The sequence below is a fragment of the Paenibacillus sp. FSL R5-0701 genome, from assembly GCF_037973995.1.
In the GTDB taxonomy this organism is placed as follows: domain Bacteria; phylum Bacillota; class Bacilli; order Paenibacillales; family Paenibacillaceae; genus Paenibacillus.
Map to the genome: position 1 here is coordinate 5476564 of NZ_CP150230.1, position 57671 is coordinate 5534234.

Annotated in this window: 47 protein-coding genes, 9 tRNA genes, 3 rRNA genes and 2 other annotated features (2 of these 61 only partly in view); all 59 genes read right to left on the reverse strand. The window is 47.5% G+C overall.

Annotated elements, in window-relative coordinates:
- A protein-coding gene (ruvC, locus tag MKZ13_RS24170; RefSeq protein ID WP_017686765.1) for a crossover junction endodeoxyribonuclease RuvC crosses the window boundary here: on the reverse strand, positions 1–271 show its 5' portion. 233 nt of this gene lie to the left of the window's left edge; 271 of the gene's 504 nt are visible here — the first part of the coding sequence; it begins with the start codon at positions 269–271; its stop codon lies beyond the left edge, outside the window.
- 308 nt (positions 272–579) lie between these two features.
- The gene (locus MKZ13_RS24175; RefSeq protein ID WP_221824769.1) at positions 580–1272 is read right to left on the reverse strand and encodes a BofC C-terminal domain-containing protein; all 693 of its coding nucleotides are present in this window, start codon (positions 1270–1272) and stop codon (positions 580–582) included.
- Positions 1273–1476: 204 nt separating this feature from the next.
- A tRNA-Pro gene (locus MKZ13_RS24180) sits at positions 1477–1550 on the reverse strand.
- Positions 1551–1557: 7 nt separating this feature from the next.
- A tRNA-Leu gene (locus MKZ13_RS24185) sits at positions 1558–1636 on the reverse strand.
- A 16-nt stretch (positions 1637–1652) separates the two neighbouring features.
- Positions 1653–1729, reverse strand: a tRNA-Arg gene (locus MKZ13_RS24190).
- A 6-nt stretch (positions 1730–1735) separates the two neighbouring features.
- Positions 1736–1810: transfer RNA gene (locus MKZ13_RS24195), tRNA-Gly, on the reverse strand.
- 23 nt (positions 1811–1833) lie between these two features.
- Positions 1834–1911 (reverse strand) — tRNA-Asp (locus MKZ13_RS24200).
- A 27-nt stretch (positions 1912–1938) separates the two neighbouring features.
- A tRNA-Met gene (locus tag MKZ13_RS24205) sits at positions 1939–2012 on the reverse strand.
- Between the two features lie 17 nt (positions 2013–2029).
- Positions 2030–2105 (reverse strand) — tRNA-Val (locus MKZ13_RS24210).
- A gap of 122 nt (positions 2106–2227) precedes the next feature.
- A tRNA-Glu gene (locus MKZ13_RS24215) sits at positions 2228–2299 on the reverse strand.
- A gap of 4 nt (positions 2300–2303) precedes the next feature.
- Positions 2304–2379 (reverse strand) — tRNA-Asn (locus MKZ13_RS24220).
- Positions 2380–2463: 84 nt separating this feature from the next.
- Positions 2464–2580, reverse strand: a 5S ribosomal RNA gene (gene rrf / locus MKZ13_RS24225).
- A gap of 78 nt (positions 2581–2658) precedes the next feature.
- A 23S ribosomal RNA gene (locus MKZ13_RS24230) occupies positions 2659–5586 on the reverse strand.
- Between the two features lie 312 nt (positions 5587–5898).
- Positions 5899–7451 (reverse strand): 16S ribosomal RNA (locus MKZ13_RS24235).
- Together the 16S, 23S and 5S rRNA genes with 9 tRNA genes alongside form the textbook arrangement of a ribosomal RNA operon.
- 549 nt (positions 7452–8000) lie before the next feature.
- Complete coding sequence (locus MKZ13_RS24240; protein WP_221820853.1) at positions 8001–9629, reverse strand: LysM domain-containing protein; 1629 nt, start codon at positions 9627–9629, stop codon at positions 8001–8003.
- A gap of 195 nt (positions 9630–9824) precedes the next feature.
- Positions 9825–10709: a branched-chain-amino-acid transaminase gene (gene ilvE, locus MKZ13_RS24245; protein WP_017692630.1), complete on the reverse strand. Its 885-nt coding sequence runs from the start codon at positions 10707–10709 to the stop codon at positions 9825–9827.
- 148 nt (positions 10710–10857) lie between these two features.
- Complete coding sequence (gene pheA / locus MKZ13_RS24250) at positions 10858–11730, reverse strand: prephenate dehydratase (protein ID WP_221820854.1); 873 nt, start codon at positions 11728–11730, stop codon at positions 10858–10860.
- Positions 11727–12695: a homoserine kinase gene (thrB, locus tag MKZ13_RS24255; RefSeq protein WP_221820855.1), complete on the reverse strand. Its 969-nt coding sequence runs from the start codon at positions 12693–12695 to the stop codon at positions 11727–11729. The genes pheA and thrB overlap by 4 nt, the downstream gene beginning before the upstream one ends.
- Positions 12692–13762 (reverse strand): threonine synthase, encoded by a 1071-nt coding sequence (gene thrC, locus MKZ13_RS24260; protein ID WP_036605915.1) that lies wholly within the window; start codon positions 13760–13762, stop codon positions 12692–12694. Before thrC ends, thrB begins: the two co-directional genes overlap by 4 nt.
- A 115-nt stretch (positions 13763–13877) precedes the next feature.
- Positions 13878–15164, reverse strand: coding sequence for a homoserine dehydrogenase (locus tag MKZ13_RS24265; RefSeq protein ID WP_221820856.1), 1287 nt, complete (start codon positions 15162–15164; stop codon positions 13878–13880).
- A 61-nt stretch (positions 15165–15225) separates the two neighbouring features.
- Positions 15226–15663, reverse strand: a complete 438-nt coding sequence (locus MKZ13_RS24270) for an ACT domain-containing protein (RefSeq protein WP_017692625.1) — start codon at positions 15661–15663, stop codon at positions 15226–15228.
- Positions 15664–15891: 228 nt separating this feature from the next.
- Positions 15892–17202, reverse strand: a complete 1311-nt coding sequence (gene obgE, locus MKZ13_RS24275; RefSeq protein WP_076216952.1) for a GTPase ObgE — start codon at positions 17200–17202, stop codon at positions 15892–15894.
- A gap of 17 nt (positions 17203–17219) precedes the next feature.
- Positions 17220–18017, reverse strand: coding sequence for a Spo0B domain-containing protein (locus MKZ13_RS24280; RefSeq protein ID WP_017692623.1), 798 nt, complete (start codon positions 18015–18017; stop codon positions 17220–17222).
- A gap of 90 nt (positions 18018–18107) precedes the next feature.
- Positions 18108–18419, reverse strand: coding sequence for a 50S ribosomal protein L27 (gene rpmA / locus MKZ13_RS24285; RefSeq protein ID WP_017692622.1), 312 nt, complete (start codon positions 18417–18419; stop codon positions 18108–18110).
- Between the two features lie 23 nt (positions 18420–18442).
- Entirely contained in the window at positions 18443–18772 is a 330-nt protein-coding gene (locus MKZ13_RS24290; protein ID WP_036605912.1) for a ribosomal-processing cysteine protease Prp, read from the reverse strand.
- A gap of 14 nt (positions 18773–18786) precedes the next feature.
- The gene (gene rplU, locus MKZ13_RS24295) at positions 18787–19098 is read right to left on the reverse strand and encodes a 50S ribosomal protein L21 (protein ID WP_017692620.1); all 312 of its coding nucleotides are present in this window, start codon (positions 19096–19098) and stop codon (positions 18787–18789) included.
- 14 nt (positions 19099–19112) lie between these two features.
- Positions 19113–19197, reverse strand: a sequence feature (ribosomal protein L21 leader region).
- Between the two features lie 56 nt (positions 19198–19253).
- Positions 19254–20504 carry an Rne/Rng family ribonuclease gene (locus MKZ13_RS24300; protein ID WP_036605911.1) on the reverse strand — a complete coding sequence of 417 codons (1251 nt, stop codon included), beginning with the start codon at positions 20502–20504 and terminating at the stop codon, positions 19254–19256.
- Positions 20505–20610: 106 nt separating this feature from the next.
- Positions 20611–21471, reverse strand: a complete 861-nt coding sequence (locus tag MKZ13_RS24305) for a M50 family metallopeptidase (protein ID WP_339178851.1) — start codon at positions 21469–21471, stop codon at positions 20611–20613.
- The gene (locus MKZ13_RS24310; RefSeq protein WP_339178853.1) at positions 21464–22312 is read right to left on the reverse strand and encodes a M23 family metallopeptidase; all 849 of its coding nucleotides are present in this window, start codon (positions 22310–22312) and stop codon (positions 21464–21466) included. Before MKZ13_RS24310 ends, MKZ13_RS24305 begins: the two co-directional genes overlap by 8 nt.
- Positions 22313–22460: 148 nt before the next feature.
- Positions 22461–23255, reverse strand: a complete 795-nt coding sequence (gene minD / locus MKZ13_RS24315) for a septum site-determining protein MinD (protein ID WP_053783092.1) — start codon at positions 23253–23255, stop codon at positions 22461–22463.
- Positions 23256–23258: 3 nt separating this feature from the next.
- On the reverse strand, positions 23259–23921 hold the full coding sequence (gene minC / locus MKZ13_RS24320) for a septum site-determining protein MinC (RefSeq protein WP_017692615.1): 663 nt from the start codon (positions 23919–23921) through the stop codon (positions 23259–23261).
- Positions 23922–23995: 74 nt separating this feature from the next.
- Positions 23996–24529 carry a rod shape-determining protein MreD gene (mreD, locus tag MKZ13_RS24325; RefSeq protein WP_091037552.1) on the reverse strand — a complete coding sequence of 178 codons (534 nt, stop codon included), beginning with the start codon at positions 24527–24529 and terminating at the stop codon, positions 23996–23998.
- Positions 24529–25401 carry a rod shape-determining protein MreC gene (gene mreC, locus MKZ13_RS24330; RefSeq protein ID WP_210109919.1) on the reverse strand — a complete coding sequence of 291 codons (873 nt, stop codon included), beginning with the start codon at positions 25399–25401 and terminating at the stop codon, positions 24529–24531. The genes mreD and mreC overlap by 1 nt, the downstream gene beginning before the upstream one ends.
- Positions 25402–25586: 185 nt before the next feature.
- A complete protein-coding gene (locus tag MKZ13_RS24335) occupies positions 25587–26621 on the reverse strand; it encodes a rod shape-determining protein (protein ID WP_017692612.1) in 1035 nt (344 codons plus the stop codon).
- Between the two features lie 183 nt (positions 26622–26804).
- Entirely contained in the window at positions 26805–27494 is a 690-nt protein-coding gene (radC, locus tag MKZ13_RS24340) for a DNA repair protein RadC (RefSeq protein ID WP_339178855.1), read from the reverse strand.
- 37 nt (positions 27495–27531) lie between these two features.
- Entirely contained in the window at positions 27532–28143 is a 612-nt protein-coding gene (locus tag MKZ13_RS24345) for a Maf family protein (protein ID WP_091037560.1), read from the reverse strand.
- A gap of 94 nt (positions 28144–28237) precedes the next feature.
- Positions 28238–28480, reverse strand: coding sequence for a DUF4321 domain-containing protein (locus tag MKZ13_RS24350; protein WP_047841183.1), 243 nt, complete (start codon positions 28478–28480; stop codon positions 28238–28240).
- 145 nt (positions 28481–28625) lie between these two features.
- Positions 28626–29855: an SPOR domain-containing protein gene (locus tag MKZ13_RS24355; protein ID WP_339178859.1), complete on the reverse strand. Its 1230-nt coding sequence runs from the start codon at positions 29853–29855 to the stop codon at positions 28626–28628.
- Positions 29856–29973: 118 nt separating this feature from the next.
- Complete coding sequence (gene murC / locus MKZ13_RS24360) at positions 29974–31293, reverse strand: UDP-N-acetylmuramate--L-alanine ligase (RefSeq protein WP_047841184.1); 1320 nt, start codon at positions 31291–31293, stop codon at positions 29974–29976.
- A 56-nt stretch (positions 31294–31349) separates the two neighbouring features.
- A complete protein-coding gene (locus tag MKZ13_RS24365; protein WP_036673600.1) occupies positions 31350–32726 on the reverse strand; it encodes a folylpolyglutamate synthase/dihydrofolate synthase family protein in 1377 nt (458 codons plus the stop codon).
- A 78-nt stretch (positions 32727–32804) separates the two neighbouring features.
- Positions 32805–35471: a valine--tRNA ligase gene (locus MKZ13_RS24370; protein ID WP_339178861.1), complete on the reverse strand. Its 2667-nt coding sequence runs from the start codon at positions 35469–35471 to the stop codon at positions 32805–32807.
- A 61-nt stretch (positions 35472–35532) separates the two neighbouring features.
- Positions 35533–35814: a binding site (T-box leader), on the reverse strand.
- 155 nt (positions 35815–35969) lie between these two features.
- Positions 35970–37553, reverse strand: coding sequence for a LysM peptidoglycan-binding domain-containing protein (locus tag MKZ13_RS24375; protein ID WP_339178864.1), 1584 nt, complete (start codon positions 37551–37553; stop codon positions 35970–35972).
- A gap of 366 nt (positions 37554–37919) precedes the next feature.
- Positions 37920–38828 carry an RluA family pseudouridine synthase gene (locus tag MKZ13_RS24380; protein ID WP_339178867.1) on the reverse strand — a complete coding sequence of 303 codons (909 nt, stop codon included), beginning with the start codon at positions 38826–38828 and terminating at the stop codon, positions 37920–37922.
- Positions 38825–40129, reverse strand: coding sequence for a glutamate-1-semialdehyde 2,1-aminomutase (gene hemL, locus MKZ13_RS24385; RefSeq protein WP_339178869.1), 1305 nt, complete (start codon positions 40127–40129; stop codon positions 38825–38827). The genes MKZ13_RS24380 and hemL overlap by 4 nt, the downstream gene beginning before the upstream one ends.
- 26 nt (positions 40130–40155) lie before the next feature.
- Positions 40156–41157 (reverse strand): porphobilinogen synthase, encoded by a 1002-nt coding sequence (gene hemB / locus MKZ13_RS24390; protein WP_339178872.1) that lies wholly within the window; start codon positions 41155–41157, stop codon positions 40156–40158.
- 105 nt (positions 41158–41262) lie between these two features.
- On the reverse strand, positions 41263–42825 hold the full coding sequence (cobA, locus tag MKZ13_RS24395) for a uroporphyrinogen-III C-methyltransferase (protein ID WP_339178874.1): 1563 nt from the start codon (positions 42823–42825) through the stop codon (positions 41263–41265).
- Positions 42826–42829: 4 nt separating this feature from the next.
- Positions 42830–43786 carry a hydroxymethylbilane synthase gene (hemC, locus tag MKZ13_RS24400; protein ID WP_339178877.1) on the reverse strand — a complete coding sequence of 319 codons (957 nt, stop codon included), beginning with the start codon at positions 43784–43786 and terminating at the stop codon, positions 42830–42832.
- Between the two features lie 2 nt (positions 43787–43788).
- On the reverse strand, positions 43789–44439 hold the full coding sequence (locus MKZ13_RS24405) for a bifunctional precorrin-2 dehydrogenase/sirohydrochlorin ferrochelatase (protein ID WP_339178879.1): 651 nt from the start codon (positions 44437–44439) through the stop codon (positions 43789–43791).
- A 5-nt stretch (positions 44440–44444) separates the two neighbouring features.
- A complete protein-coding gene (gene ccsA / locus MKZ13_RS24410) occupies positions 44445–45233 on the reverse strand; it encodes a cytochrome c biogenesis protein CcsA (RefSeq protein WP_047841339.1) in 789 nt (262 codons plus the stop codon).
- Between the two features lie 53 nt (positions 45234–45286).
- Positions 45287–46672 (reverse strand): glutamyl-tRNA reductase, encoded by a 1386-nt coding sequence (gene hemA, locus MKZ13_RS24415; RefSeq protein WP_339178881.1) that lies wholly within the window; start codon positions 46670–46672, stop codon positions 45287–45289.
- A 342-nt stretch (positions 46673–47014) separates the two neighbouring features.
- The gene (gene speD, locus MKZ13_RS24420; protein WP_339178883.1) at positions 47015–47416 is read right to left on the reverse strand and encodes an adenosylmethionine decarboxylase; all 402 of its coding nucleotides are present in this window, start codon (positions 47414–47416) and stop codon (positions 47015–47017) included.
- 336 nt (positions 47417–47752) lie between these two features.
- Entirely contained in the window at positions 47753–48340 is a 588-nt protein-coding gene (locus MKZ13_RS24425; RefSeq protein WP_307416328.1) for a non-ribosomal peptide synthetase module, read from the reverse strand.
- A gap of 267 nt (positions 48341–48607) precedes the next feature.
- Positions 48608–49264, reverse strand: coding sequence for a ribosome biogenesis GTP-binding protein YihA/YsxC (yihA, locus tag MKZ13_RS24430; RefSeq protein ID WP_221820869.1), 657 nt, complete (start codon positions 49262–49264; stop codon positions 48608–48610).
- Positions 49265–49419: 155 nt separating this feature from the next.
- Positions 49420–51759 carry an endopeptidase La gene (lon, locus tag MKZ13_RS24435; protein WP_221820870.1) on the reverse strand — a complete coding sequence of 780 codons (2340 nt, stop codon included), beginning with the start codon at positions 51757–51759 and terminating at the stop codon, positions 49420–49422.
- An 86-nt stretch (positions 51760–51845) separates the two neighbouring features.
- Positions 51846–53600, reverse strand: a complete 1755-nt coding sequence (gene lonB / locus MKZ13_RS24440) for an ATP-dependent protease LonB (protein WP_221820871.1) — start codon at positions 53598–53600, stop codon at positions 51846–51848.
- Between the two features lie 167 nt (positions 53601–53767).
- Positions 53768–54865: a flavodoxin-dependent (E)-4-hydroxy-3-methylbut-2-enyl-diphosphate synthase gene (gene ispG / locus MKZ13_RS24445; RefSeq protein ID WP_339178893.1), complete on the reverse strand. Its 1098-nt coding sequence runs from the start codon at positions 54863–54865 to the stop codon at positions 53768–53770.
- Between the two features lie 120 nt (positions 54866–54985).
- A complete protein-coding gene (clpX, locus tag MKZ13_RS24450) occupies positions 54986–56239 on the reverse strand; it encodes an ATP-dependent protease ATP-binding subunit ClpX (protein ID WP_076216933.1) in 1254 nt (417 codons plus the stop codon).
- Between the two features lie 12 nt (positions 56240–56251).
- Positions 56252–56842: an ATP-dependent Clp endopeptidase proteolytic subunit ClpP gene (clpP, locus tag MKZ13_RS24455; protein WP_076216932.1), complete on the reverse strand. Its 591-nt coding sequence runs from the start codon at positions 56840–56842 to the stop codon at positions 56252–56254.
- 379 nt (positions 56843–57221) lie between these two features.
- On the reverse strand, positions 57222–57671 hold the 3' end of the coding sequence (gene tig, locus MKZ13_RS24460) for a trigger factor (RefSeq protein WP_339178895.1). Its footprint extends 891 nt past the window's final position; only the last 450 of its 1341 coding nucleotides appear in the window; the start codon falls outside the window, past its right edge — the gene reads right to left on this strand; its stop codon occupies positions 57222–57224.

Consider the following 57671-nt stretch of genomic DNA (forward strand, 5'->3'; position numbering starts at 1 on the left):
CGAGTACCATAACTCCTCTAGCCTGACTCACAGACATCGCTGTTGTAACGTTCCGATTGAAAAAAAGTTTCTCCAGCGCTACTGCGTCCGGTTTGTATTTATCAATCAATTGCACCATACCTTCATATACGTGAAGCAATCGTTCCTCTTCAGGGGTATGAGCTTCCGTCTGAATACATCCATATTGTACGGGTACCACCTTACTGCCGATTTTATCCACAAAACCAAAACCAACAATCGCAATCCCCGGGTCAATTCCCAAAAAACGCAAAACCATCTCTCCCTCACAAAAGCGAACATATGTATCGTTCATTTCATTATAACAAAAGATAGACCCTGCGGCAGGAAAAACTTTGTCTAACTGACTACTCGTCTTTATTCGCGGATTTTTTACATGTTTATGCGTATTTTCATGTATTTCAGTTCAAACGACAAAAAGGACATCTCTTCGATGTCCTTCACCACATTCCACGTATTTTGGATTCTATCGCTTGGTTACGTAAACCACGAATGTTATTGCTATTGCCACCATCGTTTCAGTAATTCACAATCTTAATACTGTAGGTGAGGGCGTTTGGATTACCCGCCATTGCGGATTAAATGGTGATCTTCATCCACGGCATAGTCACTGAAGGTGGAGATTACGCTATCATACTCATCCTTATCCTGAATCCGAATACCCTGCTGAAGTTGCTCCAGCACCCCATCAGGCAAAGAACTCTCCAACGTCCCAACATCCAACTGAAAGAACGTACGAATAACCTTCTCTTCTGCAGGTTTGCCCTCGTACAAATTAAGGTTCCCTACAGCATCAATGCTGATATAAGCCTGTTGTTTACATAGCGGTGAAAGGTCATCTACACGTTGCTTCAAATGCAACTCATCTGATGTTCCAACGGTAGCATCCCATTCCGGATGTTGAGCTAGTAGCATTTTCAACTGCGGTCTAGCCATCTTGCCTAACTGCTCTGTCTCCACTCCGCAGATGTACTGTATCTCCAAAACCACACTCGTTAAATGATCCGGATCAGAATCAAGTTGCTCTACTAACGCCTGAATCTCCTGTTCTGATCTTGTTTCCTGCGTAACAGGGCCCATCACACTGGTTGCCTCACTAAAATTAGTTGTCAATAAACGCTCTATGGCCGATGAGATAGACAACCCACTGTAAGCCAATATCGTAACTGCAAGTAAAGCCGCCGTCATCCATACTGTTCGTTTCCACCGTCGCCAGCGTCTCTTGAATTGTTTTCTGAAGTTAAACGTGTTCACATGAACCCCTTCTATCACTTTTTAAACCTATTGTGACCTAAAGAACGAGGCTTTATGCACAACTAACTTGTCGTCTGAAGAAGGATCACGCATGTGATAGCTTAGAGAATTTGTCATAGTGAATACCGGAACCTGCATTTATAGAATCTTATATATAGATAAATAAAAAAAACACTATCTAATTATAGATAATGTTTTTAGAGATCGGGATGACACGATTTGAACATGCGACCCCCTGGTCCCAAACCAGGTGCTCTACCAAGCTGAGCTACATCCCGTTATATATACCGGCGAGAGGACTCGAACCTCCACGGTTTCCCACTCGATTTTGAGTCGAGCGCGTCTGCCATTCCGCCACGCCGGCAAATTTGAAGTTATAATGGCGCGCCCTGAGAGATTCGAACTCCCGGCCTTTTGATTCGTAGTCAAACGCTCTATCCAGCTGAGCTAAGGGCGCAAATATTGGAGCGGAAGACGGGAATCGAACCCGCGACCCTCGCCTTGGCAAGGCGATGCTCTACCGCTGAGCCACTTCCGCATACGGTATTATTAATATAAAAATGGCGGAACCGACGGGATTCGAACCCGCGATCTCCTGCGTGACAGGCAGGCATGTTAGGCCAACTACACCACGGTTCCAGATCACTTTCTCAAAGGAAAGTATAATTGCGGGGGCAGGATTTGAACCTGCGGCCTTCGGGTTATGAGCCCGACGAGCTACCGGGCTGCTCCACCCCGCGTCGTTATAAAGTTTATATGGTGGAGGCTGAGGGGATCGAACCCCCGACCCTCTGCTTGTAAGGCAGATGCTCTCCCAGCTGAGCTAAGCCTCCATAATATGACCCGTAGGGGATACTCTCACTTCGTTCGAGACTGCGAAGCAGTTGCTAACGAGGTATATCCTCCGACGAACCTTTGGGATTCTCATCCCTTGTTAAAGCTATAAATATAGCTATGACCCGTAGGGGATTCGAACCCCTGTTACCTCCGTGAAAGGGAGGTGTCTTAACCCCTTGACCAACGGGCCTTACTGGCTCCCCGAACAGGGCTCGAACCTGTGACAACTCGATTAACAGTCGAGTGCTCTACCAACTGAGCTATCAGGGAATAATATGCATTTGCACTGCAAATGCAATTCATCGTACAACATCAACATGCAGAGCCTGTTTTCTATGTATGATGAAAGAGTTCGCTTGGCGGCGTCCTACTCTCCCAGGACCCTGCGGTCCAAGTACCATCGGCGCTAGAGGGCTTAACGGTCGTGTTCGGGATGGGTACGTGTGGAACCCCTCCGCCATCGCCACCAAACGCATAGCTTAGCTTACATTCAGAGATCGTTCTCTGAAAACTAGATTCGAAACGAAACATGCGAATTACAACTTGCTATTGGATAAGCCCTCGACCGATTAGTACTGGTCAGCTCCATGCATTGCTGCACTTCCACCCCCAGCCTATCTACCTCGTCGTCTTCAAGGGGTCTTACATACTGGGAAATCTCATCTTGAGGGGGGCTTCACGCTTAGATGCTTTCAGCGTTTATCCCGTCCGTACATAGCTACCCAGCGGTGCTCCTGGCGGAACAACTGGTACACCAGCGGTACGTCCATCCCGGTCCTCTCGTACTAAGGACAGCTCCTCTCAAATTTCCTACGCCCACGACAGATAGGGACCGAACTGTCTCACGACGTTCTGAACCCAGCTCGCGTACCGCTTTAATGGGCGAACAGCCCAACCCTTGGGACCTACTTCAGCCCCAGGATGCGATGAGCCGACATCGAGGTGCCAAACCTCCCCGTCGATGTGGACTCTTGGGGGAGATAAGCCTGTTATCCCCAGGGTAGCTTTTATCCGTTGAGCGATGGCCCTTCCATGCGGTACCACCGGATCACTAAGCCCGACTTTCGTCCCTGCTCGACTTGTAGGTCTCGCAGTCAAGCTCCCTTATGCCTTTGCACTCTTCGAATGATTTCCAACCATTCTGAGGGAACCTTTGGGCGCCTCCGTTACTCTTTAGGAGGCGACCGCCCCAGTCAAACTGCCCACCTGACACTGTCCCCGCACCGGATTACGGTACCAGGTTAGAACCTAGATACGATCAGGGTGGTATCCCAACGTTGCCTCCATGCAAGCTGGCGCTCACACTTCAAAGGCTCCCACCTATCCTGTACAGATCGTACCCAAATTCAATATCAAGCTGCAGTAAAGCTCCATGGGGTCTTTCCGTCTTGTCGCGGGTAACCTGCATCTTCACAGGTATTAAAATTTCACCGGATCTCTCGTTGAGACAGCGCCCAAGTCGTTACGCCATTCGTGCGGGTCAGAATTTACCTGACAAGGAATTTCGCTACCTTAGGACCGTTATAGTTACGGCCGCCGTTTACTGGGGCTTCGGTTCACAGCTTCGGGATTACTCCCTAACCACTCCCCTTAACCTTCCAGCACCGGGCAGGCGTCAGCCCGTATACTTCGCCTTACGGCTTCGCACAGACCTGTGTTTTTGCTAAACAGTCGCTTGGGCCTTTTCACTGCGGCCCCCTCGTGCTATTCACACTACCGGGGCACCCCTTCTCCCGAAGTTACGGGGTCATTTTGCCGAGTTCCTTAACGAGAGTTCTTCCGCGCGCCTTAGAATACTCTTCTCGCCTACCTGTGTCGGTTTGCGGTACGGGCACCATCACCTGGCTAGAGGCTTTTCTTGGCAGTGTGAGATCATGACCTTCGCTACTATAATTTTCGCTCCCCATCACAGCTCAGCCTTACAATGTGCGGATTTGCCTACACATCAGCCTCACTGCTTAGACGGACATCCATCAGTCCGCGTCACTACCCTACTGCGTCCCCCCATTGCTCATAACGGCTTACGGTGGTACAGGAATTTCGACCTGTTGTCCTTCGACTACGCCTTTCGGCCTCGCCTTAGGTCCCGACTTACCCTGAGCGGACGAGCCTTCCTCAGGAACCCTTAGGCTTTCGGCGGATCAGATTCTCACTGATCTTTTCGTTACTCATACCGGCATTCTCACTTGTATAATGTCCAGCGCTCCTTACGGTACACCTTCAACCCTTATACAACGCTCCCCTACCCCTGATGCAAAGCATCAAGCCATAGCTTCGGTGGTGTGTTTAGCCCCGTTACATTTTCGGCGCAGAGTCACTCGACCAGTGAGCTATTACGCACTCTTTCAATGATGGCTGCTTCTAAGCCAACATCCTGGTTGTCTGTGCAACTCCACATCCTTTCCCACTTAACACACACTTGGGGACCTTAGCTGATGGTCTGGGCTGTTTCCCTTTTGACAATGGATCTTAGCACTCACTGTCTGACTCCCGGAAGTAAGTCTATGGCATTCGGAGTTTGACTGAGCTTGGTAACCCTTGCGGGCCCCGCACCCAATCAGTGCTCTACCTCCACGACTCTGTTTTCCGAGGCTAGCCCTAAAGCTATTTCGGGGAGAACCAGCTATCTCCGAGTTCGATTGGAATTTCTCCGCTACCCCCACCTCATCCCCGCATTTTTCAACATGCGTGGGTTCGGGCCTCCAGTGCGTGTTACCGCACCTTCACCCTGGACAGGGGTAGATCACCCGGTTTCGGGTCTACGTCCACGTACTAAGTCGCCCTATTCAGACTCGCTTTCGCTGCGGCTCCGGCTCTTCACCTTAACCTTGCACGGGAACGTAACTCGCCGGTTCATTCTACAAAAGGCACGCCATCACCCCTAAAACGGGCTCTGACTTTTTGTAAGCACACGGTTTCAGGTTCTATTTCACTCCCCTTCCGGGGTGCTTTTCACCTTTCCCTCACGGTACTGCTTCACTATCGGTCGCTAGGAAGTATTTAGCCTTGGCAGATGGTCCTGCCGGATTCATACGGGGTTTCACGTGCCCCGCACTACTCGGGATCCGTCTCGGAGGGAACCAACTTTCAACTACAGGGCTTTTACCTTCTTTGGCGGGCCTTTCCAGACCTCTTCGCTTAACCGGTTCCTTTGTAACTCCATGTGAGACGTCCCACAACCCCAAAGAGCAAGCTCTCTGGTTTGGGCTTCTCCGCGTTCGCTCGCCGCTACTGACGGAATCACTATTGTTTTCTCTTCCTCAGGGTACTTAGATGTTTCAGTTCCCCTGGTATGCCTCTACACAACCTATGTATTCAGTTGTGAGTAACTGGAAATTACCCCAGCTGGGTTTCCCCATTCGGACACCCCCGGATCAAAGCTTGCTTACAGCTCCCCGAGGCAGTTTCGTTGTTCGCCACGTCCTTCATCGGCTCCTAGCGCCTAGGCATCCTCCGTGTGCTCTTAGTAGCTTAACCTCGTGCTCCGGTTTCGACTGCTCGCTTCCCTTGTTTTGCTTGTGCAAAGCCAAAAGTCGCTCTCACCCGATACCATCGTACGTGCAATCTACCGTTTTTATTTAAACTTGTTTAACACAAGTTCAGCTAAAAAGGAATGTTCTAATTCGCGTTTGTTTCGTTTCGATATCTAGTTTTCAAAGAACAAGCTCCATGCAAAAGCAAGCTGTTTGAGAGTTTGAGCTCTCAAAACTGAGCAACGAGTGAGTAACTAGCCGACCTGGCTAGATTTTGTATTTGAATGTTTCCGTTGCAGGAAACGATTCTCCATAGAAAGGAGGTGATCCAGCCGCACCTTCCGATACGGCTACCTTGTTACGACTTCACCCCAATCATCTATCCCACCTTCGGCGGCTGGCTCCTTGCGGTTACCCCACCGACTTCGGGTGTTATAAACTCTCGTGGTGTGACGGGCGGTGTGTACAAGACCCGGGAACGTATTCACCGCGGCATGCTGATCCGCGATTACTAGCAATTCCGACTTCATGCAGGCGAGTTGCAGCCTGCAATCCGAACTGAGACCGGCTTTGTTGGGATTGGCTCCATCTCGCGATTTCGCAGCCCGTTGTACCGGCCATTGTAGTACGTGTGTAGCCCAGGTCATAAGGGGCATGATGATTTGACGTCATCCCCACCTTCCTCCGGTTTGTCACCGGCAGTCTATCTAGAGTGCCCACCCGAAGTGCTGGCAACTAAATATAAGGGTTGCGCTCGTTGCGGGACTTAACCCAACATCTCACGACACGAGCTGACGACAACCATGCACCACCTGTCTCCTCTGTCCCGAAGGAAAGATACATCTCTGTACCGGTCAGAGGGATGTCAAGACCTGGTAAGGTTCTTCGCGTTGCTTCGAATTAAACCACATACTCCACTGCTTGTGCGGGTCCCCGTCAATTCCTTTGAGTTTCAGTCTTGCGACCGTACTCCCCAGGCGGAGTGCTTAATGTGTTAACTTCGGCACCAAGGGTATCGAAACCCCTAACACCTAGCACTCATCGTTTACGGCGTGGACTACCAGGGTATCTAATCCTGTTTGCTCCCCACGCTTTCGCGCCTCAGCGTCAGTTACAGCCCAGAGAGTCGCCTTCGCCACTGGTGTTCCTCCACATATCTACGCATTTCACCGCTACACGTGGAATTCCACTCTCCTCTTCTGCACTCAAGTCACCCAGTTTCCAGTGCGATCCGGGGTTGAGCCCCGGGATTAAACACCAGACTTAAATGACCGCCTGCGCGCGCTTTACGCCCAATAATTCCGGACAACGCTTGCCCCCTACGTATTACCGCGGCTGCTGGCACGTAGTTAGCCGGGGCTTTCTTCTCAGGTACCGTCACCTTGAGAGCAGTTACTCTCCCAAGCGTTCTTCCCTGGCAACAGAGCTTTACGATCCGAAAACCTTCATCACTCACGCGGCATTGCTCCGTCAGGCTTTCGCCCATTGCGGAAGATTCCCTACTGCTGCCTCCCGTAGGAGTCTGGGCCGTGTCTCAGTCCCAGTGTGGCCGATCACCCTCTCAGGTCGGCTACGCATCGTCGCCTTGGTGAGCCGTTACCCCACCAACTAGCTAATGCGCCGCAGGCCCATCCCCAAGTGACAGATTGCTCCGTCTTTCCAGTTTCCTTCAGGCGAAGAAAACAACTATTCGGTATTAGCTACCGTTTCCGGTAGTTGTCCCAAACTTGAGGGCAGGTTGCCTACGTGTTACTCACCCGTCCGCCGCTAAGTATCAAGGAAGCAAGCTTCCTATCAACTCCGCTCGACTTGCATGTATTAGGCATGCCGCCAGCGTTCGTCCTGAGCCAGGATCAAACTCTCCAATAAAGTATTGAAAAGAGCGATAAGCTCATTTTGAATCTGACGAGATTAAAAATCTCATTTGTGCTCCAGTCGATTCAAGCCAAGGCTTGTCTCTAACTTTCGCGTTCATTCTGCAAGCAGAATGTTTACTCACTCGTTGTTCAGTTTTCAAAGATCAAACTTGTTTCATTATCTCTTGTGTTTCCCGTGTCAGCCGTGTGTTTCAGCGGCGACTTAAATAATATATCATACGGCTGAATGTAATGCAACAGTTTTTTTCATTTCTTTTCTTTAGTAGTTTTGCATTAGCTAAAGCTACCATATCCGTTCCCTATCTTGTCCTATCATAATAGCTTACGCTCATAGGGTACAAATATTTTAACACATTTATGAAAGGGTTTACAACAACTTCTCAAAAAAATGCTCTTTATCATTTCCAGAACAGCTGTATCTCCGTAATGCGAAACTCAATGTTTATTAAGGAAAGCGGGAAGCCTCTCTCCATTACAGAGCAGACTTCCCACTAAATAAAACATGCACCTGACTTTTTCATCAATCGCAATCCGCGCTAGGTTAGTTTTGTATCCATGGATTACGACGCTTTTTATCGGATTTCCGTTGGTTAGAAGGAGCTGCACCCTCTCTGGATGTTTTCCCGGACACGGATACTTTGGATTTATTCTTCAGAGGAGCCTTGGTTGTTCTGCGTTTTGCAGCTGCCAGCTTATTCCCTGCTTGCTTGGACTTCCCTTCCGAATCTGATCCAACCTCTTCAATTGCTACCTGACTTAAGTTAGCGTCTTCACGCCCCCCTTTTTTACCACCCTTTCCTTGCCCATGAGGAGGATACATTTCACCAAATGCTCCAAGCGGAGACGGCGGAACCATGTTCTGAGTAGGATACGGATTCTGATAAGCATACTCAATAGGCTGGTTTGGCATCGTGGATGTGGACATTTCAGGCGGCATACCGTACGAAGGACCATACATATTCCAAGCCGGATCCTGATAACCATGAGAAGGATAAGTATACTGAGGCATATGTGTATGTGAGCCACATCCGCATGGAGGGTACGGAAGCATTGAGTATGGAGATATGAAAGGCGGCTGATGATTCATATGACCAGGTGCTGCATACGTCGGAAATGGACTATTCACTTCGGCAGCTGGCGCAATCGGAAATGAGTTGTTTTGCATTGCTGCGGACAGATTCGGCATAACGTTATTGTGGTTATAACCCTGTTCCGCACCAGTCCACGGACTGTTTGGCAGATCACTGCTACTATAAGGACTAACTTCCGGAATCCCCGGAAACGACGTATTGTTACTCGCTCCTGCCGTGTACATGTCTTGCTGCGCACCATACACCTCTTGTGCAGGAACCGGGATTTGAACATAAGGGTGTTCGGCTGGCGCATGATGCAACTTATTACCACAACCACAAGGCTTTTTCGTTGCTGGTGCAACCTCAGTTGGAGACTTTGTATTAGGCATTACAGGCAAAGGCGTAATTTCAGGCGAAAGATTAGGCATTGTATATTTCTTGGATTCTGCTACCGGTTTTACATGAACTTCGGTTTTAACCTCTTCTTTTTTGTGCGTTTCCTTTTCCGGCTTCACTTCAGGAAGCTCTGGTAACTGCGGCAGTACCTCCAGTTCCGGCATTACATTCGGCATTACCGGATTGGCAGGTGGTGGAGCAGGCACCGGGACCGGAACAGGAACCTCTGCTACCGGGGCAGGGGGAGTTGGCGTAACTGGAGCCGGGGGCTCCGGTTCTTTGACTCCCGTATATTCCTTACCTTCAGGTGACAACTTTTCATGAGCAGCAATGTTGCCGGCACCCGGATTAGATGTGCTGTTTCCTTGTGCGTGCATAGATGGAATGTAAACTGTCTCCCCCACCAGCAGAGCGTTCGGATTTTTCAACTGTGGATTGGCATTGACCATATCTTTTAAAGGAACTCCCCAGGCTTGTGCCAACTTCCATAACGAATCTCCTTGCTGCACCTTGTGACTGTGGAGCACACCCTCCGGCTTCGGTGTTACTGGCTCTGCAGGGATTTTGACCTTCATGCCAATATCCAGCTTGTCGGGATTTGTGATTTGCGGATTAGCCGCGATCAATTTGTCCAGCGCTACATTGTATTTTTGGGACAGCAGATATAATGTGTCGCCTTTTTTCACCATGTGTATTTTCACAGGGAACTAACCTCCTAGACGTCATACTTGGGCAGTACATTCGCCCATACCGTTACTACATCCTATGCAGAAACCGGGCTAATGACATCAACTAAACAAAAAAAATCCTCCTGTCTCTAAAATCCCCATACACCAGGTATGCAGAATTTTATCGGACAAGGAGGATTCCTGTTCCCTATGTTATGCAATTCTAACTTAAGATTCCCACACTTTATATCCATCTTTGTCAACAATCTGACGAAATGCTTCCAGCAGTCTCAGCGTTACTGGACCTGCTACCCCCGTGCCAATTGTTCTTCCATCCACTTCATATGCAGCGATAACTTCTGCAGCTGTCCCGGTGAAAAAGACTTCGTCTGCGATATACACATCATGCAGGGTGAATGGCACTTCTTTTAATTCAAGCTCCAGTTCGCCACATAGATCGATAATCGCTTGACGTGTAATCCCTTCAAGTGCTCCGAGATAACAAGGCGGCGTGTACACTACACCATTTTTGATGATGAAGATGTTATCACTTGAACCCTCAGTAACGTAACCTTGGGAGTTCAGCATGATTGCTTCACCAGCACCTGAATAGTTAGACTGGATTTTAACCAGTATGTTATTGAGATAGTTCAACGATTTAATTTTTGGATTCAATGCGTCCGGAATGTTCCGGCGTTGGGATACCGACACGGCTTTCAATCCAGTAAGATACGCTTCCTCGGGATAGATCGCCAATTGCTCCACGATGATGATTACGGATGCCTTAGGGCAACGTAACGGGTCCAACCCCAGATTACCAGGGCCGCGCGATACAATAAGACGAATATAACCATTACGCATATCATTGCGGCGCACCGTTTCAGCCATGACTTCCAGCATCTCATCAATGGACAGCGGAATGTTCAAACTGATGGATTTCGCCGAATCATACAAACGATCCAAGTGGGCCTTACATCTGAAAATATTTCCGTTATAGATCCGAATACCTTCGAAAATCCCGTCTCCATACAAAAATCCATGATCATATACCGAAACGGTTGCGTTCTCCTTGGTCACATACTGACCATCCAAATAGATCCATTGTTCTGCCACCGATGACTGCACCTCCATAAAATATCCATTCACTGTACTCCGAAACGTTATTAACCCGTCCATTGTACACCAAATGACAAGCCATTACTCGCTCATTCTATCCCGACTTATGACAACCTTCTAACATTCCCAAACACCACCAGGTCAATTATCTTGAAGGATATGTATAACAAGGATAGCTACCCAGAACGCGCACCTGACAATTCAATGCTTCAATCTCTGCCATGGCTGCGGTAAGCAATACCGAATCGACCGTTTCCACAACATCAATGTAAAAATAGTAACTGCCCAATCGTTTCTTCGTTGGACGAGATTCGAGACGGGTCAAGTTCAGCTTCCGCCATGCAAAAGCCGACAATACCTGATGCAACGCACCCGGTGCATCTTCTGGCAATGTCACCAGCAAGCTGGTTTTTACATGATCCGGTTCACGTGGAATGTTCACAGGTTCATGGCCGATGAGCACAAAACGGGTGTAGTTGTTGTCATGATCTGTAACCTTTTCAGCCATAATGTCCAACCCATGCTTCTGAGCAGCAAGCTTGGTACCGATCGCCACCCAGCCCTTACCCGGATTTTTTTTCACAATTTCTACAGCTTCGGCCGTACTGTTCACACCTTCAAGGTCCGCCCCAGGCGAATGCAGCCGAATAAAATTCTGACACTGTGGAATAGCCACAGGGTGAGACATGATCTTGGTAATTCTACCAAAGTCATACTCGCCACTCTCTGTCTTAAATTCCGAGCCATGTCCAATCACATTCTGGATAGATGGATATACCCACTCTGCTTGCATCGGAATATCTACTTCATTCACAAGCCAGTCCATATGAAGACTAACGGAGCCTTCAATGGTATTTTCAATCGGAATGACACTGTATTGTGCAATCCCGCTATCCGTTGCTCTAAACACATCCGAAATCAGCTTGGAATGAAGCAAGTCTAATGGTTCCCCGTTGAAAAGGAAATCAATTGCCTCATGAGAAACTGATCCTTCAGGTAATACTGCAATTCGTTTCATGCATTAACTTCCCCTTTGATTCTGTCCAGAAAAGGACGTTCGTCTTGATCAGGCAGCACGGTTACACCGTCCAAATCCGGATCGAGCCACAGTGCAGAAGCAGATATGCCCTCCCGCTCCATGGTGTCCAGCAAATATTGTTCCAATCCCGCTTTCCGGGTGTCATGACGATCTACCAAAGTCAATACGGTCGGTCCAGCTCCGCTCAGGGCAGCTCCCAACGCTCCATGATCGACGGCATGTTCCAATATCTCAGCCATGCCTGGCACCAATGATGCCCGATATGGTTGGTGAATTCGATCTGACATCGCCTTCTGAATCATATCCAGTCGTCCACTCGCCATAGCGGCAACGAGCAGTGAGGATCTGCTAATGTTATGCACCACATCAGACATGCCAAATTGCTCTGGAATTACATTCCTTGCTTTTGAAGTAGACAGCTGGAATTCAGGTACAATAACCAAAGCCTGCAGATCCTGGTGTGGTTCAATACGTATATGATCTACCTGTTGACCATTCCATGCAGCCGTAATAATACCGCCATACAGAGATGCTCCAACATTATCAGGATGCTTCTCAAGGGATGTGGCCATATCCAGAAGCTTCGCATCGGATAAAGGAGCACCAATTAATGCATTAGCCGCTGCCAATGCCCCAACGATGGCTGATGCACTGCTCCCGAGTCCCCGCGTAAGCGGAATATCCGAATACATGGAAATCTCCAATTCAGGGACGGATACCCCAGCTTCATTGAATACCATCTGTGCCACTTCGTAAATCAAATTCGATTTATCTGTTGGCAGGCCTGTCAAATGATTGCCGTGAAGATGAAATGACGTCTGCTCGGCAGGTTTCATTTCCAACCAGGCATACAAAGACAATGCCATGCCCAGGGTATCAAACCCCGGACCGAGATTGGCTGTGCTTGCAGGTATTTTTACGGTTACCTTTTCACGCAAACTCATACAGATTGCTGCTCCAGTTGTGCAATGGCCGCCATTACCGCTTCTTCCGTATCTTCAACAACAAGTGGCTCAGTCGCTACTGTTTTGATCGCAATATTAGGATCTTTCAGGCCATTACCTGTCAGTACACAAACTACAGTCTCTCCGCCTTTAAAGTACCCTTCACTCTTCAGTTTGTATACACCAGCAAGGGAAGCCGCAGAAGCAGGTTCAGCAAAAATTCCTTCCCGAGAAGCAAGTGTACGATACGCTGTAAGGATTTGTTCATCCGTTACATAGTTGATCTGTCCACCAGATTCCTCAGCTGCAGCTACTGCCGTTTTCCAGCTCGCCGGATTACCGATTCGAATTGCTGTTGCTACCGTTTCAGGTTCAAGGATCGGCTCACCTTTGACTATGGCCATCGCACCTTCTGCTTCGAAACCAACCATACGTGGAAGCGTGTTGGATTTACCTGCCTCTTTATATTCTTTGAAACCTTTCCAATAAGCCGAGATATTACCCGCATTACCGACTGGAATAGCCAGAACGTCAGGCGCTTCGCCAAGTTGTTCAATTACTTCAAACGCTGCTGTCTTCTGTCCTTCAATCCGGAACGGATTCACAGAGTTTACAAGCGTGATCGGATGTTTGGCTGTGATCTCACGCACAATCTCCAGTGCACGGTCAAAGTTACCATTGATCGCTATCACTTTGGCTCCATAGATCATGGCTTGGGCCAGTTTACCCAGTGCAATGTTGTTATTCGGGATCAGTACGATACAATTGAGGCCACCACGTGCGGCGTAGGCCGCTGCAGCTGCTGACGTATTACCTGTGGATGCACACATGATCGTACGGCTGCCCTCTTCCATAGCTTTGGCAACAGCCATAACCATACCGCGGTCTTTGAAAGATCCCGTAGGGTTCAAACCTTCGTATTTGAAGTAAACATTTAAACCGAGTTCCTCAGACAGATTCTCTGCATGAATCAACGGTGTATTTCCTTCCTGAAGCGTAAGCAGGGGTGTATTTTCATTAACTGGAAGGTGCTCTCTGTACGTTTGCAAAAGTCCTTGATATCTCATTATGGGTAAACTCCTTTATGTTTTATTAATCTGAAATGATGACCTGTTGAACCGGATATGATTAACTTGTACGTTATAACTGAAATAATTGAGATGCCGTATGGGATAAGAACTATTATCCTTCGACCCGGTAGACACTCTTAATGCGGCGAATGACGCTGAGTGATTCAAAATGTTTTAACACTTTATCCATGCTTGCCTTACTTGCATTATGTGTAACGATAATGATCTCGGCATCCGGGTTGTGCTCATTCGGCTGTTGAACAACCGACGCCAGACTGACATCATACTCTGCGAAAATTTGTGTGATTTGTGCCAACACCCCGGCTTTGTCGTCTACGTGTAGTAAAATAAAGTTTTTCGACACGATCTGCTCGTCGCTTTGTAGTCGCTTAATCTTATAAGGCACAATTGCTTTGAGACCGTTCACGCCAAGTTTAAGGTTTTTGGTAACCGCCACAATGTCAGCTACAACCGAAGTTGCCGTTGGGAGTTCTCCCGCACCCGCACCGTAGAACATTGTCTCCCCTACAGCTTCACCGTGTACATATACTGCGTTGAACACACCGTTGACTGAAGCAATCGGGTGATTCTGTCTAACCATTGTCGGCTGAACGCTGATCGTGATCTCATCGCCAATACGGTCCGCAATACCAAGTAACTTCATCTCATAGCCCAGTCTTTTGGCATACATAATGTCTTCACGAGTCACGGAGGATATTCCTTTAACGGTTACATCCTTCAACTCCACATTGGTGCGGAAACCGAGTGTACTCAAGATCGCCATTTTTCGAGCTGCGTCAAGTCCCTCCACATCGGATGTTGGATCCGATTCGGCGTATCCCAGAGCCTGTGCTTCAGTCAGTACTTCTTCATAGGATGCACCTTCCTGACTCATTTTGGTCAGAATAAAGTTCGTTGTTCCGTTCACAATCCCCATAATGCGGGTAATCCGGTCAGAAGAGAAACCTTCAATCAGCGTACGAATGATCGGAATCCCTCCAGCAACACTCGCCTCATAGAACACGTCACATTGTTTTTCCTGTGCCTTCGCCAAAATCTCTGTACCATGCAGTGCCATGAGATCTTTGTTTGCTGTTACGATATGCTTCCCACGTTCCAACGCTTCAAGAATATACTCCTTCGTCTGATCAATGCCGCCCATGACTTCAACGATGACATCAATATCCGGATGACGAATGACTTCCCAAGGATCTTCCGTAAGCTTGGCACGGTCTACAGCAATAACACGTTCTTTCTCTGTATTTTTCACTGCGATCTTCTCGATGACAATCGGCGATCCAACCTGACTGCTCAGATCCTCCTGATTCCCTTCCACAATGCGAACGACTCCCGTTCCGACAGTTCCCAGACCCAACAATCCGACTTTTACTGGTTTCACTAACGATCTACCCCCTAATGTCTATTCTTGTCTGTCAGTCCTGTATGTTATTAAAGCCTAATTACCCTTGGCCTACTATACGTGTGCGTCTTACTCCAGGCATATCTTGCATTCGATCCAGCATTTCACCAATTTCACCATGAAGATGTGTCGTTTCCACTGAAATGACAACATTGGCTCTTCCCTGAAGCGGGATACTCTGATTAATCGTGAGTACATTAGCTCCATAACCAGCTACATGTCCAAGCACACGAGACAAGATACCCGACTGATGCTCCAAGTCAATGGAGATCGTTACAATTCTCTCGCGCTCAAGCTGGTTGATCAGATGTATTCCATCCTTGTACTTGTAAAAGGCACTCCGGCTTAATCCGACCTGTTCAACCGCCTCATGCACTGTTTTAACATCGCCAGAAGCCAGTAGTTCTTTTACCTGCATGGTCTTCACCACTGCCTCTGGTAAAATATCTTCCCGTACTAAGTAATAGCGTTCGTTCACAGAACGTCCTCTCCTCAAAGACTCATGTATTCATATAGTGGACATTATATAGGATCTATGACAAAAGGGCAATACATGACACGCCTATTTTTTGAAATACGTTCCTCACAGTATACAAGTTTATCCCTCTCCCATGTCAGGAAAAAACAAAAAAACGCAGAGTTGCGGGTCAACTTCCCACTTCTCTGCGTTCCTATATCGATCTGTCTCTCCACGGAAGACAGCTACTTAATAGTAACTGCTGCCTTCCACGAATTCGAATTCAAAGTCTCCAATACGCACGATGGTGCCTTCTACAGCTCCGCGCTTACGCAACTCAGCGTCCACACCCATATAACGAAGTGTACGTGCGAGTTTCAGTATAGCTTCATGCGAGTTCAGTTGCATCCGTTTCATCATGCGGTCAATCTTGGCACTTTCGACAACGAACATTTCGTTCTCACGCACAATTTTGAAACCATCGTCTTCTTTTTTGTCCAGACTGTATACTTTACGTTCAGATACATCTGCTACCTCTTCAACCACTCGCTCGTCTGGAACCTGATCCAGCAGATCAGCTGCACGATACAGAAGTTCTTGAATACCTTTCCGGGTCAAGGATGAAATTGGCATCACTTCAATATCAGGTTGAACTTCGCGAACTTGCTGTAAAAATTGCTCCAGGTTCGCTTCAGAGTCTGGCATATCCATCTTGTTAGCTGCTACAATTTGCGTTCTCTCGGCGAGAAGCGGATTGTATAACTTCAATTCGTCATTGATTTTCTGCCAGTCTTCAAAAGGATCGCGTCCTTCTGAACCCGACATATCTACGACATGAACAATAATACGAGTACGCTCAACATGACGCAGGAACTCATGCCCCAGTCCGACTCCTTCATGTGCACCTTCAATCAGTCCAGGCAAATCGGCCATAACAAAGCTTCGGCCTTCTCCTACACCGACTACACCCAGATTCGGTGTAATGGTTGTGAAATGGTATGCCCCGATCTTTGGCTTGGCTGACGAAACGACAGAAAGCAATGTGGATTTCCCGACACTCGGGAAACCAACCAGACCAACATCTGCCATAACTTTCAGTTCGAGTACGATGTAACGCTCTTGTCCTTCTTCACCGTTCTCAGCAAGTTCAGGTGCAGGATTGTTCGGTGTAGCAAATCGGATGTTACCCCGTCCGCCCCGACCACCACGAGCAATAACAACCTGTTGACCGTGACGTGTCATATCCGCCAGTACTTCTCCACTGTCTTCATCCAAGATGATAGTTCCTGGTGGAATGCGCACAATCATATTCTCCGCGTTTGCACCATGCTGACTTTTATTACGTCCCTTCTCACCACGTGGGGCCTTGAAGTGACGCTGGTAACGGAAATCCATCAACGTACGCAAACCTTCATCCACGCGGAAAATGATGTCAGCTCCTCTGCCTCCATCGCCCCCGGCAGGTCCGCCGTTTGGTACATACTTCTCACGACGGAAAGAAATAATTCCGTCCCCTCCGTCTCCGGCTTTTACATAAATCTTCGCTTTATCTACAAACATTGGTTAACCCCTTCTTCCTATATTCCACACGGCATTCTGAATTGTATAAACGTATCCTCAGACGGAAACTGCTCCGTTCTGACTTTTTTTCCTTTGAGCACGGCAGTAAGCTGCCGCAGTGTTTCCGGATCGGGTGTTTGATCCCCGTCCAGTCGGACAACCACATCTCCATGATCCTGTCCGAAGTTCAAGGTCAGTTTGCGAACCTCTCCCCAAGAAGACCGGCCGCCGCCATATTGATAGGCCCTGATTGCATCTGCAATGGCCCCGGTAAGTGACTCGCCATCCTCGGGAGAGACCAGAGCACTAAGCTGCAACTCATCTTCTATTTCCACATGCAATTCCAGCGCGATTCCACTGGCCCGAAAAGACTGAAGATAAAATACGAGGGAAGGAATGCCTAATCTGGAGATTCGACTTTCTTCTGTAACCCGCTCTTTTATTCTTTCCACACATTGCAAGGATTTATCAAGTTTGCCCAGCCGAAGATATCCATATAACACCTGAAGGTCGTTCATCCAGTCGTGTCGATGATGATTTAATGAAGCAATTGCTGTTTTTTCCATGGATTGTATGATGGCTCTGCGTTCCGCCTCGGCCTGTTTCTTCATCGCATTCACAGAAATGAGCAATACTGCGACGGACCACAATGCGCACACGACGCTTGAGATCATCGCCGGATACAACATAACGAAAACCAAAGGAATCAGAAGTGAACATGCCGCAATCCACGGCACTCTTTTCCAAGATTTCATGGCTTCTCCCCGTTCTACAAAACTCGGTTGGTCTACACCCACCGTAACCAAGTATAACATGTCTTTTCTGCCAGTTCATTATCGAATAACCGTTGAATACAAAAAACCTTCGGCAAAAATGCCGAAGGCTCCTTAGGCGGAATGCCGATATTACGCTTCTACTGCTGCTGCTACAGGAGCAACATTAACAGGATAGATGCTTACTTTTTTGCGATCGCGTCCCCAACGTTCGAATTTTACAACGCCGTCGATTTTCGCGAACAAAGTGTCATCTTTACCGATGCCAACGTTAGTTCCTGGGTGAATTTTCGTTCCGCGTTGGCGAACGAGAATGCTACCACCAGTTACAGTTTGACCATCAGCACGTTTAACACCCAGACGTTGAGCATTACTGTCACGTCCGTTCTTCGTGGAACCTACACCTTTTTTCGATGCGAATAACTGAAGATTTAATTTCAACATGATTGGTTGTCCTCCTTCTTTGCTTATTTGAATTGCTGTATTTTAATATACTTCCCGTATGACTCTGCAATATTAGAGAGCATAACCACCATGGATTCGAGTAACAATTGTACCTGGGACCAGGTTTCCCCTCTCTCTAACAAAGGTAAAGAACCGCTTAAAAAGCCATTCTTCATCTTGGCATCCATTTCGACACCGGTCAATGTTTCAATCGAGTTCACCGTACCCACTGTAACAGCGGATACCCCGGCACATACGATGTCTTCTCCCCGCTTGGCAAAATTAGCATGCCCTTCAATGGAAAAACGTTCGATGTTCCCGTCCTCATCACGAAAGATTTGAACGATAATCACTTATCGCACCTTCTTTACGCTTTGATTGTTTCGATAGTTACTTTAGTGTACGGTTGACGGTGACCTTGCTTCACATGGTAGTTCTTTTTAGGTTTGTATTTGTATACGATAACCTTTTGTCCTTTGCCATGTTTCTCCACTTTAGCCGTTACAGTAGCTCCGGAAATCAATGGTGTACCTGCTGTCAAACCTTGATCGTTAGATACAGCCAGGACACGGTCGAACGTTACGCTTTCGCCATCGTTCGCAGTCAATTTCTCGATGAACAGAACATCGCCCTCTTGGACTTTGTACTGTTTGCCGCCTGTTTCAATAATTGCGTACATTTGCCTTGCACCTCCTCATGTCTCAGACTCGCCCGTTCTCAGGTGACAGTGTCCTTGCGGAACTGTTCTTATACCCGGCCAGTGCGGTTACAGCATGTGCAAGACCATTAGGCTAAACACATACTTGAAGATTATATCACGCAATATATCAAAAATCAATGCAAAGGTGAAATATATCTTTTTCCCGTTCCATGGCAGGAAGAACACGGCTCCACATAGGGCAACGTACTTTCTTCCCGCACTTTCTTACGGGTAAGTTCGAGCAAACCCAGTTTGGTCCAACCCATTACAAACGCTTTGGTCCGATCCTTCTTGAGCTCACCCTCCAAGGTTGCTGCGACTTCATGCCGATTCGAGGCTTCCTCCATATCAATGAAGTCGACAATAATCATGCCACCGATATCCCGCAGGCGCATCAGACGGGCAATCTCTACTGCTGCCTGTATGTTGGTCTCTGTCACGGTCTCTTCCAGACTGTCACCGCCAGCTCCCGTATACTTCCCCGTATTCACATCCACGACAGTCAGAGCCTCGGTATGATCAATAACAATGTATCCGCCTCCGGGCAACCACACTTTCCGGGCAAAATCCTTATTCAACTGTTCCTGCACACCATAGGCTGCAAAGATGGATTCTGTTCCCCGATACACCTGTACTTTGGGTTGGTGACCAGGACTAATCTCTTCGAGCAATGCTTTTACCTCACGGGCTTGTCCTTCACTATCAGTGATGACTTCGTCACTCCCTGGCGTATACACATCTCTGATGATTCGCTGTACCATGCTATGATCCCGATGCAAGAGGCTTGGTGAAGGCAAACTGTCCGCTTTTTCACGAATCAGATACCACTGCGCGCGTAATGTTTCCAAGTCCGACTTAATGGCTTCATGCTGCTCTTCTCCAGATACGGTCCGAATAATAAGTCCTTCTTCATCCCGCCTCAGTTGCTCCCCAAGTGCCTTAAGACGGGAACGATCCCCTTCACGGGCAATTTTCTTGGATACCGCTACATAGTCAGCAACAGGCATGTAGACAAGCCAACGGCCCGGGAGTGAATAATGAGTCGTCACCCGGGCTCCCTTGCCTCCTACCGGTTCTTTCAGAACCTGAACAATGACTTCCTGACCCGGGCGAAGCAACTCCGAGATGGAAGGCTTCACCTTGGGCTGTTTCTCCAGATGGGGATGCAACACATCGTCCACATAGAGGAACGCATTCTTTTTCTGACCAATATCCACAAAAGCAGCTTGCATACCTGGTAACACATTCACGACCCGTCCCTTGAAAAAGGAACCCAGCAGTCCACGATCACGTGTACGCTCTGCCGTAAATTCCACAGCTTTGCCTTCTTCCAGAAGCGCCATTTGCATGAGGTTATGTTCATTATGTACTATCATTTGTTTCATGGCTTCACCTCTAGAAGACAATTCAAATCATCCACATCCATTTCAGTATCTTTTCAATTCTCATTGTACATATATTAACCCATTTCAGAACAGGTCCACCAGAACACTACAATTTATCACCATTTTGTTGAAAATAGGAACCGATTATCCGTTGCTCAGGCAAGACGGCCATAATTCGCCCCTGTCTGTTCATCACGTATACCATATGGTATCTTTCTCTCTTTAATAGACGCAAAATAGTGTCCAAAGGTTTCGCCGGAAATGAGATTATTGGCTGCGCCAAACTGCCAGTAGCCGCGTGACGAGCGAACGCGCCTTCCCGATTCATGAGAAAACGGATGAAGCGATAGGGCACATTTCGATAATCCGTTACGTTGGAATAGAACAAAAAAAGGCCGATTAACAGAATGTTGAGCGGTAGGCCGTAGTCGCCAGTAAACCATCGGCTGATAGCATATAAAATAACCCCTACGCTACACAGAATGCTAATTCTGTAAGTCCACATTAAAGTTGTGTAGTAGGGTGCCCACAGACTGACAAGCGCCTGAACAATTTTACCTCCGTCCAGAGGAAGTACAGGCAGCAGATTAAAGAGAGCAATGAGCAGGTTCCCCTGAATGATATAGTTGAGAAATACCGGATCGCCCAGATTGCCATACTGCAACAGCATAACCACGCCAACCATCAGGATGTTTTGTAATGGACCAGCCAGAGCAATCATGATTTCCCGGTAGGCCGTGATTGTACCTCCATCTTCGATAACCGCTACTCCTCCAAAAGGGAGCATCTGGATTGACAAAACACGATAGCCCAGAAGGGCAGCAGCCGTAGCATGTCCACATTCATGAATGAATACGATGGCAAACAACGTAATAAGTTCAATGAAATGTCCAGTCAGAAGGGAGGCCATCATAATAATTACAAAAAACGGATGAAACGTAATGCGGACTCCCCACACCCTAATCAAGGGCAACAACTTCCGCTGGGTCTACGTACTCCTCCCCCTCTTTGACTGCAAAATAGAGCGTGGCCGGTTGTTCACCACCCGTAGCCTTGAGACTCCCCACCAGATTCCCTGCTTCCACCCAGTCATTCACGCTCACTTCACTTTCGTTCAGACGACCGTATATTGCCGTGACATTGCCTGTATGCTGGATGACAACTGTGAATCCACTTGCTGCATCGCCGATAACCTCCATGACACGCCCTGCATCAGAACTTGCGACCTGTATAAGTTCTGCACCTGTGGCATCCGGAACGATCTCAATTCCCTTCATGCTCAGCGCGAATGGCTGAACCACTGTGCCTGAGATCGGTTTGCCCAGTAACTGCCGAATGCCTGAACCATTGACAGCATCCGTCGTATGTCCGAGGACTGGAAGAAACGAAGGCGTTCCTCCAAAATGCCGTTCATACCAAGCCGCTGCTGAGGCAAAATCCATATCTCGATGGAGTGCATCCGCAATTACTGTTTTGGTTGATGTCGTCCACGATGTATCCAACTGAAACAGACCCCATACTCCGCCAAATATCAAAGCGCTAATGACCGTCCGTTTGAGAAGTGACTTGAACAGGTTGAATCTCGAATGCCCCCCTGGAACAAAATGACCATTCTCTTTTTTCCACAACCATTCCGGATCTCTTTCCTGTATCCCCTCACTAGGCGTAAATGGTTTTGGGTTAATGATCTCATTCTTGTCCAAAAGTGAACCTACTTTTTGCTCCTGTAAGACCTCCACAGTGGCACCATCCATCAATCGCCGGATGCGTTCTTCTCGTCTCTGCTTGATTCTGAGTTTCGTGTTCATGAAATGTCCTCCCGCCGAGGCTTGTTTACTACATCCTATGAAGAGGCGCTTGATAATATGAACAAGCCTGCCCGCAGGTAACAAAAAAAGCCGGGCTATATGCCACGGCTGTCATGTAATTGCTTAATGAATAAGTTCGTTTAACGAGTTAACCCATTCCGAAGAACTTTTTGAACCGAGTGAAAGCTCCCTTTTTCTGCTCCAGCTGCATTAATGGGACCGTATCTCCCAGAATGCGTCGTGCGATATTTCGATACGCAATCGCCGCAAGTGAATCCGGATTCATGACCGTAGGTTCTCCTGAATTGGCAGCTTTGATGACCAGTTCATCATCAGGCACAATGCCGATCAAGTCAATATTAAGTACTTGTAAAATACCATCGATATCTAACATGTCACCCGATTTAACCATATTATTGCGAATTCGATTCACCACCAGCTTTGGTGATTGAATGTGCGAACTCTCCAGTAGGCCGATGACACGATCCGCATCACGTACTGCAGCATTTTCCGGTGTAGTGACCACGATGGCCTGATCTGCTCCTGCTACCGCATTTTTGAAACCCTGCTCTATGCCGGCTGGGCAATCAATAATGACGTACTCAAAATCTTTTTTCAATTCAAGGATAATATCCTTGACCTGTTCTGGCGACACTGAGTTTTTGTCTCTCGTCTGCGCTGCAGGCAACATGTATAATTCTTCGAAACGCTTGTCTTTGACCAAAGCCTGATTCAGACGGCAGCGGCCGTCCGCAACGTCGCACAGATCGTAAATAATACGGTTTTCGAGTCCCATCACGACATCCAAATTACGAAGGCCGATATCGGTATCTACCAGACAAACCTTTTTGCCGAGCAGCGCCAGCGCTGTCCCGATGTTTGCCGAGGTGGTTGTTTTACCCACGCCGCCTTTACCCGAAGTGATCACGATCGCCTCTCCCATGAGCTACACTCCTTTAAACACATTAAAATCTCGGCGTAACCGAACGATATTGCTCATTTTGTCTATCTGCATCTGATTGTCCTGTAAGTAAGCAAATTCCATTCCGGTCTCTCGGCTCTCCCATTCATCGGGAGGACGACTGATGATATCCGCAATCCGTAGCTGCGTCGGTGCAAATACCGAAGCGGCAATGATCGCTTCCTCGTCCCCGCCAATTCCGGCATGAGCCATACCTCTGAGTGAACCCAACACATATATATCTCCGGTACACGTCACTGTGCCCCCCGGATTGATATCCCCAAGAAACAGGAGATTTCCTTCATGATGAAGCACCTGACCTGAACGCACCATACCACACATGGTTACAATCGGCGGCGGTCCTTTAACCTCCGGTTGGAGTGCAGGTGAGTCGATGGATCGAATAAGCAAATTCCCTTTTTGCTTCAATATATCGAGGATTGCTTCTTTCTGGTCCTCTGTCACTTCGCGGGCACCCAACTTGATATCCACATGAACAATCGGTCCGGTCAAAATATTTTGATGGCTGTGTTCCAGCTTATAGCGGAGCTCATAGAGCAATTCCTCGAATTCACATTGATCGTCCAACAGGAAAACCAGGCCGTCTCGGATGCCTTTAATCGTTACGTGATTCGATTTTACCGTCATAAGCCTGTCCCTCCCATCTCATTACATTTCGTGCCCGGGGCCCCAAGTTCCTGCTTTGCGCTCCATAAATGTATTTAGGAAGCTTCTTCTGTCTTGCTCCGTCTCTTGCCGATCCGCTCCAGTTGTTTCCGAAGCGGGACATATATGATCAAGGCAAACACAAAATGAATGAACAAATTAGGAATCATGTATTCAATCAACGCCCAGTCAAAGGTCACGTGGTTAAGTTGGAAGAGCTTGTACAGGAAAAATAGCATGGTGTCATTAAGCAGACTTCCCAAAATGACAACCGATACCATAACCGGCAAGGGTGCACGAGGTGCTTGAAAAATGAGTCCCATCATGTATGCCGATAATCCCATCGAGAATCCATAAGGTCCAATCATCTCGCCGTAGAATACGACGTCATGCAATAGTCCAAAAAATATACCGAGCACTAGTGCCGTGTGTCGATGATGATATACAGCGATAAACAAAATTACGATATAGACCAGATTGGCAGAAATACGCATGTGCCAGCCAGAAGGGATGAGCAGCGGCAAAATTGTGCCTTCCGCAATGAACAAAACGAATAGTAACAAGAACAAAACTTGCTTGCGTGTTACCATTATTCTTTTACCTCAGGCGGGATAATGACAATCAGCTCTTTCCAGTCAAGGAAGCTGGCGTATGGTTCGATAATCGCAGTCCTTGTTAAACCGTATTCCCCAACTTCAACCTTCTCCACTTTACCAATCCGCATGTACTTCGGAAAATTGTTAATAATTCCGGAGGAGATAATCTCATCATCCTCTTTGATATTAGAATCCTCTGAGATTTTGGTCATCTTGAGCATGCCCGTCTTCGGATCGTAACTCTCAATCATACCAAACACTTTCTCTTTACCTACTGCCGTTGCTGCAATGGCATTGGATGTTGGATCATTGGCGTCCATGGACGTTAACAGATTAACCGTTGATGTATAGGAGCTGACATGACTGATCACGCCGACCAGCCCTTCCTGGGAGGTAACGGCCATCCCCGGCTTGATTCCCGCATTTTCACCGATATCAATGTTAATGGTTCTGCTGTTTGGATCCGAATTGGCACTGATAACCTGAGCAATTCGTGAACCGTAATTATAGCGATTCTTCTGTTCTTCTGTGAAATTGAGCGCTTTCTGAAGTTGCTCATTCACTTGCTCCATATCATTATACTTCAGCCGATCTCGGGTATAGTGACCCATCGCGATGCGGAGCTCTTCATTCTCTTCATATACCGTACGCATGTTCGCTACATCTTTGAAAAAGCCCGCTACATAGGAAGCGGGCTTGTAAAATACGTATTGTACAAATCCAACTGAATCCTTCAGGAATTTCTCCGGCCAGGATAGAGTGGTTCGCGGACTGAGCGTAAAGCCCATTAACGCGATAAATGTAACAAGGCCCACCAGCAAAACAAAAAGTCTTTTGTTGCCTAGCAGTTTAAACAGTTCGAACACCCTCTAACATCCATATTCTCTTCCGAGCCATGCCCGGCGGGGAGACTGTCAGACCTGTAGTCCCTGCGAGAATATCAGCCGATCCTCCCCTGTTAAGCGGGTAATAGCTCATCCCCGGGGTTAACCGGGTCCTCTATAAAGATATCTTGCCACTTGGTCGCTATGCCAAGTTAGGCAAATACCAATTAACGTTTGGAACGAACTGCCGAACTGCTTCTGCTTTTGAACAAATGAATATTCTCTAGCGCTTTACCTGTTCCGATTGCTACACAATCCAGCGGGTTCTCAGCCACAATGACAGGCATTCCTGTCTCACCAGCGAGAAGCTTGTCCAGGTTACGAAGCAATGCCCCACCACCTGTAAGAACGATACCCCGATCCATGATATCGGCAGCAAGTTCAGGCGGGCATTTTTCCAGTGTTACTTTTACCGCTTCAACAATTGCATTCACCGTATCAGCCAGCGCTTCACTGATCTCGTCCGAAGTAATCGTAATGGTCTTCGGCAGACCTGTTACAAGGTCACGTCCACGAATTTCCATCGTTTCTACTTGTTCCAATGGCATAGCTGATCCAATATCCATCTTCAATTGCTCTGATGTACGCTCACCGATCATCAGATTGTATTGGCGTTTGATGTACTGGATAACGGATTCATCCATCTCGTCACCTGCTACACGAACCGAACGGCTCGTAACAATACCACCAAGAGAGATAACAGCCACTTCTGTTGTGCCGCCACCGATATCTACAACCATACTACCCGTTGGTTCCCATACAGGCAGATCTGCACCGATTGCAGCTGCAAAAGGCTCTTCAATTGTATAGGCTTCACGTGCTCCGGCCTGTTTGGTTGCATCTTCAACCGCACGTTGTTCTACTGCCGTGATCCCGGATGGTACACATACCATCACGTTTGGATGACGCTGGAACATGGAGCGTTGTTTCTGAGCTTCACGGATGAAATATTTGATCATCGTTGCCGTTGTATCAAAATCGGCAATAACGCCATCTTTCATTGGACGAATGGCACGAATGTTACCTGGTGTACGTCCAATCATTTTTTTGGCGGCTTCACCTACTGCCTCGATGCTATTTGTATCTGTCCGTATAGCGACAACCGAAGGTTCTCGCACCACAATTCCTTTTCCTCGTACATAAACCAACGTATTTGCTGTCCCCAAGTCAATACCCAAATCTTTCGTAAAACCACCAAACATAACATAATCTCCTTTTCTGCCTCATATAGCCGCTCCATCATGATCCAGAGCGTAATAATTTCATTCCCACGCAACACGTGGAGCTAATATTCGCATTTGTTTTTTTGCATTTGTAAAGTGAACCTATCTTTTACGGACAACGCCGTTAACATTCATAGGAAAACATCAACGCCAACCATTATATTATACTAAGCCCTTCTCCTTCAAACTTACGTACGTTCCATCTCCGATAATAATATGATCAAGCACGTCAATGCCAACAATAGCGCCTGCTTCAATCAGTCTCTTGGTTATTTGGATATCCTCTGGACTCGGCGTAGGATCACCACTCGGATGGTTGTGTGCGCACACAATCGATGCGCTGCTGCATTTGATGGCAGCCCGGAACACTTCACGTGGATGTACAATCGAAGCGTTAAGGCTGCCCATGGAGAGTGTTTCCTGAGCAATAATATGATTTTTACTATTCAGAAAGAGACACACAAAATGTTCTTTTTGCAAGTAACGCAATTGTTCCATCAGGATATCAGCTGCATCACGGGGTGTACGAATTGAAGTCGACTGTGTGAGTCTGCTCTTGGCAATCCGATGACCCAGCTCAATGCCAGCTTTCAATTGCACAGCCTTGGCATTGCCAATCCCTTTCATCGTGATCAGTTCTTCCAGACTCAAATCCATCAACGAGCGAATGCCACCCGCTTCGGCCAGAATCCGCTGTGCCATATGCACCGCGGATTCCTGTCTTGTGCCTGTTCGAAGTAAAATTGCCAGCAATTCAGCATGGCTTAAGGCGCCCGCCCCGTATTCCATCATGCGTTCTCTCGGGCGTTCTTCCTGGGGGATGTCGCGCATCATGTATTGAGGCGACTCCATAAGTTCCCTCTTTTCATTTCACAACATTTGGCTTCATTCATGTTCGTGGCAACACATGTACGCCGAACCCGTCCAACATATCACTTAGCAAAGATAGCGGCAAGCCAACTACATTAAAATAACATCCTTCAATGCGATCGATCAGTGAAGCACCAATGCCCTGAATGGCATATGATCCTGCCTTGTCTGAAGGCTCACCTGTCTGCACATAAGCACGGATGGTTGCATCCGACAGCTCTTTCATTGTTACATCGGTCTGGCGGTAATGAACTAACGACTGTCCATTGCCCGCATCAATACAAGCAACGCCCGTAAACACCCGATGTACGCGGCCCTGCAGCCGGGATAACATACGTTCAGCATCCGCTTCGTCTACAGGTTTGCCTAGAATCTCACCATCCAGAACAACAACGGTGTCACTACCAACAATAATGGCTTCCTGCTCGCGGCCTTCAAGCCCGCGATACACGGCAAGCGCCTTGCGCAAAGCAAGCTCCTGCACCGTCTGTTCAGGTGTCCACTCTGGTGGTGTATCTTCATTGGCATGACTTGGTATTACATCAAACGCTAGGTGGAGTGATGCGATCAGTTCTTTGCGCCGAGGCGATGTGGAGGCCAGAATAATAGGGCGCTGTTGTGTGTTATCCAAAATGAACGGCTCCTTATGCCACGGCAACATCCTGTCCGGATCACGATAATAGATGTCACTGGTTTAATTTTTTTCGTCATAACTCGTCATTCTCCTACAGTCTGCGATAAAGCCACACAGCGGCAATCATACCGATCAGACTCAGAAGGCTCATTTGAAATTGAAGTGAAATATCATAACTGATAATATCCAGATCAGCCTGTGGCGACCAACGTATGGTCGTGGCTTTCGTAAGAAAGGCTACTGCCTTTACAGGCTGCAGTGCCTTGGCGATCCACGCTCCGGCCATCCAGCCGAGCAGCAGAAACAGCAATAACATGCCGAAGTTTTTTTTCATCGGTAATCTTCCCTCGCCATTTTTTGACACCCACATTATTATACGGGGTTTTGTACGTCAATACAAACACAAATCCGGCAAGGGGAACTATTTCCAGTTCCTTGCCGGATGGGTATTTCCAAGCGTTGTTATGGGAAAGAGCATGTTACTGCTTTATCGCTTCAAGCCATTTTTTCTGCTGCAGTACATATTCCATCAGATCGGACTGCACGGACCACATGTGCACATCATCCGGGTTTTTGTTGTACTCTGCGATAGCCGTAATTGCACTGTTCATTGATTTCTCCATTCCACCAATAAGAGGTTGTACATCTGCGGTCAGGCCAGGTGTAAGACTATTCAATCCGGTCAGCCATGACTGGTGCTTATTTTGAAGCGCGGTCATCGTTTCTGTAGAGACTGCTGCCGGAGCAGACTGTCCCAGCTGCTGAATGGACAAGGTAGATAATTGTTCGACCAGTGCAGAACTGTTTGTGAAGAAAAGCTGCACATCCTCTTGCTTGCCACCGAATATAGCCGGATTGATCTCAGGGTTCACGATCTCCTTGACGTATAGCTCAACTCCCTGGGCTTTTAACCTGGAGCTAAGTAGCTTGGCCTCTTCACGATCAGCCGAAATGCCTGCATATACTCGATTGCCATCTTCAGGATCATAACCTGCGGCTATACCTGCCTGAGCGAGCTCAAGCTTGGCCTGCTCAGCACGTTCAGGAGAACTAAATACACCGTATTGAAGTGCATAATACGTGCTGCCAGTCGTAGCTGTCTGAAGTTGCTGTTCTGTACCTGCAGTCCCCTCCTGACCCGTCACAGTGGAAACTGCCTGATTGACGGGAAGAAGATCGCCTGGCTTGACGGCTCCTTCTTTATTGAAAAATGAAAGAATAACCATGCCGAATAGTGCTCCCGTAACAAGTGCCCCAGTGACAGAACCAATCATTTTCCATCCCCTTGGAGGGCGATTGCGTTTATAGGAATAGTTCTCCGAATCTGCAAGCCAGTCGTGGCCCTGATCATCATGTGTATTGGACAGATCACGACGCTCTTCCTCCGCATTATCGGTGTGATTAACATAACCGGAACCGGAACGGTTCCCAAAATAATGGGTCTCATCCAAGTTCAAGTTCGAATCATGACTCACCCGCTCGTCAGGTTCAGGTACAGTAGAGCTTGTCAGCACCGTCTCTCCCCAGTCTCCGGGGATATCCTCAGGCGTCCATGATGGGGTTGTATCCATCTGCTTAGGCGTTAGCGGTTGATTATGCGGTAATTCTTCACTTAACGTCACCAATGGACTGGACCCGGATATCCTCTTGTTCTCAGGCTTGTCCGACTCATGATCTCCGAAGCGAAACGTCATTCTAGCATTGCTCACCCGTACCCTCTCCTTTGTCCCATTTATAACAGCTATATGCAGAGACTGGAGGTTACATTCCATATAACGCAAAAAAAACGCCTGCTTCGTATCGAAGACAGGCGATTTCTCAATTGATTTATTTCAAACCTTTGGCAAGTGTATCGCCGACTTTCCAAATATCCCCTGCACCCATCGTAATCACAAGATCTCCTGGCTGCAGACGATGCTGCAGATCAGCTACCACTTCTTCTTTTGTAGGAAGGTAACGTGCAGAAGCATTACTGTTTTGAACGATCAGTTCAACCAGTCTGGCTGAGGTTACCCCTTCGATCTGTTTTTCGCCCGCAGGAGAATAGATATCCGTAATAAGCACTTCATCCGCTTCTGCGAAAGCACGACTGAACGCATCCAGCAGGAAGAACGTCCGCGTATAACGCTGTGGCTGGAATACCGCAATAATACGTTTGCCCGTTGCTTTGGCGGCACTAATGGTAGCTTCAATCTCAGTCGGGTGATGAGCATAATCATCGATGATCAGCATATCACGCGCCTCACCCAATACCTGGAATCTGCGTTTGGCTCCGTGGAATTGGATGATGGCTGCTACAATCTTCTCAAATGGAATGCCCGCTTCCAAACAGGTAATCACAGTAGCCATTGCATTATAAACGTTATGCTTACCCGGCACTGATAATTCCACCGTGCCCATAGCAGCACCCTGATGATTCATCGTAAAGGAGATACGGCGATCGCCCAGTACAATATCCGTTGCCGTATAATCTGCAGCACGATCAATACCATAGGTTGTAATCCGTGACTTGAGTTCTGGCAAAATCGCTTGAACATTCTCGTCGTCAGAACACACAATCGCTGTTCCTTCCGGACGAATCTGGCTCAGGAACTGCACATAAGCCCTTTTGAGCTCCTCAAAATCACTGTTGTAATTCTCCAGATGATCTGCCTCAATATTGGTTACAATACCGAGCCATGGATGGTACTGCAAAAACGAACCATCGCTCTCGTCCGCTTCAGCGACTACCCAATCGCCTTGACCAGCCTTCGCGTTGGTACCCACATTCATGATTTCTCCGCCAATAATGTATGTCGGATCTGTATCACATTTATCCATAACAAGTGCAATCATGGATGAAGTGGTTGTTTTACCATGAGCCCCAGCTACAGCCACACCTTTACGTTCGTTCAACAAACGTGCAAGCATCTGGGAACGATGCAGAATCGGAATGTTCAGCTCTGCAGCTGCTACCCGTTCCACATTATCAGCAGGCGCTGCCGTAGAGTAGACAACAAGGTCTGCTCCAGTGACGTGCTCTGCCGTATGTCCGATATATATTTTCGCTCCCTTGGCTGCCAACTTCTCGGTCAACTCCTGTGAAGCGACATCCGATCCGGTAACGGTGTATCCCATTTCCAACATAACTCTTGCGATGGCACTCATGCCATATCCGCCAATCCCTATAAAATGAACGTGTTCCGATGTATTTAACAAAACTTTCACCAACCTTTTTCAGAATCGGTTTGATGCAAAAGGGCTGCCCGCACATCCGCAATCAGGTACAGTGTGCCGGAGACCACCCCCAGATCTTCCGCTTCCGTCCGTGACTTCAATAGATCAAGTGCCTTTGCCCATTCGGGCTCGACGATGATTTCCAGTTCCTGCTTCGCAATGGCGGGACGTACCCGTTCGACAATCTGCAGCAATTCGGCTGCATCCATTTTGCGTCGGAAATCTGGCTCGGTCAGGATCAGCGTATCCACTAGTGGCAGTATATGCTGCAAATACGCTTCGTGATGCTTATTTGCCAACATACCCATCATCAAAATTAACTTGTTGTGCGGATAGACATCCATAATGCTCTTGGCCAGTGACTCTGCCCCTTCTGGATTATGTGCTCCATCAAGCACAATTCGGGGTTCATCGACGACTTTTTCGAATCTTCCTGCCCAGAAAGCATTCTCCAGTCCAAGTGCAATATCGTTGTCATCCAGCATAAATGCCATGTATTGTCTAAGCAATTCAAGCACCATAAGTGCGGCCGCTGCATTGTCACATTGATGTGAGCCCTGCATACGTATGCGAACGTCCAGGTCACGAAACGGGCCTGTAAAATGAAAAGATTGTCCGTTCTCATTGCTGTCCAGTCTATGATAAGAGAATTGATCTCCAGCCAAATACACGCTTGATTGAAGCTGCTGTGCTTTCTCCTGAATCACCTTCACAGCTTCGGGTTGAGTCGCGCATGTCACAACGGGTACTCCCGGCTTGATAATACCTGCCTTTTCTCCAGCAATCTGCTCAATCGTATCTCCAAGCACATCCGTATGATCCATACCAATGTTGGTGATGACGGACACAACAGGTGCGACAATATTCGTTACGTCCATCCTTCCCCCTAGCCCCGTCTCCCATACCACAACGTCAGGGTAACACTCCTCTGCATAGTACAGAAGCGCCAGAGCCGTGGACACCTCAAACATCGTGGGTGATCCAAGCGGAGTGGAGGCCATTTCCATGACCAGTGGATGTAATCGATTCGAGAGCTTAAGCAGGATTTCTTCAGGAATATCCTCACCGTTGTATTGAAAACGGTTTGTAAACTTGGTGATATAAGGCGAAGTAAAGGTACCCACATCATATCCAGCCTGAAGAAGCACTGACGTCAAAAAAGCGCAAGTCGAACCTTTGCCGTTCGTTCCCGCGACATGAATAAATTTGAGACGTTGGTGTGGGTTGCCTAACATGGACATCAGACTCTCGATTCGTTCCAATCCAGGTCGGATGCCAAAAGGAATAAGGCCATTGATCCAGTCCACGGCCTCGTTATACGTAAGTAAAGGAGCTGCTGCATCTGTCCCGTCTAATTCCGTCATCTGATTCACCTTCGGTCCCGAGTTTGAGTGAAAAAAGCGGCCGGATGGCATAATGGCTCTCCATCCGACCCAAATATATTAACCTTTAAGTTCCTTGATTCGTGCAATCACTTTATCCCGTTTATCGGAATAATCGGCTTGCTTGGCGCGCTCTTCCTCAATAACTTTGGCAGGAGCTTTGGCAACAAAGCCTTCGTTCGCCAGCTTTTTCTCTACACGGAGAACTTCGCCCTCAAGGTTCTCCAACTCTTTCTCCAAACGAGCCACTTCCTGCTCGATATCAATAAGACCTGCGAGCGGCAAGTATAGTTCTGCCCCCGTAATGATCGCAGTCATTGCCTTGTCCGGTGAGTTTAAATCCAGCCCACTATCGAACTCGGACGTATTACAGAAACGTTTGATGTAGTGACTGTTACGCTCAATGATGCTGGACGTCTCAGCACTATTTGCTTTGACCATCAACTCGATCTTTTTGCTCATCGGCACGTTCACTTCTGCACGAATGTTTCGAACTGCACGAATGGTATCCATGAGCAGGTTCATCTCGGCAACAGCCTCTGGGTTCTCAAGAGCAGGATCATATACCGGCCATGATGCCAGCGTAATCGTCTCACCTTCATGCGGCAGATGCTGCCAGATCTCTTCGGAGATGTATGGCATAAACGGATGAATCAGGCGCATGGTCTGATCCAGCACATAAGCAAGCACGGATTGTGTTTTCTTCTTGGCAACCGGATCTTCCCCATAGAAGGACAGCTTAGCAAACTCAATGTACCAGTCACACAGGTCATCCCAGATAAAGTTATACAACACACGACCCGTTTCCCCAAATTCATACGCTTCGATTAGACGCGTAATATCGCGGGAAGTTTCGTTCAGACGGTGCAAAATCCAATAATCCGCTGTACCAAGCTCTCCACTGATGTCACGTTCCTCATAGGTGAATCCTTCCAGATTCATCAATGCAAAGCGCGAAGCATTCCAGATCTTGTTGGCGAAATTACGAGCCTGCTCCACCCGTTCCCAACGGAAACGCAGATCCTGACCTGGCGTGCTGCTGGTTGAGATCATGTAACGCATTGCATCTGCGCCGTATTTCTCAATCACATCCAGCGGGTCTACACCGTTGCCCAATGATTTGGACATTTTGCGTCCATCTGCGTCACGAACAAGACCATGCATCAGTACATCCTTGAACGGAATCTCATCGGTGAATTCCAATGCAGTGAAAATCATACGTGCAACCCAGAAATATATGATGTCATACCCTGTCACAAGTACACTTGTCGGATAATAACGTTGCAGATCTTCCGTATCTTCCGGCCAGCCTAGTGTGGAGAAAGGCCATAATCCGGAGCTAAACCATGTATCCAGAACGTCTTCATCCTGTCTGAGCTTGCGTCCAGCATACTCTGGCAGCGTTGTTGGATCTTCAGCAGATACGATGATTTCACCCGTTTCCTCATCATACCAGGCAGGAATACGATGTCCCCACCACAGTTGACGGGAAATACACCAGTCACGAACGTTCTCGATCCAGTTCAGATAGGTTTTCTCAAAACGGTCTGGAACAAAATTAACCCCTTCGCCGCTCTGTTGTTTCTTGATCGCTCTCTCTGCAAGTGGCTTCATCTCAACAAACCACTGAGTAGAGAGATACGGCTCAACAACAGCTCCGGTACGTTCACTGTGTCCAACCTGATGCGTGTGATCCTCAATATTGATCAATACGCCCTGCTCTTTCAAGTCTGCAACAATCTGCTTGCGGCAGTCACTGCGATCCAGTCCCTGATACTTGCCAGCCTCAGCATTCATTGTACCGCTCTCATCCATTACAGTAATTTGAGGCAGATCATGACGAAGACCTACTTCAAAGTCATTTGGATCATGCGCAGGCGTGATTTTAACTGCACCACTTCCGAACTCTTTATCCACATAATCATCAGCGATAATTGGAATTTCGCGTCCAATGATTGGCAGTACAAGTACTTTACCAATCATATCTGCATAACGCTCATCCTTCGGATGTACAGCAACCGCTGTATCACCCAGCATCGTTTCAGGACGCGTTGTTGCCACGGTAACGTAGCCACTTCCGTCTTTGAGTGGGTAACGCAGATGGTACAAGTGACCCTGAACCTCTTTATATTCAACCTCAATGTCGGACAGAGCTGTCCGGTTCACCGGGTCCCAGTTAATGATGCGTTTCCCTCGGTAAATAAGGCCTTTTTCATACAGTTGAACAAATACTTTGCGAACCGCTTGGGACAGACCTTCATCCAGCGTAAAACGTTCACGTGAGTAGTCAAGCGACAATCCCATTTTGCCCCATTGCTGACGAATGGTAGTGGCATATTGATCTTTCCAGTCCCATACTTTCTCCAGAAACTTCTCACGTCCCAGATCATAACGAGTCAGACCTTCTTCACGCAGCTTCTGCTCCACTTTGGTTTGGGTTGCAATACCTGCATGGTCGGAACCCGGAAGCCACAGTGCATCATAACCTTGCATCCGTTTGGTGCGGATCAGAATATCCTGCAGTGTAAAATCGAGCGCATGCCCAATGTGCAGCATCCCGGTCACATTTGGGGGCGGAATTACAATTGTATACGGCTCGGCATCTTTACGTTGACCGGCTTTGAAATATCCACGCTCCATCCAGGTGGCGTACCATTTATCCTCTGCCGCCTTAGGATCGTAAGTGGTCGGCATTTCTGTTGCAGCTGATTTTTTTTCCTCAGACATGTGTCATTCCTCCGTTACTTCATCATCTTCGCCAAAAAAAACAAAAAAAACCTTTCATCCATCAAAGGACGAAAGGTTAGCTTTCGCGGTACCACCTTTGTTTCACGCCGACAGCAAGATAGACTTCACCCTCTGTACATGACGTGACACTTCAAGCAGATAACGGCTGCTACCGGCCCATCCTACCTCAGAAATAAATGACGATAGATCTCATTCATCCCTTGTATTCAAACAGGCAACTCCCGGGCGACTTCGATCAGTTGGTTCCTGCGGAATCTCACAGCGTTGCAATTCCACTCTCTGAAAGGTCATACTGTCTACTACTCCCGTTCCACGTTGTTCTTCAAAAAACCTACACACATCATACCTTGCTCGTGCGCGATAGTCAACCTGACAACAGCGGATAAAGAGCGCTGGAATGCAGGTTTAGGACGAATCATGCAAAAACCCGCAATCCTCAAGGGGATCACGGGTCGTAACGAAGGCTTTAACTGCGGATTAAGGGATGTACAATATCTGACCTTCTTCCACAACCTGCTCAGATAATCGGTTATACAACTGAAGTTCCCTCGTGCTCAATTGATAACGATCTGCAATGGCATCCAGTGTATCTTCTCGCTGAACAATGCACAGTTTCACCTTGCGGAATGGGGTCTGGTCCACGATTGTTCCCAGGAACAGGTTCTTCCATTCCACATCATCAGCTGGATATGTTTCTTCCTGTACCACCCCCGCAGGAACCTCATCACCTCGCTCCACTTCAGCATCGCGTGCCGCTCTGCCCGAGGATAACAAGGAAGAGATACCTACGCCCTCTTCTTGCCGTGGTGCGGATTCTTTTTTGCTGCCAAAAGCAACCTTCAGCTCCGGCTTGTCTTCCGTCTCAGCCACAGGTTCAGGAACAAATGCTTCGTTCTGTACGAACTCGTCTACCCCAGTCGCTTCAAAAGACGGCCGGTCTTCCTCCGCGTTGCCTGGTTCGGACGAAGCAAATACACCTTGCCAGTTCTCCGCCTGTGATTCGCCCGGGACATCGGCAACCGCCTGATTCTCCTGCTGAGGTACAGATCTCGCTGATTCGAAGTGCCATACCTCTGGTGCGTCCGGTACATCCCGTGCTGCCAACTCATTAGATGATTGAGCAGTAGGCTCTGAGACTGCTTGATCTGCACTTCTCGAGTTCGCAGGCAATACATCCACGGAAGGCTCGGACCAACCCGAAGACTCGTCTTCCAGGGGCAGCAATGGTTCCGACTCAGGGTAAGAAGCTAACCGATCAGCAGTCTCAGCCATAAATGACGAGATCGGAGAAGGTTCGCTATATTGCTCATTAGATGCCAATTCATCTGCATTCGCCGTCAGAGATGCGGGATCTTCGTTTGCATCAGGTTGTCTGTTTTCGTTAGCGTACTCCGCACTTTGCTCCTCGGATTGAAGTGGCTCGGCCAATGACGAATTCGCATATTCCTGCTGCGATTCTTCGCTATTCCCTAATTTCTCTTCCCTTGTGGACAGGTCAGCGAATTCAGGAGCACCATATGCAAGTTCTGCTGCATTTGCAAGTCTCTCTTCCTCACTCCGCTGGAGCAGGTACTCTTGTGCAAATGTGTTGGGGTCGCTGCCTGTCTGGGCTGCTTCATCGGAACGGTTGGATTGCTGAGCATCAGGCGAATGAACAACTGTAAACTCATCTGCTGACCACACTTGTGGCTCTTCAACAGGAAAACCTTCGATGCCTCGCAGCGACAATACGCCTGTAATGTTCAGACTGCGATTGGATAACAGATCCACGTCAAAATTTTCGATCTCGATGGAAATATCCTCAATTGATCTGACCCGGTTCAGCGGTACTGTGATCTCCACGGGAATGAAATGTTTGAGCTCCTCTGAAGCCTCATTTTCTCCTCTGTAAGCACCTGTAAGTAAAAGATGCCCTCTTAACGTGGCATGATCATCCTGCCCTATGACTTGAATGCGCGGGTATAGTTCAATCTCCTCCAATTCCTCAATCGCAGGGACTCCCTCAGACAAATGAACGCGCTCATAAATATCGAACCGTAAACCATAAGGTTGATTCAACAAAGGTGGCGTCCTCCTTTCGGCATATGTTCACCATGATCCTTCTCATGGGACTGATCCATGGTCCAAATCCTTCGTTACCCCATCTATATGCCTTGAATGAGGGGAGCATGCCACCTTTTGAAAAACCTTGCTATATATGTTCAACTCATGGTTATTTACACTGTCACTCCAATGACAGAATAACCTTCCGATCACTGTTATCCCCAGATTCTTTTCATTCCTTTTTATTAAGGGAAAATCCGGGGATAGCTTATGCTTCCGAAGCAGCTTTCTTTCAGAAAGCTTTTAGGTGAACGCTTTGCTTCTTCCGGTTGTTTCTGTCCTCTCTGTTTTCGTGTAACCAGTTAGTCGAACTTATATAGTGTATTAATAATTTTGACGCTCTCGCTCTGCCAATTGTGTGAAGTCGGATGGCCAAGGGTCGTTCACTTCAATCATCGCTCCGGTTAACGGATGACTAAACTTAAGCATCTCTCCGTGAAGTGCTTGTCGTCCAATGGCATCCGCTCTACCTCCATACAACGCATCACCAATAAGCGGATGTCCCGCGTAACTCAGGTGTACACGAATTTGGTGTGTGCGTCCTGTATCCAGCTTTAATCGTACAAGGGTTGCTCGTTCCCACACTTCGACGATCTCCACATGAGTAACCGCTTCCTGTCCACCTTCGGAGACACGCCTGCGTTGTTTGTGATGTCTATCCTTGCCAATCGGAGCATCAATTTTGTGGAGTTCAAGGGGAATTTGTCCACCTGCAATAGCTACATAATGGCGACCAATCTCTTTACGACGCATCGCTTCATCCAGTTTGGCGAGGGCAAAAGCATTTTTGGCATATAGGACAGGTCCCGTTGTATCCTCATCCAGTCGATGAACATGGCGTACGCTCGCCTGGATTCCGTTCATTTCATAATAGGAGGCAACCACATGATCCAGCGTGATGGCCTGATCAACACGGCTTCCATCCGGATGCAGTTTCATGCCTGCCGGTTTGTGCATAACCAGACAGAAATCATCCTCATACAATACATCCACATCAGCCCAGCGTGGCTCAACATCGATTGGCTGGGACGCAAAAAGGGCCAGCCGAAGCCGGTCCCCTGCAAGTTGTATTCCTTGGTTTGCTTTTAACTGACGAAGCAGTTTCTCTGGAAACTGAAGTTCAGACAATAGCCATTGCTCTGCAGCCATCGGTTTGTCCGAACTGCCTGTTACGGCTTTTCCTGGCATCAGCTCAAGCCATTCCCCGCGGCGTTTCCAACTTTTGATGGTCATAACGATTGAAGAGCTTTACGATTCGCCTCAATCGTATCGTCAATATCCTGCTCTGTGTGCACACCAGAGACAAACATGCCTTCGTATTGCGAAGGCGCAACACTCACACCTTGATCAATCATGGCCGCAAAATAACGACGGAATTGATCCAGATTACTTTCTTTGGCAATATCATAATTGGTTACGGGAACGGCACTGAAGAATGGACAAACCATGGAACCGACACGGTTAATGGTTATCGCAATACCCGTCTCCACTGCATTTTTCTCTAATCCGGCTTGCAGACGTGCAGACAATGTCTCCAGACGGTCATAGACCTCTGGTTTTAACAATTTGAGTGTGGTATATCCTGCTGCCATAGCCAGCGGATTTCCGCTCAATGTACCCGCCTGATAGATCGGTCCTGTAGGAGCAATCTGTTCCATCAGATCCCGGCGACCACCATAAGCACCAACCGGGAGTCCGCCACCGATAACTTTACCCAGACAAGTTAGGTCAGGTGTAACCCCATACCGTCCCTGAGCACAGTTCAACCCTACGCGGAAACCAGTCATGACTTCGTCAAAAATAAGCAAACTGCCATATTGGGTCGTCAAACTGCGCAGTCCCTCAAGGAAACCGGAAGCCGGCGGTACAACCCCCATGTTACCCGCCACAGGTTCCACAATAACAGCGGCCAATTCTTCACCATAACGTTCAAAAGCAAGCTTCACGGACTCCAGATCGTTATAAGGTACCGTAATTGTATTCACAGCTACACCTTCAGGTACACCTGGACTGTCCGGCAGACCCAGTGTTGCAACACCTGAACCCGCCTTGATCAGCAAACTGTCCGCATGTCCATGATATGATCCTTCAAACTTCAGAATTTTACTGCGTCCGGTTACCCCGCGTGCCAGTCGAATGGCACTCATCGTTGCTTCCGTACCGGAATTAACCATCCGCACGATATCGATAGAAGGTACACGCTCACAGACCAGTTTTGCCATCTCGGTCTCCAACAAAGTCGGTGCACCAAAGCTTGTTCCTTTGAGGGCTGTTTCACGCAAAGCTTCTACAACGTCAGGGTGTGCATGTCCCATGATGAGTGGGCCCCACGATCCCACATAGTCAATAAAAACATTGCCATCAATATCGTAGATTTTGGACCCTTCACCGCGTTCTGCATAGATCGGAGTAAGTCCCACCGATTTGAATGCGCGTACAGGGCTGTTCACACCCCCGGGTATGTACTGCTTCGCTTCCTCAAACGCGCTGCGTGAGCGCTCATCTTTGCGACGATTACCTTGTTGTGCAGTCATGAATATCCTCCTTAATGTAATTTATTTTATTTCTCAGCCAACCATCGTGAAGCGTCTTTTCCGTAGTAGGTAATGATCATATCTGCACCTGCGCGTTTCATGCTGAGCAGGATTTCCATGGCAACTTTTTTCTCTTCGATCCAGCCTTGAATCGCGGCTGCCTTCACCATGGCATACTCGCCACTTACATTATAGGCAACAAGCGGAAGATCAAATTGATCCTTAATCGTGCGCATAACATCCAGATAGGAAAGGGATGGTTTTACCATCAACATATCCGCTCCTTCGAGCACATCCGTCTCTGCTTCACGCAAGGCTTCACGCGCGTTCGCCGGGTCCATCTGATACGACTTGCGGTCTCCGAATTGTGGTGTGGAATCCGCTGCTTCACGGAATGGACCATAAAATGCGGATGCATATTTAACAGAGTAAGACATAATCGGAATATGACTGAATCCATTCTCATCCAGTCCCGCGCGGATCGCTTGTACAAATCCATCCATCATGTTGGATGGTGCAATAATGTCCGCTCCTGCTTTGGCTTGAGACACTGCCGTTTGCACGAGCAGATCCAGTGATTCATCATTTAATACATCTCCGCAGATGTGGCCGTCAATCTCCACGGTGTGCACCATACCGCAGTGACCGTGATCCGTGAATTCACACAGACAAGTATCCGCAACAACCAGCAGTTCCGGGTACCAGGATTTGATCAATCTTGTCGCTTCCTGCACAATGCCATCTTCAGCGAAGCCAGATGAACCCACACTGTCCTTAGTCTCCGGAATACCGAACAATAACACGGCTGGAATTCCCAGCTCGGCAATTTCCGTTACTTCCTCCTGAAGCCGATCCAGCGAGAAGCGGAACACGCCAGGCATGGATTTAATTTCGGATTTTACATTTTCTCCATACGTCACATAGATCGGTTGAATAAAGTCATCCACGGTTAGATGGGTCTCTCTGACCATATTACGAATACCTGTGGATTGGCGTAAACGGCGATGCCGTACAATTGGAAAACTCATACGAGTAAAACCTCCTTGAAAAAAGTTAAATAGAGCAAAAAGGGAAGCGCGCTGGTATCCTATCGAATTCAGCACGCTTCATATGTTGACATGATTACATGTGTATTAACTTCGAAGAGCGCCTTCTTTGGTGCCTGTCCGTTTCCAGTCGCATAGCACTGTGATCAAGCTATCCATCGTTGCTTCCTCTGCCATCAGTGTAACCTTTAGTCCAGCGGCTTCTGCCGTCTTCGCTGTAACAGGTCCGATACACGCAACCTCCACATCCTTCAATAAAGGTAATGGATCTTGCAACCCCATACGTTTCAACATACTCATGAAGTTGGTAACCGTCGATGAACTTGTAAAGGTCACCGCATGAATACCACCTTCTTCAAGCAACTTAAGCAATTCGTCATCATCCTCACCAGCGAGGATCGTATCGTAGATGATGGCTTCGGTGACCTGAAGTCCTCGTTCTCTCAACTGGTCCCGCAACCACGTACGTGCAAGATCACCGTGCGGAAGCAGTACTCTCTGACCTTCCTTCAGTTCACTTTCAAAAGTCTCAAGCATGCCTTCGGCCTGGAAAGGACCTTTGACAACCTCTGCAACGATCCCATGTTTGCGCAAGGCATCTGCTGTGGAAGGTCCTACGGCTGCAATTCTCGCTTGATGAATTGAGCGAATGTCCTTGCCTTCCTGTTCCAGATGGCGGAAGAAAAACTCCACGCCGTTCACACTTGTGAAAAACACCCAGTCGTAGGTGTTTAAAGCACTGAAGGCGTCTTTGACACTTTGCTGCGCAGATTCACTGGACGGCATGACCGTCTCAATGACCGGAAACTCATACGGTTCGCCGCCGAGTTCCTCAATGCGATTCACCAGTTCACTCGCCTGACTGCGAGCACGGGTTACCAGAATTCGTTTGCCAAACAGCGGCAGCGCTTCTGCCCATTTCAACTGTTCCCGCTGATTGACGACATCCCCCACCACAATAACTGCAGGCGGTTGAAAATTGGCTGCGAGCACTTTTGCTTCTATATCTTCAAGGGTGCCTATAAGGGTATCCTGTTCCGCTCGTGTTCCCCAACGAATCAGAGCTACCGGTGTTTGCGCTGGACGACCATGACGAATCAATTGTTCGCTGATATATCCAATTTTGGCAACCCCCATCATAAATACAAGTGTGCCCGTTGCATTCGTCACTTTATCCCAATGAATACTGCGATCAAGCTTGTCCGGACTCTCATGCCCCGTAATAATAGAGATGGAAGATGCATAGTCACGGTGAGTGACGGGAATTCCGGCATAAGCAGGTACACTTATAGCAGCGGTAACCCCAGGTACAATCTCAAACGGAATCCCGTTTTTGTGCAGCAAACCCGCCTCTTCGCCCACGCGTCCAAAGATAGTTGGATCGCCGCCCTTAAGCCGAACCACAACCTTGCCCTCAAGCGCCAGATCCACCAACAGTTGATTGATCTCTTCCTGTTTCATCGTATGCCGATCCGGGCGCTTGCCCACGTAAATCTTGACTGCGCCGGGTTTCATTTGTTTCAACAATCTCGGACTTGCCAAACGATCATAGACTACAGCATCGGCTTTACCGATGGATTCCCAACCTTTTACCGTAATCAGCTTTGCATCCCCAGGACCTGCCCCTACCAAAAAGACCTTTCCCACCATGTCTTCATCCCCTAACTTCTGCCAGTATCTGCTCTGCTCCCCGTTCGATCAATCTCCACGCCACTTCTTCACCCAGACGAACCGGGTCCTTGCCGATCATAGCTTCCTTAAGAATCAGTCCACCATCCGGCGTGCCGACCATACCTGTTAATTGTAACGTGTTTTCACCATTCAGGGAATCTGCATCTTGCTGAGGCACCCATACCGCATGAGCACCAATCGGAACCTGGCAACCCCCATTTAATACACTGAGAAAACGGCGTTCCGCCTGTACAGGAAATGCTGTCTCCGGATCATTATACAGCTGCAGTAAGTGCAACAGTTCCTCATCGTCTTCACGACATTCGATACCAAGCGCGCCTTGACCCACTGCCGGGAGGCAAGCTGTTTCCGTCAGATACTCTGTGATTCGGTCTTCCCAGCCCATACGGTACAATCCTGCAGCCGCCAGAATAATCGCATCGAACCCTTCGGTCTCCAGCTTCCGCAGACGGGAATCAATATTGCCGCGAATCGATTCCAATTGCAAATCTGGACGATAGGCCTTTAATTGGCTCGACCGGCGCAGACTGCTTGTTCCAACTCTAGCTCCTTCTGGCAGTTGATCCAGAGTTAGTCCACCATTAGAGATCAGCGCATCCCGTGGATCTGCACGACGGGGAATAGCCCCATTCGTTAATCCTTCGGGTAACTCGGAAGGCATATCCTTCATGCTATGCACAGCCATATCAATGGTACGATCAAGCATCGCTTGTTCAATCTCTTTGACAAACAAACCTTTGCCTCCGACTTTTGACAACGTTACATCCAGAATGAGATCTCCCTTGGTAACAATCTTATGTACTTCAAAGTCAAAAGCTAATCCTTCCCGCTCACAAATATCGCGTAAATCCTGAATGACATGGCCTGTCTGGGTTAGCGCAAGCGCGCTCTGTCTACTTCCAACTTTAATTGTACGCATATCTACACTTCCTCCTGATTACGGGATATCCAGTCCCCGATTTCTTCTTCGGTCCACCACCGAAAATGGCCTGTACGAATATCTTCTAATATGTGCATTTCAGTTAATTGCCGAAGCAACGTACTTCTGAGACTTGAAGATGACACGCGTGACTTCACCTCGGTCCTCATCTGGTGCAAAAACTCAAGGTAAGTCTCATACTCATCACCGAACTGTCGTTCGAGTGTGGCACGTATCTCCGCAGCTGCTGCCGGTCCCGCTCCTGCTGTGGATATCGCTATGCTTAATCTCCCACGCCTGACCACGCTTGGCGTAATAAAGCTGCTGTGCTCCGAAGACATTGCGTCATTCACCAATATGCCCACAGCCTCAGCATCCCGAACCACAGTTGAATTGACCTCTGAATGGTCAGTCGCTGCATATACGAGAAAGGCCCCCCGCAAATCTCCATTGCGGTAGGACCGGTCTATCCATTGAATTCGGGATTCATGATGCAGTTGTTGTAACACGGGAGTAAGCTCCGGACTAATGACCGTAATCTGTGCCTCAGCATGCAGCAATCCCTTAATTTTACGTTCGGCAACACGTCCACCACCAACCACGCAGCATTTCTTGCCTGAAGTATTCACAAATATCGGCGTGTAACGGTCCATCCCCTTCACTCTCCCGTCCAACGATGAAACGCTGAATACGCATTGGATAAAAAACTTATAATGACAAATCCGTACCCAATCAGTGTCCATCTTGCCATGATAATTGTAGAGAACTGTTTCCTTCTCTTGGATACGAAGTACCCCACATAGATGGCTATAGCAAGACCTGTCGCAATAACTTTAAGATCCAAGAGTAGAATCCAGCGTCTTTCCGCCACAATGGATAATACGGCAAGCATCACAGAAACGCCAAGGAGCGGTGTACCTATGAAATTAGCACCATCCATGTATTTGCCGATCACTTCCAGGCTTGGCATCCGTCGCATCGTATCATTCCACTTTTTTTTCTTCAACTTACGGTGCAGGAACAGATATAACATGGCAAATACCGTAGCAACGGTTAACGCCGCAAAACCAAGATTCGCCAAGGTAATATGCATAATGAGTAATCCATGTACCGTTTGCCAGTTATGCAGTGATATCTCTCCGGCCGTAAACCACAGTCGGTTTAATACCGTAACGGAAAAACCTACAACATTCAGCAACAAAATGACAAATTCAGAACGCTGAATGCGAGTCATGACGAGAGACATCAGCACAATACTGAATGAAAATATAAACAAAAAATCAAAGGTGGTGTAGATGGGGAAATGGCCTTCAGTCCACATGCGCAATATGACATGTGTCACCTGCAGTCCCCAAACAACGACAAGAAACCCTGTGCCTGTCCGCTTCGCCCCCGCATTGCGTCGAATGCAGTCCGAGAAATAGAACAGTAGGCTCAGGGCATACATATAGATTAGAGCTTCATAAACTTGTTCAGCAAGGGTCAAGCTGCCCACCCGCCTTATACGCCTGCCGGAGCATAAGCCGGCACGGGGTCTTGCCGGTTTTCGTTAAGGTGTGCGGGTGGTTTCGCCAGAGCTGTGGCATCACTCTGACTCACTTTTTCAGCGGCCATCTCTACTGAATCTTCCAGAGCGAAAATCTGAGTAAACATGCGCAGAGCTTCATCACCTTGCTTCGTGCCTGCCATTTCCTTAATCCGATTAATCGGATCTGTCGTCATTTGGTTCACAATACTCTTGGTCAAACGACGAATGACTTTACGTTGATGTTCATCGAGCTCAGGCAGTTTATTAAACAGGCTATCCATCGTTTCTTCATGAATGGAAACACCTTTTTCCTGCAAAGCGCGAATAACGGGACGAACACCCAACGTTTTGAGCCAATGGTAATAATCCTCCATCTCAAGCTCAATCATTCTCTCAATCTTAGCAGCTTCCACCTTACGCATCTCGAGGTTGCTCTCCACGATTCCTTCCAGATCATCAATGTCATAGAGAAATACGTTGGATAATTCACCAATCGCTGGGTCAATATCGCGTGGAACCGCAATATCAATCAGGAACAATGGGCGAGATTGACGACGCTTCATGCTCTCCCGTACCACTGCTGCATCCATGACATAACGTTCAGCTCCAGTGGAACTAATCACAATATCAATTTCATTAAGTCGATCTAACGCCTGTTCCATGGTACAAGGTGTGCCCCGGAACTTGGCTGCCAATTCTTCAGCTCTTGCGAGCGTACGGTTCGCCACGATGACCTCGGATGCCCCGTTGGCATAGAGATGTTTCACGGTTAGTTCACTCATCTTGCCAGCACCCAAAATGAGCACCTTCTTGTCTGTGAACATGCCAAATATCCTCTTACCGAGTTCAACAGCAGCATAACTGACAGATACGGCGCTCTCCCCGATGGAAGTCTCCGAATGTGCCCGTTTACCCAACGTAACGGCTTGTTTAAATAACTTATTAAACCAGGTACCTGTTGATTTCTCTTCCTGCGCTTTAAGAAAAGCCTGTTTCACCTGTCCAAGAATCTGAGTCTCACCAATGACCATGGAATCTAGTCCGCAGATGACACGGAACAAATGGCGCATAGCTTGATCATCTTCATATATATATAAGTGTTGCGTAAATTCTTCCCGTGGTACATTAAACCATTGTTCCATAAATGTTCGAATAAAATAACCACACATGTGAAGACGGTCCACCACAACATACAACTCGGTACGGTTACATGTGGCTACGATTACACCTTCCAATACACTCTTGGTCAGCTTGAGCTGCTGCAGCGCTTCAGACAAATCCTTTTCTGCAAATGTGAATCGTTCCCTAACCTCTACAGGCGCCGTGCGATAATTCAAACCAACGACAACGATGTGCATTGCAAGTTCACCTGCCTAATAAATTTCCAATCAAAGTGCTTACTGCATATGTCTATCCATTTATGATTGACAAGGTTAATTATATCACACATCATAGCCGTGACCGGGTCATTTTTATGAAATGTTTATGAAATCACCATGTTCATCATCATATGCACTGTCATTTATTGTAGTGTCTCACCAAAGTTCACCGTTATGCGTTAAAAAGTGTCGATTATGAATATTCATAACGATACGCATATTAAAACAAATAGCCATGGAATTATTCCATGGCTATTAGAGTTTGGGAGGTTATGTGTCCCTCCCGATATGTGAACATTGTGTATGCAATATACTTTTTATTTAAACCCGTTCCGTCTGGTTGTTCATCTCTGGTGTTTCAACTTGCAATTCGCCCAATCCACGTATCAACTTCTTTGCATACGTTTTTTCAGGCTTTAATACGGATACCAGGTAGTCAATAGCAAGCTGTGGATCTACGGTCTCCCCACAAGTGTAACAATCAATCGCTGCAAAACCTCTCTCAGGATACGTATGAATGGAGAGATGGCTCTCAGACAATAGTACAAGTACGGTCGCTCCCTGTGGGTCAAACTGCTTGGACTGCACGGACATTACTGTCGCGCCACATGCCTCCGCTGCTTCAACCATTTGGGCTTCCAGATACTCTGCATTGTTCAGTAGATTAAAGTCGACACCCCAAGTATCAACAGCAACGTGTCTTCCGAAAGTTGAATATTCCATCCTTCGGTTCCCCCTTCCTAGGAATAAAATGTTTGAAAAAATTTCATCCGCTAGGACCTACGTCATTCACTTCCCGAGGGAAAAATCTCTCGCAACATATAATGTCCTGAGTGAATCCTGGTTCCTATATTGTTTTCAACGAGATTAAAAATAACATTGAATCAGAGTGAAATCAACCCTTTTCCAGAAGATTGTAAAATAAATATGTTCAATTCGGAATATTTGATCTCACATCAAAAATCCCCCTGAAACCTCCACATTGGCGAGTGCCACTGCCCGGAAGATACAAGGGAATTCATTATATACATATATCGTTTATAAACATACAATTTTAAGTTAATAAGCTTCAAGCTCAAACAACCGTTTTTGATGACGAGCAAGGGTCTCATCAATCTGATGGAGCTGCTCAGCAGTCGCATCTTTTCTAGTGTCCAGCAGTGAATCGATCTCGGCATACACACGGTTGATTTCGCGTTCTACATCTCTGGCCTGGAACAGATGTTGCAATTCAAGCAACGTATTTTTGTATTCATAGATCACTCGGGTGTTCTCCCCGGTCTTCTCCACAATTTTGTGGACAGTGCCTTGAGCATAAACATACGTCATGGTGAACCCTTTATAGATCCGATGAACGACCCCGTCACCTTTAAAAGTCACAAAGAGCTTCCGGACAACATTGGTCAGATGCAGATTCACCAGGCGGCAAGATAACTCACAGATATAGAACCCTTCTATGCGGTCAAAAGGGAAATGCACTTCTTCTCCACTTACATCCCCTAGCACAACCTCCTGACAACCATTGTCCAACACCTTAACCCGATGATGAAGCCTGCCGTCTTCTGTCATGCGCAAAAACTGATGCATCTGGGGTTCTGACAATTTCATAGTGGCCTTAACATACTCTGTGGCTAACCGCTGAGCCATACAAATCCCTCAATTCTTTCCCGATTGTTTTGTCTTCCTGCACATGTAGCAGTCATCTCAAAATTCTTCAGGCCGGCTAAGCCGGTATGTTTGGTACTGTTGGCAATATGCACCTATGCTCATTATACACTACCCTAACGTTATATTTCTCCAGAGCCAGATGATGAATTCTCACGAAATCCCATAAAAAACCGGATTAATCTGGATCTCATCAAAGATTCACTTAGCATGCTCACTTTCCTGCACTAAAACGGTATACTATCTCGGTTATCCGTTAATTCCGTTGGTTTCTTCCTCATCAGAAGCACCCTCTGCATCCAGCACTGGTGCATACTTATCTATGCGGGCATGGCGGGTAATGATGTCCCATAACTCTTCTTTCCCCAATCCCTCTTCGGATGAAAACGGCACAAACAAATCCCCTGAACGAAGACCCAGTGATTCCTTAATGACTTTGATATATTTGGCTCTGCGTGTTTTTGGAATCTTGTCCATCTTGGTTGCTACAACAACCAAAGGCAGTCCATTATGACGAAGCCATTCGTTCATCATCTTGTCCTCTTTGGACGGTTCATGTCTCATATCCACCATCTGCATAACCAGTTTCAATTCTTCGCGTCCCAACAAGTATTTCTCCATCATTTTACCCCAGGCAAAGCGCTGCTCTTTGGAAACTTTAGCGTAGCCATATCCCGGGAAATCGACGAAGTAGAGATCCTGATTAATTTTATAATAGTTGAGTTGCTGTGTCTTACCCGGTGTTGAGCTCGTCCGAGCCAAATTTTTACGATTGATCAAACGGTTGATCAGGGAAGATTTCCCCACATTGGAGCGTCCCGCCAAAGCAATCTCTGGCAGACCGTCATCGGGGTATTGTTCAGGCCGAACGGCACTGATAATAAATTCAGATTGATTTACTTTCATATTGTATCTTTCCTCTCTTGAACGCCTGTGCTTGCATCACCTGTTGAAGGTATTATGCCATGGATTGTTCTATCATACCAAAAAAACCGTTCCAGCGGACGCCGAAGCCTCCGCAGAACGGTCTACTCTTCATACGAACCTTTCGGATGTGTGGATTACAGGTTAATGCCTGTCTGCTCCACAAGTGCATGCTGCAATACCTGATCCATATGGGCTACAGGTACAAACTCCACATCTTCCTTGATGCTGTCTGGAATGTCACGCAGGTCCCGTTCGTTATCCTTAGGCAATAATATTTTTTTATAACCGGCACGATGGGCTGCCAGTGATTTCTCTTTCAGACCACCAATCGGCAGTACACGTCCACGCAGTGTTATTTCACCAGTCATCGCGATATCCTTGGACACATGTTTGTTTGTTAAGGCTGAGATTAACGCTGTTGCCATCGTAATCCCAGCAGATGGACCATCCTTCGGAATCGCTCCTTCCGGAACGTGAATATGGATATCGTTCTTCTCATGGAAGTCAGGCGAAATTCCAAGCTGTGTAGCTTTGGAACGGGTGTAACTGAATGCGGCTTGTGCCGATTCCTTCATGACATCCCCCAGTTTACCTGTGAGAGTCAATTTACCTGTTCCAGGCACAACAGTCACTTCAATGATAAGGGTATCTCCACCCACTTCAGTCCACGCCAGACCCGTTACAGTACCAATCTGATCTTCCAGTTCGGCCATACCATAACGGAATTTGCCAGGTCCAAGGTAGTCTTTGATCTTATCTGATGAGATGTTAATCTGACCTTCCACACCAGATACGACGTTCTTGGCAGCTTTCCGGCACAACGAAGCCATCTGCTGTTCCAGATTACGCACACCTGACTCCCGTGTATATTCACGAATTACACGCAACAACGCGTCATCCGGTATTTCCAATTGCTTTTCTTCCAGACCATGGTCCTGCTTCTGTTTGGGCAACAAATAGTTTTTCGCAATTTGCAGCTTCTCCAGCTCCGTGTAACCAGGGATGTTGAGCATTTCCATCCGATCCAGCAATGGACGCGGAATATTGTGTACCGTGTTGGCAGTTGTTATAAACATAACGTTGGATAAGTCAAACGGCAATTCTACAAAATGATCACTAAACGTATTATTCTGTTCCGGATCAAGTACCTCAAGTAACGCTGCGGAAGGATCTCCGCGGAAGTCTGAAGCCATCTTATCAATCTCGTCCAGCAGGAATACCGGATTCAGAGAACCTGCCGTTTTCATCCCCTGGATGATACGCCCAGGCATGGCCCCTACATAGGTGCGTCGGTGACCACGAATCTCAGCTTCATCCCGCACGCCGCCAAGAGATATTCTTACAAACTCCCGACCCAGCGATCTCGCGATCGAACGAGCAAGTGATGTTTTACCGACCCCTGGAGGTCCAACCAGACAGAGAATGGGCCCTTTGAGCTTCTTGACGAGTTTCTGGACAGCCAGATATTCAAGCACACGCTCTTTGGGCTTTTCCAATCCGTAATGATCTGCATTCAGCACATCTTCGGCTTTTTGGATATCCAGATCATCCGCTGTCATCTGACTCCAAGGAAGGCCAAGCAGCCAATCCACGTAGTTGCGAATGACTCCGCCCTCAGCTGAACTTGCAGGCATTTTCTCCAGTCGATCAATTTCTTTCTCGACCTTTTCTTTCACCTTGTCCGGCAAGCCGAGTTCTTCCATCTGTGTGCGAAGTTCCTCAACCTCACCCGCACGGCCTTCTTTTTCACCCAGTTCTTTCTGGATCGCTTTCATCTGCTCGCGCAAATAATATTCCTTCTGCGTTTTCTCCATCTGTTTCTTCACGCGTTGGCTGATCTTGCGTTCAAGCTCCAGCACTTCGCGCTCATTGTTCAGGATATCCAGTAATTTCTCCAGACGTTCCCGAACATCGATGGTCTCCAGAATTTCCTGTTTATCCTTGATCTTCAAGGACAGGTGACTCGTGATGACATCGGCCAGACGCCCTGGTTCTTCGATGTCAGACACCGCTGCGAGTGTCTCTGGTGTCACTTTTTTGGACAGATTAATATAATTCTCGAACTGGTTCAGAACGGTACGCATCAAGGCATCCGTCTCCGGATGGGTGTTCTCCTCTTCAGGCAGCTCTTTAGCCAGTACTTCATAATATTCCTCGTTGTCCGTATATTCAATAATTTCAGCCCGTTCCAAGCCTTCTACGAGTACACGAATCGTACCGTTTGGAAGCTTCAGCATCTGTCTGACCTTGGCCACGGTTCCGATTCTGAAAATGTCCTCTTGTGTTGGTTCTTCAATATTTACTTCGGCTTGGGAACATAGGAGAATCAGATGTTCTTCTACCATCGCTTTTTCTAAAGCCTTGACCGATTTCTCCCGGCCCACATCGAGATGCAGTACCATACTCGGGTAGACGAGAAGTCCTCTTAAAGGCAGTAAAGGAAAACGACGACCTTTCGCTTTGCTCGGTCCCATCGCTTTCGCACCTCCAATGGCTCTCAGGTTGTAGTCATTCATTATTCTATCAAATGTTCACATAAAAAACCAATGAAGGGAAGCGCTTAGCAGCTTCCCGAATCTGTAACCTGTCCTGGGCGAGGCACGTCCGCACGCAAATAGGAAGCGGATGCCGGCGGAAAAATCTCCGGTGCAGGTGCAACTGTCTCCTCTGCAAGCTTCGTTTGTTCCATCTGTTGTGATTCCGGAACCCAGGCAAACACTTCACGGAATACATCCTCTACGGTATCTACCGGGATAACGCGCAAGCCATCCAGATTCTCAAAAATGGACTGCCAGTTCTCCGCGGGAATAATAACGGTCTTCGCTCCTGCCTGAAAGGCAGCCTCCACCTTGGCTAGCACGCCACCAATAGGCTTAACCCGACCATGAATACTGACCTCGCCAGTCATCGCTGTCTCATGATCCACAGGGCGTCCCTGAATCGCTGATGTAATGGCAGTCGCCATGGCAATCCCGGCGGATGGACCATCAATAGGTGTCCCACCTGGGAAATTCACGTGTAAATCGTAATCATTCGGACGAATCCCCATGGCTTTTAATACGGTTAACACATTTTCAACCGAGCCTTTGGCCATACTTTTTCGCCGGAGTGTACGCGAACCGCCTCCAATCTCTTCTTCATCCACAACGCCTGTAATGTTGATTCGGCCTTGATCTTTAAGAGCCGGAACAGCAGACACTTCGATCTCCAAAATGGTTCCCATATTCGGTCCGTATACCGCCAAGCCGTTAACAAACCCCACCTGCGGCTGTGTAGGGACCTTCCGATCAGGCCGTGGCTGAATCTGGCTGCTACCCGCCACCCACTCCACATCAGACGCCTGAAGCGTCTCACGCTTCTCTGTCAGCGCAAGTCCAGCAGCCAGCTGGATGATATTAACCGCTTCGCGTCCGTTGGTTGCATATCGCTTGACCACATCAACGGCATCCGGACATGGACTGAACCCTATTTTCTGAACAGCATCCTCTGCAATTCGCCCAATCTCCTCAGGCAACAAAGGACGGAAATAAACTTCCATGCAGCGTGAACGCAAAGCTGGTGGCAGTTCATGAGGCGAACGAGTCGTTGCTCCAACAAGGCGGAAATCGGCCGGAAGGCCATTTTGAAAAATATCGTGGATATAAGCAGGAGTATGCGTGTCTTCCGAGTTATAGTACGCACTCTCCAAAAACACCTTGCGATCCTCCAATACTTTCAACAGCTTATTCATCTGAATCGAATGTAATTCACCAATTTCATCAATAAAAAGCATTCCCCCATGCGCTTTTGTCACAGCGCCCGGTTTGGGTTGGGGAATACCAGCAACGCCCATAGCTCCTGCTCCCTGATATATCGGATCATGAACCGAACCAATTAAGGGGTCCGCTATACCACGTTCATCAAAACGGGCTGTTGTTGCATCCAGCTCCGTGAATTTCGCATCTGGCTTGAAAGGAGAAGATGGATTCTTCTTGGCCTCTTCCAACACAACCCTTGCGGCAGCTGTCTTCCCGACTCCGGGTGGGCCATAAATGATAACATGTTGCGGATTCGCACTGCATAATGCAGCTTTAAGGGCACGCAACCCATCTTTTTGCCCAACAATATCATTAATGGTAGCTGGACGCGTCTTCTCCGACAGCGGTTTGGTGAGTGAGATCGAACGCAGCTTGCGCAGCTTCTCCAGTTCCTTGCGAGATTCACGCTCAACGGCACTGCGGTTCGTTTTCTGGCCACGCAGCAGGTTCCAGAAATACAAACCAATCACCACTCCAAAAAATAACTGAATCAACATGATGACCATACCAAATTCCATGTCTTCACATCCTCCTATTTTGTCGCTATTCTCATATGAGATCATGCTAATACTTGGTAGTATAGCCTTTTCAACGCGACGTAAACGGGTGATGCGGAATTTGTATGCGAGAAAATAAAAAGCCCGCCATTGCTGGCGAGCTTTTGTTGTAACAAGATATGAATCAATCAGTGCGAACGACCAGGAATAACCCCTGTCTCTTCGTAGGCTTCGACGATTTTGTCGATCTCTTTTTTTAATTCCTCAACCATGATTTCTTCAGGTACTTTACGAATCATCTTGCCGTGACGGAACAAGAGACCTTCTCCACGAGCACCGGCTATGCCGATATCCGCTTCTTTGGCCTCACCTGGACCATTAACCGCACAACCCAATACCGATACTTTAATCGGCACCTTCAGTTTGGAGATATACGCTTCCACTTCGTTGGCAATGGAGAACAGGTCGATATCCAATCGTCCACACGTTGGGCAGGAGATCAATGTAGCTGCATTTGTAATGAGTCCAAATGTTTTGAGCAGATCACGAGCGACCTTAATTTCTTCTACCGGGTCCGCACTCAGTGAGATCCGCATCGTAGAACCAATACCCATGGACAATAAGGCTCCCATACCTGCGGAGCTTTTGATCGTACCGGAGAACAGTGTACCTGCTTCGGTAATCCCGAGATGCAACGGATACGGAATGATTTGAGCTGCTTTGGTATATGCCTCAATCGCCATCGGCACATCCGATGCTTTGAGTGACACGATGATATCATGGAAATCAAGCTCTTCCAAAATACCAATGTGATACAATGCACTTTCTACCATAGCATCTGCCGTAGGATACCCATACTTCTCAAGGAGATGGTTTTCCAAAGACCCCGCATTTACTCCAATCCGAATCGGAATACCACGGTCTTTACAAGCCTTAACCACTTCTTCCACTTTCGCACGTTTACCGATGTTACCTGGATTAATCCGAACTTTATCGATGCCGTTCTCAATCGCAAGCAAAGCCAGCTTATAGTTGAAATGAATGTCCGCTACGAGCGGTATATGAATGCGTTTCTTGATTTCCTTGATGGCTGCGGCAGCTTCCTCATTATTCACCGTTACACGTACCACTTGGCAACCCGCTTCTTCCAGTCGCAGAATCTCTGCAACCGTTGCTTCAACGTCTGCCGTTTTGGTTGTACACATACTTTGGATAATGACTTCGTTACTGCCACCGATCGTTACGTTTCCCACTTTCACGGGACGTGTATCCTGTCTTAAATACATGAGTGATTTCTCTCCCCACAACGTCAAAGCTCCACCCTGACAGAGACATGAATTCGCCTTCTGCCAAAGTGGAGAACTGACAAGTCTATATTTCAGAGTTCAACGGGATTCAGGCCTTTATTAGGCGCTCTCTTCCTGCTTATCGTCCTTTGATTGGCTTAGTTCAGGCACGACTCTTTTCTCAACAACTTCTTCGGTAATGACACAGTTCGTAACATCATCACGTGAAGGCACTTCATACATGATTTCAAGCATGATACCTTCAATGATGGCACGTAATCCACGTGCACCTGTGTTACGTTTAATTGCTTCTTTTGCAATCGCAAGCAATGCAGCTGGTTCAAATACCAGATTCACATTATCCAGCTCGAGCAGTTTTTGGTACTGTTTGGTAAGCGCGTTTTTTGGTTCGGAAAGAATCCGTACCAGCGTATCTTCATCCAATGGCTCCAAAGTGGAGATGACTGGCAGACGGCCTACAAATTCCGGAATCAGACCAAATTTCAGCAAATCTTCCGGCAATACCATACCCAGGTATTCACCTGGTTTCAGATCTTTTTGCTCAGAAACGGTATTAAAGCCAATGACTTTTTTACCGATCCGGCGTTTGATCATTTGCTCCAGACCATCAAAGGCACCGCCGCAAATGAACAGGATGTTCGTTGTATCGATCTGAATGAATTCTTGATGAGGGTGTTTACGACCACCTTGTGGTGGTACAGAAGCCACAGTTCCTTCAAGAATTTTCAAGAGAGCCTGTTGCACACCTTCGCCCGATACATCACGAGTAATGGATGGGTTTTCGGATTTACGCGCTACTTTATCAATCTCATCGATATAAATAATGCCACGCTCTGCTTTTTCCACATCATAATCAGCAGCTTGAATCAGTTTGAGCAGGATGTTCTCTACATCCTCACCTACATAACCCGCTTCTGTTAATGACGTAGCATCCGCAATAGCAAAAGGAACATTCAAAATTTTTGCCATCGTTTGCGCAAGCAACGTTTTACCAGAACCTGTTGGTCCTAACAGCAAAATGTTACTCTTTGACAATTCAACGTCTTCAATTTTGCTTTGTGTGTTGATCCGTTTGTAGTGATTATACACCGCAACAGACAATGACTTCTTCGCTTGCTCCTGTCCAATAACATATTGATCCAGGATATTACGAATTTCTTTTGGTTTTGGAATATCTTTGAGGTCTACTTCTTCGTCATGACCGAGTTCTTCCTCAACGATTTCGGTGCAAAGTTCGATACATTCATCACAAATGTACACGCCTGGTCCAGCGACCAACTTACGCACCTGCTCCTGAGATTTACCGCAAAAAGAGCATTTCAGTTGCCCTTTCTCATCGTTAAATTTAAACATGAAACCACCCCTTTAGGAATTGATCGGTCTACTGAGCACCTGGTCAATAATGCCGTACGTCTTAGCCTCTTCAGCGCTCATGAAGAAGTCACGGTCTGTATCCCGCTCAATTTTCTCAAGAGACTGACCCGTACGATCGACGTATATTTGATTCAGTTTCTGACGTGTTTTAATAATCCATTCTGCGTGTATCTTAATATCCGCAGCCTGTCCTTGAATGCCGCCAAGCGGCTGATGAATCATTACTTCGCTATTTGTCAGCGCATATCTCTTGCCAGGTGCACCGGCTGTCAGCAATAACGAGCCCATGCTTGCTGCCATCCCAACGCAAATGGTAGATACATCCGGCTTGATAAATTGCATCGTATCGTATATACCCATCCCTGCGGTGACAGAACCACCAGGTGAGTTAATGTACAAGCTGATATCCTTCTCAGGATCGTCGGCTGCCAAAAACAAAAGCTGTGCTATGACAAGATTGGCTACATCGTCATCAATCGCACTGGTTAGAAAGATAATGCGATCTTTCAGCAAACGTGAATATATATCGTAAGACCGCTCGCCTCGATTGGTTTGTTCTATAACCATTGGCACCAGACTCATGAGACCAACCTCTTTTCTACATGTAATTAGACATAGGCCACCTGTAAAGCAAACCCAAATTCATTCTAACACTTTCCTGTGACAATGTCATTTTTCACAAGAAGGGTCAGACATCCGTTTGTTTACTTTTTTAGCCTGATCATATTTAACCATGTTTTCTATGTATGTGCAAATTGAAGCCATCCTATGCCGTATTGCCTTTTTTTATTTGCATGAAGTACATAGGTATGTAAAAAGTGTACAGGGATCAATAAAATTAGTGTTCATCCATATAATTACTTCATTTTCTATAAAATGGATGTCATAATTTAAAAATAAGGCACGCAATAATTCACGTGCCTTATCGTTTATTCAACTGACAAGTTGATAACAGCTTGTCTTATTTTTCGTCAGCTTCTGCAACAACTTCTTCAGCTGGAGCTTCAACCGGTTCAACAACTGTGCTGTTCTCAACAAGAACGTCAATCGTTTTACGCAGTTTAACTTCATCGCGAAGGCTGTCCAGGGAACCATTACCTTCGAGGATGCCACGGATCTCATCAGTAGGACGCTTGTAAGATTCAGCCATTTTCTCGAGTTCTTGATTCACTTCTTCGTCAGATACTTCAATGTTTTCCGCTTTACCTACAGCTTCAAGCACCAGGTTGTTGCGAACACGTTTGGAAGCATCTTCTTGCATTTGTCCTCTCAGGTCAGCTTGAGTCTGGCCAGAGAAGCTCAGGAACATTTCAAGGTTCATACCTTGGTTACGCAAACGGTTATCGAAATCGCGCATCATGTTTTGTACTTCGCTCTCAACCATTGCAGCAGGAATGTCCACTTCAGCGTT

Excerpts from the sequence above, each read along its gene's own strand:
- pheA (WP_221820854.1), bottom strand. The coding sequence starts at position 11,730 with ATGAAACGAATTGCAGTATTACCTGAAGGATCAGTTTCTCATGAGGCA.
- thrB (WP_221820855.1), bottom strand. The coding sequence starts at position 12,695 with ATGAGTTTGCGTGAAAAGGTAACCGTAAAAATACCTGCAAGCACAGCC.
- thrC (WP_036605915.1), bottom strand. The coding sequence starts at position 13,762 with ATGAGATATCAAGGACTTTTGCAAACGTACAGAGAGCACCTTCCAGTT.
- obgE (WP_076216952.1), bottom strand. The coding sequence starts at position 17,202 with ATGTTTGTAGATAAAGCGAAGATTTATGTAAAAGCCGGAGACGGAGGG.
- MKZ13_RS24280 (WP_017692623.1), bottom strand. The coding sequence starts at position 18,017 with ATGTTATACTTGGTTACGGTGGGTGTAGACCAACCGAGTTTTGTAGAA.
- rpmA (WP_017692622.1), bottom strand. The coding sequence starts at position 18,419 with ATGTTGAAATTAAATCTTCAGTTATTCGCATCGAAAAAAGGTGTAGGT.
- rplU (WP_017692620.1), bottom strand. The coding sequence starts at position 19,098 with ATGTACGCAATTATTGAAACAGGCGGCAAACAGTACAAAGTCCAAGAG.
- MKZ13_RS24300 (WP_036605911.1), bottom strand. The coding sequence starts at position 20,504 with ATGAAACAAATGATAGTACATAATGAACATAACCTCATGCAAATGGCG.
- MKZ13_RS24310 (WP_339178853.1), bottom strand. The coding sequence starts at position 22,312 with ATGAACACGAAACTCAGAATCAAGCAGAGACGAGAAGAACGCATCCGG.
- minD (WP_053783092.1), bottom strand. The coding sequence starts at position 23,255 with ATGGGAGAGGCGATCGTGATCACTTCGGGTAAAGGCGGCGTGGGTAAA.
- minC (WP_017692615.1), bottom strand. The coding sequence starts at position 23,921 with ATGACGGTAAAATCGAATCACGTAACGATTAAAGGCATCCGAGACGGC.
- mreD (WP_091037552.1), bottom strand. The coding sequence starts at position 24,529 with ATGGTAACACGCAAGCAAGTTTTGTTCTTGTTACTATTCGTTTTGTTC.
- MKZ13_RS24335 (WP_017692612.1), bottom strand. The coding sequence starts at position 26,621 with ATGTTTGGTGGTTTTACGAAAGATTTGGGTATTGACTTGGGGACAGCA.
- radC (WP_339178855.1), bottom strand. The coding sequence starts at position 27,494 with ATGGAGTCGCCTCAATACATGATGCGCGACATCCCCCAGGAAGAACGC.
- MKZ13_RS24350 (WP_047841183.1), bottom strand. The coding sequence starts at position 28,480 with ATGAAAAAAAACTTCGGCATGTTATTGCTGTTTCTGCTGCTCGGCTGG.
- murC (WP_047841184.1), bottom strand. The coding sequence starts at position 31,293 with ATGAGTGCCATCGCAAGAGTTATGTTGGAAATGGGATACACCGTTACC.
- MKZ13_RS24365 (WP_036673600.1), bottom strand. The coding sequence starts at position 32,726 with ATGACGGAATTAGACGGGACAGATGCAGCAGCTCCTTTACTTACGTAT.
- MKZ13_RS24370 (WP_339178861.1), bottom strand. The coding sequence starts at position 35,471 with ATGTCTGAGGAAAAAAAATCAGCTGCAACAGAAATGCCGACCACTTAC.
- MKZ13_RS24380 (WP_339178867.1), bottom strand. The coding sequence starts at position 38,828 with ATGACCATCAAAAGTTGGAAACGCCGCGGGGAATGGCTTGAGCTGATG.
- hemL (WP_339178869.1), bottom strand. The coding sequence starts at position 40,129 with ATGACTGCACAACAAGGTAATCGTCGCAAAGATGAGCGCTCACGCAGC.
- hemB (WP_339178872.1), bottom strand. The coding sequence starts at position 41,157 with ATGAGTTTTCCAATTGTACGGCATCGCCGTTTACGCCAATCCACAGGT.
- cobA (WP_339178874.1), bottom strand. The coding sequence starts at position 42,825 with ATGGTGGGAAAGGTCTTTTTGGTAGGGGCAGGTCCTGGGGATGCAAAG.
- hemC (WP_339178877.1), bottom strand. The coding sequence starts at position 43,786 with ATGCGTACAATTAAAGTTGGAAGTAGACAGAGCGCGCTTGCGCTAACC.
- MKZ13_RS24405 (WP_339178879.1), bottom strand. The coding sequence starts at position 44,439 with ATGGACCGTTACACGCCGATATTTGTGAATACTTCAGGCAAGAAATGC.
- ccsA (WP_047841339.1), bottom strand. The coding sequence starts at position 45,233 with ATGTATGCCCTGAGCCTACTGTTCTATTTCTCGGACTGCATTCGACGC.
- hemA (WP_339178881.1), bottom strand. The coding sequence starts at position 46,672 with ATGCACATCGTTGTCGTTGGTTTGAATTATCGCACGGCGCCTGTAGAG.
- speD (WP_339178883.1), bottom strand. The coding sequence starts at position 47,416 with ATGGAATATTCAACTTTCGGAAGACACGTTGCTGTTGATACTTGGGGT.
- MKZ13_RS24425 (WP_307416328.1), bottom strand. The coding sequence starts at position 48,340 with ATGGCTCAGCGGTTAGCCACAGAGTATGTTAAGGCCACTATGAAATTG.
- yihA (WP_221820869.1), bottom strand. The coding sequence starts at position 49,264 with ATGAAAGTAAATCAATCTGAATTTATTATCAGTGCCGTTCGGCCTGAA.
- lon (WP_221820870.1), bottom strand. The coding sequence starts at position 51,759 with ATGGGACCGAGCAAAGCGAAAGGTCGTCGTTTTCCTTTACTGCCTTTA.
- lonB (WP_221820871.1), bottom strand. The coding sequence starts at position 53,600 with ATGGAATTTGGTATGGTCATCATGTTGATTCAGTTATTTTTTGGAGTG.
- ispG (WP_339178893.1), bottom strand. The coding sequence starts at position 54,865 with ATGTATTTAAGACAGGATACACGTCCCGTGAAAGTGGGAAACGTAACG.
- clpX (WP_076216933.1), bottom strand. The coding sequence starts at position 56,239 with ATGTTTAAATTTAACGATGAGAAAGGGCAACTGAAATGCTCTTTTTGC.
- clpP (WP_076216932.1), bottom strand. The coding sequence starts at position 56,842 with ATGAGTCTGGTGCCAATGGTTATAGAACAAACCAATCGAGGCGAGCGG.